The sequence below is a fragment of the Chelatococcus reniformis genome, from assembly GCF_014640075.1.
Classification (GTDB): Bacteria; Pseudomonadota; Alphaproteobacteria; order Rhizobiales; family Beijerinckiaceae; genus Camelimonas; species Camelimonas reniformis.
The window spans coordinates 341593-399263 of sequence record NZ_BMGG01000001.1 but is presented as its reverse complement, the minus strand read 5'-3'; the positions used below and the strand labels follow the sequence as shown (position 1 = coordinate 399263).

Annotated in this window: 49 protein-coding genes and 1 pseudogene (2 of these 50 only partly in view); 15 read left to right on the top strand and 35 right to left on the bottom strand. The window is 67.5% G+C overall.

Annotation, left to right across the window (positions count from 1 at the left end):
- Both curA and IEW34_RS01775 read right to left on the bottom strand, forming a co-directional pair.
- Positions 1-774 carry the 5' portion of an NADPH-dependent curcumin/dihydrocurcumin reductase gene (curA, locus tag IEW34_RS01780; RefSeq protein WP_188607402.1) on the bottom strand. It extends 240 nt beyond the left edge of the window, so the window shows 774 of its 1014 coding nt (coding positions 1-774); it begins with the start codon at positions 772-774; its stop codon lies off the left edge, out of view.
- Positions 775-1843: 1069 nt separating this feature from the next.
- A complete protein-coding gene (locus IEW34_RS01775) occupies positions 1844-3016 on the bottom strand; it encodes a histidine kinase dimerization/phosphoacceptor domain -containing protein (RefSeq protein WP_188607401.1) in 1173 nt (390 codons plus the stop codon).
- A 337-nt stretch (positions 3017-3353) separates the two neighbouring features.
- Here IEW34_RS01775 and IEW34_RS01770 point away from each other — a divergent pair, with 337 nt between their 5' ends.
- Together IEW34_RS01770 and pstS are read left to right on the top strand one after the other, a co-directional pair.
- A complete protein-coding gene (locus tag IEW34_RS01770) occupies positions 3354-5069 on the top strand; it encodes a Na/Pi cotransporter family protein (protein WP_188607400.1) in 1716 nt (571 codons plus the stop codon).
- Positions 5070-5074: 5 nt separating this feature from the next.
- On the top strand, positions 5075-6124 hold the full coding sequence (pstS, locus tag IEW34_RS01765) for a phosphate ABC transporter substrate-binding protein PstS (RefSeq protein WP_188607399.1): 1050 nt from the start codon (positions 5075-5077) through the stop codon (positions 6122-6124).
- Between the two features lie 4 nt (positions 6125-6128).
- Here pstS and IEW34_RS01760 read toward each other — a convergent pair whose 3' ends face one another.
- Positions 6129-6407 (bottom strand): hypothetical protein, encoded by a 279-nt coding sequence (locus IEW34_RS01760; protein ID WP_188607398.1) that lies wholly within the window; start codon positions 6405-6407, stop codon positions 6129-6131.
- Positions 6408-6590: 183 nt separating this feature from the next.
- On the opposite strand from IEW34_RS01760, the gene polA reads away from it, so the two are divergent.
- Positions 6591-9641, top strand: coding sequence for a DNA polymerase I (gene polA / locus IEW34_RS01755; RefSeq protein ID WP_188607397.1), 3051 nt, complete (start codon positions 6591-6593; stop codon positions 9639-9641).
- Positions 9638-10405: a phosphodiester glycosidase family protein gene (locus IEW34_RS01750; protein ID WP_373288175.1), complete on the top strand. Its 768-nt coding sequence runs from the start codon at positions 9638-9640 to the stop codon at positions 10403-10405. Before polA ends, IEW34_RS01750 begins: the two co-directional genes overlap by 4 nt.
- A gap of 204 nt (positions 10406-10609) precedes the next feature.
- Here IEW34_RS01750 and IEW34_RS01745 read toward each other — a convergent pair whose 3' ends face one another.
- Positions 10610-11866 (bottom strand): MFS transporter, encoded by a 1257-nt coding sequence (locus IEW34_RS01745; RefSeq protein ID WP_188607396.1) that lies wholly within the window; start codon positions 11864-11866, stop codon positions 10610-10612.
- Positions 11867-12059: 193 nt separating this feature from the next.
- Here IEW34_RS01745 and IEW34_RS01740 point away from each other — a divergent pair, with 193 nt between their 5' ends.
- Together IEW34_RS01740 and IEW34_RS01735 are read left to right on the top strand one after the other, a co-directional pair.
- Entirely contained in the window at positions 12060-12707 is a 648-nt protein-coding gene (locus tag IEW34_RS01740; protein ID WP_188607395.1) for a hypothetical protein, read from the top strand.
- 167 nt (positions 12708-12874) lie between these two features.
- Positions 12875-13108, top strand: a complete 234-nt coding sequence (locus tag IEW34_RS01735) for a hypothetical protein (protein WP_188607394.1) — start codon at positions 12875-12877, stop codon at positions 13106-13108.
- A gap of 33 nt (positions 13109-13141) precedes the next feature.
- Here IEW34_RS01735 and IEW34_RS01730 read toward each other — a convergent pair whose 3' ends face one another.
- The 7 genes from IEW34_RS01730 to urtA form a co-directional block, all read right to left on the bottom strand.
- Positions 13142-13468, bottom strand: coding sequence for an FmdB family zinc ribbon protein (locus IEW34_RS01730; RefSeq protein WP_188607393.1), 327 nt, complete (start codon positions 13466-13468; stop codon positions 13142-13144).
- A gap of 216 nt (positions 13469-13684) precedes the next feature.
- Positions 13685-14914, bottom strand: a complete 1230-nt coding sequence (gene fmdA, locus IEW34_RS01725; RefSeq protein ID WP_188607392.1) for a formamidase — start codon at positions 14912-14914, stop codon at positions 13685-13687.
- A 130-nt stretch (positions 14915-15044) separates the two neighbouring features.
- Positions 15045-15734: an urea ABC transporter ATP-binding subunit UrtE gene (gene urtE / locus IEW34_RS01720; protein WP_188607391.1), complete on the bottom strand. Its 690-nt coding sequence runs from the start codon at positions 15732-15734 to the stop codon at positions 15045-15047.
- Positions 15735-15892: 158 nt separating this feature from the next.
- Complete coding sequence (gene urtD, locus IEW34_RS01715) at positions 15893-16648, bottom strand: urea ABC transporter ATP-binding protein UrtD (RefSeq protein ID WP_188607390.1); 756 nt, start codon at positions 16646-16648, stop codon at positions 15893-15895.
- Between the two features lie 10 nt (positions 16649-16658).
- The gene (gene urtC, locus IEW34_RS01710) at positions 16659-17798 is read right to left on the bottom strand and encodes an urea ABC transporter permease subunit UrtC (RefSeq protein WP_373288174.1); all 1140 of its coding nucleotides are present in this window, start codon (positions 17796-17798) and stop codon (positions 16659-16661) included.
- A gap of 15 nt (positions 17799-17813) precedes the next feature.
- A complete protein-coding gene (gene urtB / locus IEW34_RS01705; RefSeq protein ID WP_188607389.1) occupies positions 17814-18740 on the bottom strand; it encodes an urea ABC transporter permease subunit UrtB in 927 nt (308 codons plus the stop codon).
- Positions 18741-18914: 174 nt separating this feature from the next.
- The gene (gene urtA / locus IEW34_RS01700) at positions 18915-20168 is read right to left on the bottom strand and encodes an urea ABC transporter substrate-binding protein (protein ID WP_188607388.1); all 1254 of its coding nucleotides are present in this window, start codon (positions 20166-20168) and stop codon (positions 18915-18917) included.
- 293 nt (positions 20169-20461) lie between these two features.
- On the opposite strand from urtA, the gene IEW34_RS01695 reads away from it, so the two are divergent.
- Together IEW34_RS01695 and IEW34_RS01690 are read left to right on the top strand one after the other, a co-directional pair.
- The gene (locus IEW34_RS01695; protein WP_188607387.1) at positions 20462-23812 is read left to right on the top strand and encodes a hybrid sensor histidine kinase/response regulator; all 3351 of its coding nucleotides are present in this window, start codon (positions 20462-20464) and stop codon (positions 23810-23812) included.
- On the top strand, positions 23805-24716 hold the full coding sequence (locus tag IEW34_RS01690) for a response regulator transcription factor (protein ID WP_188607386.1): 912 nt from the start codon (positions 23805-23807) through the stop codon (positions 24714-24716). The genes IEW34_RS01695 and IEW34_RS01690 overlap by 8 nt, the downstream gene beginning before the upstream one ends.
- Positions 24717-24952: 236 nt before the next feature.
- Here the strand turns inward: IEW34_RS01690 and IEW34_RS01685 are convergent, their stop codons facing one another.
- The 5 genes and pseudogenes from IEW34_RS01685 to IEW34_RS30410 form a co-directional block, all read right to left on the bottom strand.
- Complete coding sequence (locus IEW34_RS01685) at positions 24953-25870, bottom strand: MBL fold metallo-hydrolase (RefSeq protein ID WP_188607385.1); 918 nt, start codon at positions 25868-25870, stop codon at positions 24953-24955.
- A gap of 44 nt (positions 25871-25914) precedes the next feature.
- Complete coding sequence (locus IEW34_RS01680) at positions 25915-26190, bottom strand: hypothetical protein (protein WP_188607384.1); 276 nt, start codon at positions 26188-26190, stop codon at positions 25915-25917.
- A gap of 368 nt (positions 26191-26558) precedes the next feature.
- Positions 26559-27029, bottom strand: a complete 471-nt coding sequence (locus IEW34_RS01675; protein WP_188607383.1) for an anthrone oxygenase family protein — start codon at positions 27027-27029, stop codon at positions 26559-26561.
- Positions 27030-27278: 249 nt separating this feature from the next.
- Complete coding sequence (locus IEW34_RS01670) at positions 27279-28283, bottom strand: zinc-dependent alcohol dehydrogenase family protein (protein ID WP_188607382.1); 1005 nt, start codon at positions 28281-28283, stop codon at positions 27279-27281.
- Positions 28284-28459: 176 nt separating this feature from the next.
- Positions 28460-28725, bottom strand: a pseudogene (locus IEW34_RS30410) (zinc-binding alcohol dehydrogenase family protein); the annotation flags it as partial.
- A gap of 169 nt (positions 28726-28894) precedes the next feature.
- On the opposite strand from IEW34_RS30410, the gene IEW34_RS01660 reads away from it, so the two are divergent.
- The 6 genes from IEW34_RS01660 (at position 28895) to IEW34_RS01635 (ending at position 35942) form a co-directional block, all read left to right on the top strand.
- Positions 28895-29767, top strand: a complete 873-nt coding sequence (locus IEW34_RS01660) for a branched-chain amino acid ABC transporter permease (protein WP_188607380.1) — start codon at positions 28895-28897, stop codon at positions 29765-29767.
- Between the two features lie 4 nt (positions 29768-29771).
- Positions 29772-30908: a branched-chain amino acid ABC transporter permease gene (locus IEW34_RS01655; RefSeq protein ID WP_188607379.1), complete on the top strand. Its 1137-nt coding sequence runs from the start codon at positions 29772-29774 to the stop codon at positions 30906-30908.
- Complete coding sequence (locus tag IEW34_RS01650) at positions 30905-31663, top strand: ABC transporter ATP-binding protein (RefSeq protein WP_188607378.1); 759 nt, start codon at positions 30905-30907, stop codon at positions 31661-31663. The genes IEW34_RS01655 and IEW34_RS01650 overlap by 4 nt, the downstream gene beginning before the upstream one ends.
- A gap of 11 nt (positions 31664-31674) precedes the next feature.
- Positions 31675-32496, top strand: coding sequence for an ABC transporter ATP-binding protein (locus IEW34_RS01645; protein ID WP_188607377.1), 822 nt, complete (start codon positions 31675-31677; stop codon positions 32494-32496).
- A gap of 136 nt (positions 32497-32632) precedes the next feature.
- Positions 32633-34450: an AMP-dependent synthetase/ligase gene (locus IEW34_RS01640; protein ID WP_188607376.1), complete on the top strand. Its 1818-nt coding sequence runs from the start codon at positions 32633-32635 to the stop codon at positions 34448-34450.
- A gap of 298 nt (positions 34451-34748) precedes the next feature.
- Positions 34749-35942, top strand: a complete 1194-nt coding sequence (locus tag IEW34_RS01635; RefSeq protein ID WP_188607375.1) for an ABC transporter substrate-binding protein — start codon at positions 34749-34751, stop codon at positions 35940-35942.
- Between the two features lie 328 nt (positions 35943-36270).
- On the opposite strand, the gene IEW34_RS01630 is transcribed toward IEW34_RS01635, so the two are convergent.
- Positions 36271-37251 carry a hypothetical protein gene (locus IEW34_RS01630; RefSeq protein WP_188607374.1) on the bottom strand — a complete coding sequence of 327 codons (981 nt, stop codon included), beginning with the start codon at positions 37249-37251 and terminating at the stop codon, positions 36271-36273.
- 216 nt (positions 37252-37467) lie between these two features.
- On the opposite strand from IEW34_RS01630, the gene IEW34_RS01625 reads away from it, so the two are divergent.
- Entirely contained in the window at positions 37468-37929 is a 462-nt protein-coding gene (locus IEW34_RS01625; RefSeq protein ID WP_188607373.1) for a YbaK/EbsC family protein, read from the top strand.
- Between the two features lie 77 nt (positions 37930-38006).
- Here the strand turns inward: IEW34_RS01625 and IEW34_RS01620 are convergent, their stop codons facing one another.
- The 18 genes from IEW34_RS01620 to IEW34_RS01535 all read right to left on the bottom strand — a co-directional run.
- The gene (locus tag IEW34_RS01620) at positions 38007-38633 is read right to left on the bottom strand and encodes an FMN-dependent NADH-azoreductase (RefSeq protein WP_188607372.1); all 627 of its coding nucleotides are present in this window, start codon (positions 38631-38633) and stop codon (positions 38007-38009) included.
- 35 nt (positions 38634-38668) lie between these two features.
- Entirely contained in the window at positions 38669-40240 is a 1572-nt protein-coding gene (locus tag IEW34_RS01615) for an isochorismatase family protein (protein ID WP_188607371.1), read from the bottom strand.
- Positions 40241-40480: 240 nt separating this feature from the next.
- Positions 40481-41329 (bottom strand): MBL fold metallo-hydrolase, encoded by an 849-nt coding sequence (locus IEW34_RS01610; RefSeq protein ID WP_188607370.1) that lies wholly within the window; start codon positions 41327-41329, stop codon positions 40481-40483.
- A 46-nt stretch (positions 41330-41375) separates the two neighbouring features.
- On the bottom strand, positions 41376-42257 hold the full coding sequence (locus tag IEW34_RS01605) for an amidohydrolase family protein (protein WP_188607369.1): 882 nt from the start codon (positions 42255-42257) through the stop codon (positions 41376-41378).
- Positions 42254-43372 (bottom strand): VWA domain-containing protein, encoded by a 1119-nt coding sequence (locus tag IEW34_RS01600; protein WP_188607368.1) that lies wholly within the window; start codon positions 43370-43372, stop codon positions 42254-42256. Before IEW34_RS01600 ends, IEW34_RS01605 begins: the two co-directional genes overlap by 4 nt.
- A complete protein-coding gene (locus tag IEW34_RS01595) occupies positions 43369-44250 on the bottom strand; it encodes an AAA family ATPase (protein ID WP_188607367.1) in 882 nt (293 codons plus the stop codon). The genes IEW34_RS01600 and IEW34_RS01595 overlap by 4 nt, the downstream gene beginning before the upstream one ends.
- Positions 44250-45272 (bottom strand): xanthine dehydrogenase family protein molybdopterin-binding subunit, encoded by a 1023-nt coding sequence (locus IEW34_RS01590; protein ID WP_188607366.1) that lies wholly within the window; start codon positions 45270-45272, stop codon positions 44250-44252. Before IEW34_RS01590 ends, IEW34_RS01595 begins: the two co-directional genes overlap by 1 nt.
- A 2-nt stretch (positions 45273-45274) precedes the next feature.
- Positions 45275-46864 (bottom strand): xanthine dehydrogenase family protein molybdopterin-binding subunit, encoded by a 1590-nt coding sequence (locus IEW34_RS01585; RefSeq protein WP_188607365.1) that lies wholly within the window; start codon positions 46862-46864, stop codon positions 45275-45277.
- 62 nt (positions 46865-46926) lie between these two features.
- A complete protein-coding gene (locus tag IEW34_RS01580) occupies positions 46927-47454 on the bottom strand; it encodes a (2Fe-2S)-binding protein (protein WP_188607364.1) in 528 nt (175 codons plus the stop codon).
- A 19-nt stretch (positions 47455-47473) separates the two neighbouring features.
- Entirely contained in the window at positions 47474-48292 is an 819-nt protein-coding gene (locus IEW34_RS01575; protein WP_188607363.1) for an FAD binding domain-containing protein, read from the bottom strand.
- A 16-nt stretch (positions 48293-48308) separates the two neighbouring features.
- Positions 48309-48752: an SRPBCC family protein gene (locus tag IEW34_RS01570; RefSeq protein ID WP_188607933.1), complete on the bottom strand. Its 444-nt coding sequence runs from the start codon at positions 48750-48752 to the stop codon at positions 48309-48311.
- A 226-nt stretch (positions 48753-48978) separates the two neighbouring features.
- The gene (locus IEW34_RS01565) at positions 48979-49416 is read right to left on the bottom strand and encodes an SRPBCC family protein (protein WP_188607362.1); all 438 of its coding nucleotides are present in this window, start codon (positions 49414-49416) and stop codon (positions 48979-48981) included.
- Positions 49417-49425: 9 nt separating this feature from the next.
- A complete protein-coding gene (locus IEW34_RS01560) occupies positions 49426-52317 on the bottom strand; it encodes a flotillin family protein (protein WP_188607361.1) in 2892 nt (963 codons plus the stop codon).
- Between the two features lie 25 nt (positions 52318-52342).
- On the bottom strand, positions 52343-53176 hold the full coding sequence (locus IEW34_RS01555) for a phosphoenolpyruvate hydrolase family protein (RefSeq protein WP_188607360.1): 834 nt from the start codon (positions 53174-53176) through the stop codon (positions 52343-52345).
- A gap of 3 nt (positions 53177-53179) precedes the next feature.
- Complete coding sequence (locus tag IEW34_RS01550; RefSeq protein ID WP_188607359.1) at positions 53180-55396, bottom strand: ABC transporter permease; 2217 nt, start codon at positions 55394-55396, stop codon at positions 53180-53182.
- On the bottom strand, positions 55389-56171 hold the full coding sequence (locus tag IEW34_RS01545) for an ABC transporter ATP-binding protein (RefSeq protein WP_188607358.1): 783 nt from the start codon (positions 56169-56171) through the stop codon (positions 55389-55391). Before IEW34_RS01545 ends, IEW34_RS01550 begins: the two co-directional genes overlap by 8 nt.
- Positions 56164-57243 carry a branched-chain amino acid ABC transporter permease gene (locus IEW34_RS01540; RefSeq protein WP_188607357.1) on the bottom strand — a complete coding sequence of 360 codons (1080 nt, stop codon included), beginning with the start codon at positions 57241-57243 and terminating at the stop codon, positions 56164-56166. The genes IEW34_RS01545 and IEW34_RS01540 overlap by 8 nt, the downstream gene beginning before the upstream one ends.
- Before the next feature lie 2 nt (positions 57244-57245).
- Positions 57246-57671, bottom strand: partial view of a branched-chain amino acid ABC transporter permease gene (locus IEW34_RS01535; protein WP_188607356.1) — the 3' portion only. The gene runs 585 nt beyond the window's last position; the window shows 426 of its 1011 coding nt (coding positions 586-1011); the start codon falls outside the window, past its right edge — the gene reads right to left on this strand; its stop codon occupies positions 57246-57248.

Here is a 57671-nt window from a genome sequence, read left to right as displayed (position 1 = left end):
TGGGCCCTTTGGCGTCTCGGTGTCGTTGTAATGGGCGATCAGCCCGCACAGCGGGATGCGGGCGAAGTTGTTGAGCCGCGGGAAGACCGCGTCCCACACGGCGCCGCCGACGTTCTCGAAATAGACGTCGATGCCGTCGGGGCATGCCTCGGCGAGCTTGCGGCGCAGGTCGGGATCGCGGTGATCCACCGCGGCATCGAAGCCGAGCTCGTCGACGATGTAGCGGCATTTGTCGGCGCCGCCGGCGATGCCGACGGCACGGGCGCCCTTGATCCTGGCGATCTGCCCGACGATGGAGCCCACCGCGCCCGAAGCGGCCGCGACCACCACCGTCTCGCCCGCCTTGGGCTGGCCGATGTTGAGTAGGCCGGTGTAGGCGGTCATGCCCGGCATGCCGAGCACGCCGAGCGCGGTCTGGATCGGAGCCCGGGCAGGGTCGAGCTTGCGCAGGCCGGTGCCGTCGGACAGCGAGTAGCTTTGCCAGCCCTCGTAGCCCAGCACCACGTCACCCGCGGCAAACTTGGGATTATTGGAGGCGACCACCTCGTTGACGGTGCCGCCGACGATGACGTCGCCAGGCTCGAGCGACTTGGCGTAGGATTTGGCGTCGCTCATGCGGCCGCGCATATAGGGATCGAGCGACAGCCACAGGGTTTTGAGCAGCACCTGCCCCGGCCCGGGGGTGGGCGCTTCGGTCTCGACGAGTCGGAAATCGCTGGGTTTGGGCTCGCCCACCGGACGGGCGGCGAGCTGGATCTGGTGGTTGGTCGGCACGGGCGTCCTCCATACATGCAGTCTAAAAGACTGAAAGGAATGATTTTTCTATCGGAATCGGCGCTACCCCAACATTGCCCTAACGCATGTCTGGGCGTGGCCCCAGCTGGCGCTTGGCGGCGCGCAGCCTATGCTCGTGAGAGAATAAGAGTCGAGACGTCCCACCGCACCTCCGCGCTGATTGTCGCCGGCGGCGTGCCGCTTGTCCGCCGACCCGCGCCGAGCACGGTCCCATTGTGGGCCAGGCCAGGCCAGCGCCATCGACGGCGACACGATGGAACTCCACGGCACGCGTATCCGGCTCACCGGCCGATGCGCCCCAGAGCGGTCTGGTGTGCGTCGTGGCCAGGCGGGCTCCGCCGTGCGGGTCCAAACGGCCTTCTTCCCGTCGGATCTGATAGGCAGGAATACGGCCTATTGCAGCAGAGGATTGGCCGCGACTGCTACTGGCGCACCCTGGCGCATTTCGAGCTCAACGGACGCGATATCGGTCCCGACGTGGTGCGCGCTGGCCAGGCGCTGCCGTTCGTGCGCTACAGCCGCGAGTATGTGCCGCACGCGGCCGGGGCTCGGTCGGCCAAGGCTGACGTTGGACGAGCGATTTCTTGCCGCCATAGCTTCGTGAGTTTGCGCGTCCGCGCGACCTTCTCCCCTGCTGAGAGCGGCGAGCCCTCTAAGGGCAATGGCGGTGAGGCTGTTCGTATTTGGCGCACGCTTTCCCTTCTGGAATTCAATGGTGTGCCGAGAGACGGACGCCGCGAGGCTGGTCCATGTCCATCAGGGCGCGGGGGGTCTCTGCATTGCTGAGGTGTTATGCTCATGATGCCCGCATCCGGCCTGAGCTGCGCTTCCGTCGCTGCTTCCACGCAGACGCGGTAGACCAGCGGGTCGTCCTCCACAATCACAACGGTTTTGCGCCCCCCATCCCGCTCAACGAGGCCGTCTCGACAGAATTTCTGACCAGAGCGGCTTCGCTCAATCGAAGGTCTCGATCGAGTGACTAGCGGAGGCGCAGCCACCCCCAAAAGGCGACCAGCGAACCCGCGCTCGCCAGAATTTCGACCATTGCTCATATCACAAGGGGAAAGCAGATGCGCCAGCGGGTACCGCTGCTATTGGTTTCATACTCCGGCCGAGCCCCTAATTGCTGCGCGAAGGCGTTAACAAGTTTGATCCCGACACCGCCGCTGCTTGAGTGCTCCATGCCCTTACCATTGTCCTCGACGACGATGCATCCCTCACCGCGCTCCTGATTTGTCCGAAACTCGATGCGAACGCTGCCGGACTCCGCTTCATCAAAAGCGTACTTAAACGCGTTCGTTACCAATTCATTTATGATCAAACCCGCCGGAACGGCTCTATCAAGCGGAATGAGAGCCTCATCGGCGTCGACCTGGACCGACACTGTCTCCCGGTGCGGGTCGATATTGGCGCAAAGGGAGTGCAGGTAATCGGCAAATTCTACCTGAGAGGCGCCCTCGCGATGGGAGAGTTGGTCATGTGCCAGCGCGATAGCTTGCACGCGATCCATCAGGCTTGCGAGCCCGATGCGCGTCTCGGGGGAACTGGTTTGCCGCCGCTGCTGAGAAAGGAAAGACACGACAGTCTGAAGATTGTTCTTAACCCGATGCTGAAGCTCGCGAACGCGAGCCTTCCAAAGGACATCCGCCTCGACCTGCGCTTGCGCGGCGGCAAGGGCCTTTTGATCGGCATCGTACCGCGCAAGTGCCGCACCGGTCATATTGGCAAAGGCCGTTAGAAACCCGATGTCCGATTCTCCGAAATGTCGCTTTGCCTCCGAGTCGACCTCAAGCACGCCCCAGTTCTTGCCGTCAATCATGACCGGCACATTGAGTAGCGAGACAATCCCGTGCGCGGCTAAGACCGGAGAGATGGTGAATTCGGGGTCGTTGGGTAAATCCTCCGACACCACGGGGGCTGCCGTTTGAATCGAGCGGCCCGGCGGCGAGGAGCGGTCGATGGGGAACGTTGCCGTGCCAACGACTCCAGGCTTCCATCCTACCCCGGCGACGACAAGAAGGTCCCCGGCATCGGGCCGGTACTTCAAAACCTTGACATGCCTTATGCGGGTGACGCTCGAAATCTGAGCGCAGGCGTGTTGCGCGAGGCGTTCCGGACTGATTGCCTCGGACGCAACCCGGCTGAAGGATGCGAGCGCCCGCTGGTATTGAAGCAGGCCCTCATTCGTGACAGCAGAACCTGACGACTTGCTCTCGTTCATTGCGGCCCCGCAATCCGTGCCGACGGCTTCGACCCCAACGTCTCAGGTGTCGGCATTGTTCGCCACTCCGCAGCTTCTGAGAAGCAGCACATCGCCCCTCGGGGCCATGGGGCATTCAGATCGTCCTCCGGCGGGCCCGTGCGGACCCGTCGCACCGACGCGGGGGCCGGCGGGGCCCGATCGGAGCCGTTGCCGCCCGTGACGACGTCACGGCGCCGTCGCACGATGCCCCTACGGTCTTCCCAAAGTAGAGGCTCGGCCGCTCGGCCGTGGCGCGGCTCGATCCGCGCTCCGGCCGACGGGCGTGTGGGCGCCAGCTTCCGGGGACCAGGGGCAGATGCAGGTCGATATCTTCACGCAGGTCATCGTTCCGGTGATCGGAGGGCTGGGCATCTTCATGCTCGGCCTCGAGTTCATGTCGAACGGCATCCAGTCGCTCGCCGTCAACAAGATGCGTGCCTTCCTCGGCCAGGTCGCCGGCACGCCGGTCAAGGGCGTGATGGCGGGCACCTTCATCACCGGCATCATCCAGTCGTCCACGGCTATGACGGTGATGGTGGTCGGCCTCGTCAATGCCGGCGTCGTCGGCCTGCGGCCGGCCATTTCCGTGATCATGGGCGCCAACATCGGCACCACGCTCGGCAACGGCCTCATCGCCCTGCCGCTCGGGCCGCTCGGCCTGCTGCTCGCCGGCATCTTCGCGCTCGTCTACATCTTCGCCAAGACCGACAAGGTGAAGAGCATCGCGCTCGCCTGCATGGGCTTCGCGCTGATCTTCTACGGCCTCAACCTCATGACCGGCGGCCTTCGCCCACTGCGCAGCATGCCCGAGGTCATGAGCGTGATCTCCTCGCTCAGGGCCGACAATTACCTCGGCTTGATCTATTGCGTGCTGATCGCGGCCGGCATCACGGCGATGATCCACTCCTCGTCTGCCACCATCGGCATCGTCATGGGCCTGGGCGCCGCCGGCGTCCTCGACTGGAAGACCGCCGTCGCCTTCTCGCTGGGCGCCGACCTCGGCACCACGGTCACCTCGTGGCTGGCGTCGCTCAACCTGTCGAAGAACGCCAAGCGCGCCGCTTACGCCCACATATCGTTCAACATCATCGGGGTGATGATTACCATCCCGCTGTTCTTCGTCTCCATGAACGTCCTGACCTGGGTGATGCAGTGGTTCGGCGGCGACCCGGGCGTCCCGGTGATGGTCAACGGCAAGGAGACCTTCCCGCTGGTGCCGGTGGCCGTCGGCCTCTACTCGACCTTCTTCAACATCTTCAACACGGTGCTGCTGTTCCCCTTCGTCGGCGTGTTCGAGCGTGTGCTGATGAAGGTCGGCGCGTCAGCCATCGACGACGTCGAGGACTATTCCCAGCCCAAATTCCTCACGCCGGCGGCGGCCAAGGAGCCGGCCACCGCGGTTCCCGCCGTGCTGCGGGAGACCGGCCGTTATCTCGAGGCGTCGTTGAAGTTCCTCGACATCGCCCGCGGCAAGCCCGACGCCCCTGACAAGGTCGAGGAGCACTACGCGGCCATGGACGTGCTCAATCGCGAGATCCGCGGCTACACTGCCGGTTTGTTCAAGGCGGACCTGCCGTATGCCCGCGCCGACCTGGTCGCCAGCCTGATCGAGGAAGAGGACTTCACCGCGAGCCTGGGCGAGGCGCTGTATCAGATCGCCCGGCGGGTCGAGCGCCAGCCGTTCGGGCCGGCCGGCCGCGCCCTGGTCGATACCATGCTCGATCAGGTGGCCGACGCCATGCGCGCCGTCGTGCCGATCGACCAGGTGAGCCCGCCGGTGATGGCGGCGGCTGCGCCCCGCTTGCCGGAACTGGCAGAGCTGCGCGCCCAGGCGCTGCGGCTCGGCGCCGATCTGCCCTGGGTCGAGCGCGGAGCCATCCTCGCCCTGCTCGGCAGCGCCGAGCGCGCCTACTTCCTGATCGAGCGCATCGACGCGGAGCGCCGGTCGGTGTCGCGGGCCGTGCCGGCCCCCGCCGAGGCCGGTGCGCCGCAGCCGGGCGCGCTGGTGCCGGCGGTTCAGACGGCGGGTTGATGGGCATGACGCGCTTACTCGTGCTGGCGGCCATCGTCGCATGGTCCGCCCTGGTTCCCGCGACACCGGCGACGGCCCAGGTCGTCACCGGTGCGGGCTCCACTCTGGCCCAGCCCCTGCTCGCTCGCTGGTCTCAAGCCTATCTGCGCTCCCAGCGCGACGCCGAGTATCAGCCGGTCGCGGCCGGCCTCGACTACGAGCCCATCGGTTCGCAGGCGGGCATGATGCGCGTGCGCGAGCGCGGCGTGGATTTCGGCGCGACGGAGCAGCCGCTGTCCGGCGAGGAGATCGCGCGCTACGGGGTCATCCAGTTCCCGATCGCCGTCGGCGGCATCGTCGCGGCGGTGAACCTCGAGGGCGTCGAGGCGAGCCAGCTGCGGCTGACGGGAGAGCTGCTGGCCGACATCTACGGCGGCAAAGTAAGCGCCTGGAACGACCCGGCGATCGCCGCGCTCAATCCACAGCTGCGGCTTCCGGCGGCGCCGATTACCACCGTGCACCGCTCCGATGGGTCCGGCACCACGGCGATCGTCACCGCCTACCTCTCCCAGCACAGCAGCACCTGGAGGAAGGCGGTCGGTGAGGGCCTCACCGTCGCCTGGCCGACGGGCATGGCAGCCAAGGGCAACGAGGGCGTGGCCGAGGCCGTGCGCCGGACGCCCAATGCCATCGGTTACATGGACTACGCGTCGGCCCGCCGGGCCGGCCTCGCCGCGGCCGGCCTGCGCAATCGCGACGGCCAGTTCGTCGCGCCCGGGCCTGCGAGCTTCCAGGCCGCCGCCGCGGCCGCCGACTGGAGCAGCGCCCGCGATTTCGTCGTGAGGCTCGTGGATGTCCCGGGGGAGGCCGCTTATCCGCTGGTGGCGACGACCTATGCGATCATGCCGCGCGAGGGCGGCGCTGCCGCGGGGCGCCGGGCGGCGCTCGCCTTCTTCAGCTGGGCCCTGGATCATGGGGGCGGCGTCGCCGCCGAGCTCGGCTACGTGCCGCTGCCGGCCTCCGTGGCGGCGCAGGTGCGGGCCTACTGGCCGACCGTATTGTCGGACGCGCGCTGAGGCCTCAGCGCCCCCGCTGCTGCCAGCCGGGGCTGCACAGGCCGGACCCCGGTCCGGCCGGGCCGCCGGAGCCGCCGCCCGAAGGAACCGTGGCGTCGCACCACGCCGAGCTGACCCAGCGTCCGCCGATGTTCACCATGCCCGGCGGCGCCTGCTGCACGCTCGGCTGCGGCGGCGCACGATACGGCCGGCGGTATTGGGCCGCCGCCGGCTCGGCCAGGGCGATCAGCGAGGCTGCGGCAGCGGCCAGCGCAATGATCTTCGTGGGCGCACGATGAGACATGATTCGGCTCCGAAATATCGCCCCTATGTTGGGGCCGCCTGCCGCCGCGCCTAGGCCCGAAGGGGATGTGGCGTGCGCTGGCGCACGCTGCACCGGCGCGCCGCGGCGGGCAGCCCCGGCCACGCCTCTTCGTGCCCCGTCGCCCGAGTAGCTGTCGCCGTCCGCACTTGCTATCTACGGGGCATGACCGCTCCCGCTCTCAAGGCTGCGCCCGCCCCGTTGAAGGCCGGTGACCAGGTGCTCCTGGTCGACGGCTCCTCCTTCGTGTTTCGCGCCTATTTCCAATCCATGAACCAGGATCGCCGCTACAACACGCGGCCGTCCGACGGGCTTCCGACGGGCGCCGTCCGCCTGTTTTGCGCCAAGCTGTTCCAGTTCGTTCGCGAGGGCGCCGTCGGCATCAAGCCGACGCACCTCGCCATCATGTTCGACAAGTCGGAGGATTCGTTCCGCCGCGAGATCTTTCCCGACTACAAGGCGCATCGGCCCGATCCGCCGCCGGAACTGATCCCGCAGTTCCCGCTTATGCGCGAGGCGGTGCGCGCCTTCGGCCTGATCCCGGTGGAGCAGGAGCGCTACGAGGCCGACGACATCATCGCCACCTATGCATGCGAGGCGGCGGCGGCCGGCGCCGACGTGCTCATCGTCTCGGCCGACAAGGACCTGATGCAGCTCGTGCGCGACGGGGTCACCTTCTACGACTTCGAATCCGGCATCAAAGGCAAGCCGGGCTACCGGCCCGAGCGACGCCTCGATCGCGATGGCGTGATCGAGAAGTTCGGCGTGGCGCCCGAGCGCGTGCCCGACGTGCAGGCGCTGGTCGGCGATCCCACCGACAACGTGCCGGGCATCCCGGGCATCGGCATCAAGACGGCCGCCCAGCTCATCAACGACTATGGTGACCTGGAGACGCTGCTCGCCCGTTCCTCCGAGATCAAGCAGCCCAAGCGGCGCGAGATGCTGATCGAGCACGCCGAGCGTGCCCGGCTGTCGTTCAAGCTGGTGACGCTCGACTGCGAGACGCCGGTGCCGGTGCCGCTCGCCGACCACCGGGTCGAGGCCATCGACGCCCGGCGGTTGATCGCCTTCCTCAAGGCGCTCGAGCTCAGCCAGTTGGTCAAGCGCGTGGCGGACGGCTACGGGGTCGATGCGGCCCAGGTGGAGGCCGATCCAGCCTTGGCCGCGCCGGGGGCCGGCCTCGACTGGCAGGTTCCGGCGAGCCCGCTGCTCGCCGGCCAGCCCGCGGTCCGGGCGGCGGACGAGCCGCCGGCCGAGGCGGCACCCGGCGCGCCGAACGGCGCGACCCCGGCCCCGTCGGCCGCCGCGATGACGCCGGTGCAACTGGCCGACAAGCGCCTGGCCGAGGCAAAGGCAGCACCCTGCGACCGCTCCCGCTACGAGACCGTAACGACGATCGAGGACCTCGATCGCTGGATCGCCGCTGCCTATGATGTCGGCGTCGTGGCGCTCGACACCGAGACCACCTCGGTCGACGCCATGGCCTGCGACCTGGTCGGCGTATCGCTCGCCGTCGAGCCGGGCCTCGCCTGCTACATCCCGCTCGCCCATCGCGGCGGCGCCGACCTCTTCGGCGGCGGCCTGCTGCCGGGGCAGATCGCCTTCGCCGAGGCGATAAGCCGGCTAAAGCCGCTGTTGGAAAACCCGACGGTGCTCAAGGTCGGGCAGAACTTCAAGTTCGACTGGCTGGTGCTGTCGCGCTACGGCATCGAGGTCGCCGCCTACGACGACACCATGCTGCTCTCCTATGTGCTCGATGCGGGCCGCATGGGGCTCGCCGGCCATGGCATGGACGCGCTGGCGCTCGCCTTCCTCAACCACCGCTGCATCCCCTACAAGGAGGTCGCCGGCAGCGGCAAGAGCGCCGTCACCTTCGATCTGGTGCCGCTCGACAAGGCGGCGGAATACGCCTCCGAGGACGCCGACGTGACTCTCCGGCTCTGGCGCGCGCTGAAGCCGCGGCTTGCCGCCGAGGGCAAGGCCAACGTCTATGAGACGCTGGAGCGCCCCCTGGTCGAGGCGCTGGCGCGCATGGAGCGGCGCGGCATCGCCATTGACCGGCAGATCCTGTCGCGTCTTTCGGGCGACTTCTCGCAGACCCTGGCGCGGCTCGAGGACGAGGTCTTCGCGCTGGCCGGGGAGCGTTTCACCATCGGCTCGCCCAAGCAGCTGGGGGACATCCTGTTCGGCAAGCTGGGCCTCGCCGGCGCCAAGAAGACCGCGACCGGCCAGTGGGCGACCGGCGCCCGCTTCCTGGAGGAGCTCGCGGCAGAAGGCCATGAGCTGCCGCGCCGCATCCTGGATTGGCGCCAGCTCGCCAAGCTGAAGTCCACCTACACCGACCTGCTGCCGGGCTATGTCAACGCACACACCCAGCGTGTTCACACCTGCCTCGCCCTCGCGGCGACGACGACCGGCCGGCTGTCGTCATCCGAGCCCAACCTGCAGAACATACCGGTGCGCACCGACGAGGGCCGCAAGATCCGCTCTGCCTTCGTCGCCACGCCCGGTCACAAGCTGATCTCGGCCGACTATTCGCAGATCGAGCTGCGCCTGCTCGCCCATATCGCAGACGTGCCGCAGCTGAAGAAGGCGTTCGCCGAGGGGGTAGACATTCACGCGCTGACCGCCTCCGAGATGTTCGGCGTCGACGTGGAGGGGATGGACCCGATGATCCGCCGCCGGGCCAAGGCGATCAACTTCGGCATCGTCTACGGCATCTCGGCCTTCGGCCTCGCCGAGCAGCTGGCCATCCCGCGCGAGGAGGCGGGTGCCTACATCAAGCGCTATTTCGAGCGCTTTCCCGGTATCCGCACCTACATGGACGAGACCAAGCGGCGCTGCCGCGAGCAGGGCTACGTCACCACCCTGTTCGGCCGCGTCTGCCACTATCCGGACATCACCACCTCGAACTATTCGCAGCGCGCCGCGGTGGAGCGCCAGGCGATCAATGCCCCGATCCAGGGCAGTGCGGCCGATATCATCCGGCGGGCCATGGCCCGCATGGACGCGGCGCTCGGCGCCGAGAGGCTCGCCGCGCGCATGCTGCTGCAGGTGCACGACGAACTCGTCTTCGAGGTGCCGGACGACGAGATCGACGCCACCATCGCGGTGGTGAAGCACGTGATGATCGAGGCGCCGCATCCGGCCGTGACGCTGTCGGTGCCGCTGCAGGTGGATGCTCGCGCCGCTCATAACTGGGACGAAGCCCATTGAGGCCCGCGGCCTGTCGCGGGCGCGCTATCAATCTGGTCAAGGGGCTGGCCGGCCTGGGCCTCGGCCTCCTCGTCGGCGCGGCCCCCGCCGCTGCCGTTGGCCCCTGCCGGCCGCTCGCCTACGGCGGCGCCGACTACACGGTGTGCACCGTCGACCTGAGGACCCATGCCCTCAAGCTGTTCTGGCGCGGCGAGGACGGCGCCGCCTTCGGCTCGTTCGATCGGCTGATGCGCAGCCCGGCCGGGCGCGATCTGGTGTTCGCCATGAATGCCGGCATGTACAAGGACGACCGCTCGCCGGCGGGGCTTTACGTGGAGGACGGCCAGCAGCTTCGCGCGGCCAACACCAAGGCGGGTTACGGCAACTTCCACCTCAAGCCGAATGGCGTTTTCTACGTGGCCGGAAAGACCGCCGGCGTGCTGGAAACCGGGCGCTACCTGGCGCAGAAGCCGCGGGCCGCTTTCGCCACCCAGTCGGGGCCCATGCTCGTCATCGACGGACGCATCCACCCCAAGTTCTCCGACAACGGCCCGTCGCTCAAGATCCGCAACGGCGTCGGCGTCGCCAACGCCCAGACCGTGGTCTTCGCCATCTCGGAACGGCCGGTCAGCTTCGGTGAGTTCGCGCGGCTGTTCCGCGACGAGCTGCGCTGTCGCAATGCCCTGTTCCTCGACGGCTCGGTGTCGAGCCTCTACGCGCCCGGCCTGCACCGCATGGACTGGCTGATGCCGCTCGGGCCGATCGTCGGTGCCGTTCCGCGCTAGGGCATTTCCCGATCAGATGGGCTCATCTGATCGGTTAGAAATGCTCCAAGCCTTTGAATCTGGAGCGCTTCTCTCTGATCGGCTGAGTCCACCCGATCAAGAAGCGCTCTAGGGAATTTCTATCCGATCGGATGGCGCGATGCGCTCGATCGCGTCTCCCGGGTGGATCCGGAATGGAACGCGAACGGCGGCGCCCCCGTCTGCTCAGGGCGGCAGCGGCGCGATCCGCGTCAAACGGAGCGCGATCAGCAACGCCACGAACGTCAGCGTGCTGGTGAAGGCCACGACGCCCGTCCAGCCGGCATGGGCGTAGAACAGGCCGCCGCTGGTGCCGACGATGCTGGAGCCCAAGTAGTAGAGGAAGAGGTAGAGCGCGGCCGCCTGGGCCTTGGCGCTGCGGGCGCGGTAGCCCACCCAGCCGCTGGCGACGGAGTGGGCGGCGAAGAAGCCGCAGGTGGTGGCGATGACGCCGAACACGAACAGGGCCAGATCGTCGGCGAGCGTCAGCAGCAGGCCCGCGAGCATGATGGCGATGCCGATCCACAGGAGGTGACGGCGGCCGAGCCGCCCCGCCAATGCCCCGGCCCAGGTCGAGCTGACGATCCCGGTGAGGTAGATCACCGAGATCGTGCTGGCCAACGCCTGGGAAAGCTCGAAGGGCGGGGCCAGCAGGCGGAAAGCGGCGTAGTTGTAGATGGTGACGAAGGAGCCCATGAGCAGGAAGGCTTCGGCGAACAGCAGCACCAGCCCGAGGTCGCGCCGATGCATCAGCAGCGAACGCACCAGGCCCGTGAGCTCGAGCGGCTGACGGACGAAATGGCGCGAGGCCGGCAGGCTGCGCCAGAACAGGAGCGTGGCGACCACGGCAATCCCTGCGATTGCGGCCATGGCAGCCTGCCAGGGCGCGAAATCGGCGATGGTGCCGGCGACGAGCCGCCCGGTCATGCCCCCGAGCGCGTTGCCGCCGACGATGAGGCCCATGGAGAGGGGCATGCCGCGCGCGTGCATCTCCTCGCCGGCGTAGGCCATGGCCACGGCCGGCACGCCGCCCAGCGCCAGCCCCGTCAGGACGCGCAGAATGAGGAGGCTCGTCCAGTCCGGCGCCGCGGCCGAGAGCAGCGTCAGGGCCGCCGATGCGGCCAGTGAGGCGACCATCAGCGGCTTGCGGCCGAGTGCTTCCGAAAGCGAGCTGGCGACCAGCAGCGACACGGCGAGCGCCGCCGTGCTCACGGAAAGGGCAAGCGAACTTTCGGCCGCACTGACCCCGAAGTCGGCGGCGAACACCGGCAGCAGCGGCTGCACGCAGTACAGGATTGCAAAAGAGGCGAAGCCGGCCGCAAACAGGGCCGCGTTGGCGTGCCTGAAGGCTGCCGTGCCGACTGCGATCCGGGTGGGTGCTGGCGGCGTCAACTGCGGTGTCGTCAATCCATCGGCCGGTGGCGCGCAAGACGTACGCGCCATGGCTAGGCTGCCTGCACTTGGGGCGCGAGATCAACCGGGATGCGCGCATGGCGCGGCCGAGCGCCGCACATGCGGGCCGCTTCCGTGGGGCGCGGCCGCGGCCTGCCGCAACCGGAGAGGGTGTGAAGACCTCGACCATTCTACGCACAATTATGGTGGTTCGGCAGTTGAATGTTGGGCGATGAACTATAGAGTGCGCCCCGGGCTCAATAGCGCGTACGACGCCGCCGTGATTCGAGCCCGCTGTCGGAGAATGCTGGTGAAGAGAACGTTGCGCCCATTCGTGGTCGAAACGAAGCAAGGCAAGAAGCCGCGGTCCTGGATCGCCGAGTTGGATAGCCAGGTCATGTCGCCGTCGCGGCAAAAGGCGGAGCTGACGGCCGCCGAGGTCTTCTCCGACATCCGATCGAAACCAGCCGAGAAGGCCGCGCCGAGCAACGCGCCGCGGGTGCTGCCCGATCTCAGCCGGGACGTCGCTCCGCCCGAGCCCGAGGCGGCTGAGACTTCCGCGGTCGAAGCGGCCGAAGAGCCTCTCGTGGAGCCGCCCGCCGCCCCGCGCCCGCGACGGCCGCGCCAGCCGCGCGCCCGATCTCCGGAGCCTGCGGCGGCGGAGCCGCATATCCGCGCGGTGCCGGCGGCCGCCGAGGCGCCCGAGGCAGAGCTTGAACCCGACCTGGAGCCGGAAGCGGCCGAGGCCATGGACGACGCGTCCGCCACCGGCATGGCGGCGCCCGCGCGCACCGACCTCCGTTCGCGCCGCGTCGGACGCCGGCAACTCGCCAGAGCCGAGTTGCCGCTCGGGCAGCGCTGGAAGCGACGGCTGCACCCGGCGGCCTGGTAAGCCGGCGGCACCTCACAGCCTCGGTCCCGGCTGCCGCGGCTCGGCCGGACGTGGTCCGGGCAGCAGCGGGCGGAGCTAAGCTGGCGGGCCGAGACGGCAATCCCGACATGAGGGGGGAACCTGGGGCGCTCGTCCGGGGTTTGATCCGCCAGTAGGGAGGTGTTGCCGTGCTCCGTGGCCTTCTGTTTCCTCTGTTCGGTGCGTTCCTGGCCTCGCGTTCGGCGAGTGGCCGCCATTCGCGGCTGACCTCGGCGATTCTCGCCCTGTTGGCCGCGCGGCTCGGCCGGGCTGGGCCTGGCGGTCTGGCTGGGCTGCTGCTCGGATTTCTGGTGCAGGGATGGCGCGGCGGCGACTGGCATGACGTGGCTACGACCCGGCGGGAGAGCCAGCGCCGGATGTGAGCGCAACCGCTCCAGGCCGGACGTCCATCCGTATCAGTGGCTGATCATCCATGGCCGCGCGCTGGGAAAGCTCTTGGCGCCCGTGGCGCTCTGGCGTGTGCGCGACAGCGGCCTGCCGCTACAGCAGCCGCAGCCCGGCGCATGGGCGCCCGAGCGACGTGGCTCGTTACGGCTCCGTTCGTTCGTGGTGAAGGCGCTGCGTCGGCCGGCTTCCATCTGTGCCAGGGCCGGCGCGCTCAGCAGGATGCGCGGCGCCGCACTCGCGCAGCTTGGGCAATCCGCCGCCGCCTGGTAGTCCGCCATGGACCGCAGCGCCGAGAACGGGCCGCAGTCGGGGCATTCGTAGTCGTAGACGGGCATCGGCAGGCTCCTGCGAGGATCGAGCCGGGCGAAGGCCCGGCAAAAATGTTGAAGGGCGGAAGCCTCCCGCCGCGACGGGAGGCGAGAGTGTTTCGCCATTGGATGGGCTCATCCAATGACGCGGATATGCTCATACGTGTTGAAGCCCGGCACTGCTCTGGCGATTGGGTGAGTTCATCCAGTCGCGAAACGCTCCGGGTCGGGCTCGGTCCCGGGCTAAGCCAGATCCGGCGCCAGCGGCATGTCGACGTCGCCGGTGATGAACCTGGTCGGGCCGGCGGCGCTCGGGTTGATGTCAAACTCGAAGATCTGCGTCGGCAGCCAGAGCGTGGCACAGGCATTGGGCACGTCGACCACGCCGGAGACGTGGCCCTGTACCGGCGCCGTGCCGAGGATGGAATAGGCCTGGGCGCCGGAATAACCGAACTTCTTCAGGTATTCGATGGCGTTGAGGCAGGCCTGGCGATAGGCCACGGTGACGTCCAGGTAGTGCTGCGCCCCCTGCTCGTCGACTGAAATGCCTTCGAAGATCAGATAGTCGTTGTAGTTGGGCGTGATCGGGCTCGGCTTGAAGATCGGGTTCCTGATGCCGTATTTGGCCATCCCGTCCTTGATCAGATCCACCTTGATGTGCAGCCATCCCGCCATCTCGATGGCGCCGCAGAACGTGATCTCGCCGTCGCCCTGGCTGAAGTGCAGGTCGCCCATGGAAAGGCCGGCGCCCGGCACGTAGACCGGGAAGTAGATCTTGGAGCCCCGCGACAGATCCTTGATGTCGCAGTTGCCCCCGTGCTCGCGCGGGGGCACCGTCCGCGCCGCCTCGGCTGCCGCGCCCTCCTTGCCCGCCGTCATCTTGCCCATGTGGGCGGTCGGTCCGAACGGCGGATTGGCAAGGCCAGGCACACGCGTCGGGTTGGTGGCGATCAGCCCGGTCTCACGCGTGTTCCAGGTGTCGAGGAGCGTCTTGTCGGGCAGGCAGCCGATCAGGCCGGGATGGACCAGGCCGGCGAAGCGCACACCCGGTATGTGGCGTGATTTGGTGAACAGGCCTTCGAAGTCCCAGATCGACTTCTGCGCCTGGGGAAAGTGATCGGTGAGGAAGCCGCCGCCGTTCTGCTTGGAGAAGAAGCCGTTGAAGCCCCACTGGCTCTCGGGCTTGGCGCCGACGTCGAGCAGGTCGACCACCAGGAGGTCACCCGGCTCGGCGCCCTTCACCCCGATCGGACCGCTGAGGAAGTGCACGATCGACAGGTCGATGTCGCGTACGTCCGAGGCATCGTCGTTGTTCTTGATGAAGCCCCCGGTCCAGTCGTAGGTCTCGATGATGAAATCGTCGCCGGGGCTCACCGTCGCCACCATCGGAATGTCCGGATGCCAGCGGTTGTGGACCATCTCGTTGTCGTAGGCCGACTGGGTGAGATCGACCTTGATCAGCGTCTCGGGCATGACTGGGCTCCTTGGAATGGCGTTGCTTAAAGCTGATCCTAAGACACGACCGCCGGTTCTTCGGCGGAAGTCGTGTTCGAAACAACAACTTGCAACGGGCCGACAATTGTTCGAACCGTTGTCCCGCTCTCTAGACGGACAGGAATCTGGCGATGGCCGCCTCGTCGGCCGTCGCGCGGGCATCTTCATGGACGATCTCGCCGTTCTCGATGACGAGCACGCGATCGGCGATATCCAGGGCAAAGCTCAGCACCTGCTCCGACACGAGGATCGACAGGCCGCGCTCGTCGCGGATGCGCTTCAGCGTGCGCGCTATATCGCGGATGATCGACGGCTGGATGCCCTCCGTCGGCTCGTCCAGCAGCAGCACTTTGGGCTTGGTCACCAGCGCGCGGGCGATGGCGAGCTGCTGCTGCTGGCCGCCGGAGAGGTTGCCGCCGCGGCGCCCCTTCATCTCCAGCAGCACGGGGAACAACTCGTAGATGTCGGCCGGGACGTGGCGCTCGCCCGCGGCCGCGAGCCCGGTCTCGATATTCTCCTTCACCGTCATGGTCGAGAAGATCATCCGGCCTTGCGGCACGTAGGCGAGGCCCTTGGCCACGCGCTCGAAGCTCTTCAGCCGGGCGAGCTCGGCGCCGCCCATGGTCACCGAGCCGCTCTTGGTGGGCACGATGCCCATCATCGACTTCATCAGCGTGGTCTTGCCCATGCCGTTGCGGCCCATGATCGCGACGATCTCGTTGGGCGCGACAGACAGGTTGAGGCCGTGCAGCACCTCGCTCTGGCCGTAGGCGACGTGCAGATCGGAGATAGCCAACATCGCGTGGTCCCCTGATAAAACTCTCTGGGTTCGGCGATTTTTGCCCAATCGCTGCCCTAGAGCATTTCCGCGTTTCTTCGAATCGCCGAAATGCTCTATCTGATTGTTTTGTCGCGTTTTCTTCACGCGAACCGACGGTCACTTCGCTCGAAAACGCTCTAGTGGCCCAGATAGACTTCGATGACCTTGGGGTCGTTCTTGACCTTGTCCATCGTGCCCTCGGACAGGATCTGCCCCTGGTGCAGCACCGTCACCTTGTGCGCGATGTCCTCGACGAACTTCATGTCGTGCTCGATCACCAGCACCGACCGGCCCTCGATGATGCGATGGAGCAGCTCGGCGGTCTTGACGCGCTCGCTGACGCTCATGCCGGCCACCGGCTCGTCCAGCATCAGCAACTCCGGGTCCTGGATCAGCAGCATGCCGATCTCCAGCCACTGCTTCTGGCCGTGGCTGAGCAGGTCGGCGCGCATGGCGAGGCGATCCTTCAGGAAGATCATCTCCGCCACCTCGTGCACGCGCTCGCGCACCTCGGCGTCGCGCTTGAAGGTCAGCGCGCCGAGCACCGAGCGGCCGCGCGGGAAGGAGATCTCCAGGTTCTCGAACACGGTGAGGTCGTCGTAGATGGACGGCGTCTGGAACTTGCGGCCGACGCCCGCCTGGACGATCTCGTTCTCGCGCATCTTGGTGAGATCCCTGTCGCGGAAGTGGATCGAGCCGGACGTGGCCCTGGTCTTGCCGCAGATCAGATCGAGCACCGTCGTCTTGCCGGCGCCGTTCGGCCCGATGATGACGCGGATCTCGTTCTCGTCGACATAGAACGACAGATCGTTGACCGCCTTGAAGCCGTCGAACGACACGGTGAGACCTTCCACGGAGAGCAGGAAATCCTTGGGTTGCTGGCCTATCAACATGCTCGCCTCCTCACTCCGCCGGAGCGCCTTCCGCAACGGCGTTGGGCGCCGACCAGCCCGCCTTGCGCGGGGTCACCAATCGCACGAGGCGCGGCTGCACGTAGTCGCTCCACAACCCCGCCACGCCGTTGGGGAACGCCAGGACGACGGCGATGAACAGGCCGCCGAGGCCGAACAGCCACAGCTCGGGGAACGATTCCGAGAAGCTGGTCTTGGCGAAATTGACGAGCAGCGTGCCGTAGACAGCGCCGAGGATGGACAGACGGCCGCCCACCGCCGCGTAGATCACCATCTCGATCGACGGCACGATGCCGACGAAGGACGGCGACATGAAGCCGACCTGCAAGGCGAACATGGCGCCGCCGATCGCCGCGAAGACCGCCGCGACGCAGAAGGCGAAGATCTTGAAGTTGGCGACGCTGTAGCCGGAGAACCGCACCCGGTCCTCCTTGTCGCGCATGGCGACGAGGATGCGGCCGAGCTTGGAGTGGCGGATGAGCTGGGCGACGAAGATGCAGCCGAACAGGCAGGCGACACAGACGAAGTAGAGCACCACCTTGGCGTGGTCGGGCCGGATGTCCCAGCCCTTCAGCGTGCGAAGGTCGGTCATGCCGTTGATGCCGCCGGTGTAGCCCTGCTGGCCCACGATCAGGATGGTGAGGATGGCGGCGATCGCCTGGGTGATGATGGCGAAGTAGGTGCCGCCGACCCGGCGCTTGAACATCGCCGCGCCGATGATGAAGGCGAACACCCCGGGCACCAGGATGATCGCGGCGATGGTGAACGTCAGGCTGTGGAACGGCTGCCAGAACAGGGGCAGCTCGGTGATCTGATTCCAGTCCATGAAGTCGGGGATGCCGGGGGTCGACTGGATCTTGGTATTCTCCGGGCTCGACGCCTCGAGCTTGAGGAACATCGCCATGCAATAGCCGCCGAGGCCGAAGAAGACACCCTGGCCGAGGCTCAGGATGCCGCCGTAGCCCCAGCACAGCACCAGGCCCAGCGCGACGAAGGCATAGGTCAGATACTTGCCGACGAGGTTGAGGCGGAAGACGTCGAGGGTGAGGGGCAGCACGACGACGAGCAGCAGGGCGAGCGCCGCGATGCCGACGAGCTCGGAGCGGCTCGCGAAGCGTGTATTTTCGATCATGGACGTTCCGCCTTCCTACTTGCGGACCTTGAGGGCGAACAGGCCCTGCGGCCGCAGCATCAGGATCGCGACGATGGTGAGCAGCGTGATGACCTTGGCCATCGAGCCCGACATGAAGAATTCGAGCGTCGACTGGGTCTGCGAGATGCTGAAGGCCGAGGCGATGGTGCCGAGCAGGCTCGCGGCGCCGCCGAAGACGACCACCAGAAAGGTGTCGACGATGTAGAGCTGGCCGGAGGTCGGCCCGGTGGACCCGACCATGGTGAAGGCGCTGCCGGCGACGCCGGCGATGCCGCAGCCGAGCCCGAAGGTCAGGCGGTCGACCCGTTCGGTGTTGATGCCGACGGCACCGGCCATGACCCGGTTCTGCACCACGGCGCGAACCTGGCGGCCCCAGCGCGAGCGGAAGATGATGTAGGCCACCGCCACGGTGATCAGCACGGTCAGCCCCATGACGAAGATGCCGTTGATCGGCACCTCGATGGTGTCGGTGATCGGCAGCGAGCCGAGCATCCACTGCGGTAGCTCGACCCCTACCTCGCGCGCACCGAAGATCGAGCGGAAGGCCTGCTGGAGAATCAGCGACAGGCCCCAGGTGGCGAGCAGCGTATCGAGGGGGCGCCGGTAGAGATGGCGGATCAGCGCCCACTCCGTCAGCATGCCCAGCGCGCCCGAGGCGACGAACGCCAGCGCCATGGCGACGAAGAAGTAGACCGAGAACAGCGCCGGCAGGTGCGACTGGACGAACGAGGCGGTGAGGTAGGTGACGTAGGCGCCGAGGATCATGAACTCCCCGTGCGCCATGTTGATCACGCCCATCTGGCCGAAGATGATGGCGAGCCCGAGCGCCATCAGCACGTAGACGGAGAACAGGATAAGCCCGGCAAAGCCCTGCATCACGAAGATCGAGCCGAGCTGGGAGAGCGTATAGTCGCCGAACATGTCAGTCTCCAGTGAAGACCCCAAGGCTTCCGGCGTCATGGCCCGGTGGAGCCGGCCATCCTTCGCCTCGAGAAACGTCAGTCCGTCAGGGCTGGCCGAATGGCGCGTTGTTCGTGGAGGGATGGCCGGGCCGGGCCCGGCCCGGCCCTGACGGTGGGGGCAGGCCGCCCCGGCCTACTGGTAGCCCTTGGGGAACGGATCGGGCTCGACGAGGTCCGCGGTCTCGAAGAGCACGTCGAACTGGCCGTCGGTGCGAGCCCGGCCGACCCGGGTCTTGGACCACAGATGGTGGTTGGGATGGATGCGCACGTAGCCTTCGGGCGCGCCGGGGAACTCGACGCCGGCCGAGGCGGCAGCGATCTTGTCGACGTCGAAGCTGCCGGCCTTCTCCACCGTGAGCTTCCACAGCCAGGGGCCGAGATAGGCGGCCTGGGTCACATCGCCGATCACCGTCTTCTCACCCCACATCTTGTGGAAGGCGTCGACGAACTTGACGTTGTTCTCGTTCTTCAGCGACTGGAAGTACTTCATGCAGGCGTAGGCGCCGGCGATGTTCTCGCCGCCGATGCCGTCGATCTCGTCCTCGGTCACCGAGATGGTCAGCAGCGCCTGCTTCGACAGGTCGATGCCCGCCGCCTTGAGCTGCTTGTAGAAAGCGACGTTCGAGCCGCCGACCACGTCGGTGAAGATCACGTCGGGCTTGGTCAGCTTGATCTTGTTGATCACTGAGTTGAACTGGGTGTGGCCGAGCGGAAAGTATTCCTCGCCGACGACCTTCAGCTTGAGAAAATTCTCAATGTGCTTGCGCGCGATCTTGTTCGAGGTGCGCGGCCAGATGTAGTCGGACCCGATGAAGTAGAACGATTTGGCTCCCTTCTCCTTGGTGATCCAGTTGATGCCGGCGAGGATCTGCTGGGTCGCCTCCTGGCCGGTGTAGATGACGTTCTTGGACTGCTCGAGGCCCTCGTAGAAGGTGGGGTAGTAGAGCATGCCGTTGTATTGCTCGACCACCGGCAGCACCGCCTTGCGCGAGGCGGAGGTCCAGCAGCCCATGATCGACGCGACCTTGTCGTTGACCAGCAGCTTTTTGGCCTTTTCGGCGAAGGTCGGCCAGTCGCTGGCGCCGTCCTCCTGGATGAACTTGATCTTGCGGCCGAGCACGCCGCCGGCCGCATTGATCTGCTCGATGGCGAGCTTCTCGGCCTGGATCGAGCCGGTCTCGGAGATCGCCATGGTGCCGGTCGCCGAATGCAGGATGCCGACGGTCACCTCTGTATCCGTGACGGCGAGGCCGGTCGTGTTGACGGCCGAGGTCGGCGGCGCCGCGGCATAGGCGGTTCGGGGCAGCAGGCCCGCGAAGGGCAGGATTGCCATGCCCATCAGCAACCTGCGGCGCGTATCCGAAATCGGACCATCACTCAATGACATTCCACCCCTCCTGGCGCGCGGCGGCCGTCACGGCCTCAGCTCACGGCAAGGCTGGAAGACTTTTGCAGTGCAGCATATACGTCAATTGACGTATTCTCCCGGGCGGACCATCCCGACCACTATGAGCGCCTTCGCGGACGCGCGTGGGGGCGAGCCCGGTCTGCTTCGACCCGTTTAGGAGGCACGAATCTGTCTGGGGGGCCGTCGTTCCTGACCGTTCCGGTGCTGTGCCCTGAGCTGCGGCGCACGATCGATCACTCCGCCGCTGGCACAGCACTGCGCGGATCCCCGGCATGACCGCCCGGCAGCGGATCATCCCGGTGCGGCGCCAGTACAACCAGTGGGTCGCCGACGAGACGCTGGAGGATTTCGCGCTCCGCTTCACGGCCAAGAGCGCCCGGCGCTGGACGGTGGCGCGGGTCGCCAACACGGCGCTGGGCGCGGTGTCGTTTCTGGCATTGGAGGCGATCGGCGGTACCATCACGCTCGCCTACGGCTTCGACAACGCGCTCGCCGCCATCCTCTGCGTCAGCGCCCTGATCTTCCTGACCAGCCTGCCGATCAGCTATTACGCGGCGCGCTACGGGGTGGACATCGATCTGCTCGCGCGCGGTGCTGGCTTCGGCTACATCGGTTCGACCATCACGTCGCTGATCTATGCGTCGTTCACCTTCATCTTCTTCGCCATCGAGGCGGTGATCATGGCGCTGGCGCTGGAGCTGTGCTTCGGGCTGCCGCTGCCGCTCGGCTATTTCCTGTCGGCCTGCGCCGTCATCCCGATCGTCGTGCACGGCATTACGCTGATCGGCCGTTTCCACCTGTGGACGCAGCCCCTGTGGATCGTGCTGCAGCTTTTGCCCTTCGCCTTCGTCGCCATGGCCGGCGGGGCGACCTGGCACGGCTGGACCAGCTTTCAGGGCCTGCACGGCGACGGCACCTTCAACCTCCTGGCGTTTGGCGCAGCCTCGTCCGTGCTGTTTGCGCTGATCGCTCAGATCGGCGAGCAGGTGGACATCCTGCGCTTTCTGCCCCGGGCGACGCCGGCCACGCGCGTGCGCTGGTGGGCCTCGCTGCTGGCGGCGGGGCCGGGCTGGGTCCTGCCCGGCATCGTCAAGATGCTCGCCGGCGGCTTTCTCGCCTACCTGGCCCTGAGCCACGGGGTGCCGGCGGTGACGGCCAGCGAACCCACGCAGATGTATCTCATCGCCTTCGGCTACGTCTTCTCGCCGCAGATGGCGCTCATCGTCACCGGCGTCTTCGTCGTCGTCTCGCAGCTCAAGATCAACGTCACCAACTCTTATGCCGGCTCGATCGCCTGGTCGAACTTCTTCTCGCGGCTGACGCACAGCCACCCCGGCCGCGTGGTCTGGCTGGTGTTCAACGTCGCCATCGCGCTCCTCCTCATGGAGGTCGGCATCTACAAAACGCTTGAGCACACGCTCGGCCTGTACTCCATCGTGGCGGTAGCCTGGGTCGGCTCGCTGGTCTCCGACCTGGTGGTCAACAAGCCGCTCGGCCTCAGCCCGCCCCACATCGAGTTCAAGCGTGCCCACCTCTACGACATCAATCCGGTCGGGGTCGGCTCGATGTTCATCGCCACGGTGCTGGCGGGCATCGCCGTCGGCGGCGGCTTCGGCGCCACCGCCCAGGCGCTGGCGCCGTTCATCGCGCTGGGTACGGCCTTCGTCACGGCCCCGGCGATCGCCTGGGCCACCGGCGGCCGCTACTATCTGGCCCGCAAGCCCCGCAGCGACTGGCACGACACGCCGGCGATCCAGTGCTGCATCTGCGAGCGAGATTTCGAGCCGGAGGACATGGCGCATTGCCCGATCTACGCCGGGCCGATCTGCTCGCTCTGCTGCACCCTCGATGCCCGCTGCCACGACAGCTGCAAGAGCGACGCGCGCATCCAGGACCAGATCCGCGGCGTGCTCGCCGCGGTGCTGCCGGGCTGGGCGACGCAGATGCTCTACACCCGCACCGGCCACTACCTCGGCGTGCTCGCCCTGTTCGCCGGCGTGCTCGGGCTCGTGCTGAGCCTGATCTACATGCAGGCGATCTACCGCAGCCCCGAAAGTGGCGTCGTCCTGGGAACGCTGTGGGCGGTGTTCATCGTGCTCATGATCATCGCCGGTGTCGCCGCCTGGCTGTTCGTGTTGGCCCAGGAGAGCCGCAAGTTCGCCCAGGAGGAGACCGGCCGGCAGACCTCACTGCTGCTCCAGGAGATCGAGGCGCACAAGCGCACGGATGCCGCCTTGCAGCGCGCCAAGGAGGCGGCGGAGGCGGCCAACCTCGCCAAGAGCCGTTATGTCGTGGGCATCAGCCACGAGCTGCGCACGCCGCTCAATGCCGTCCTCGGCTACGCCCAGTTGCTCGACGGCGAGGATGCGGCTGTCCCCAATCGCCGCAACGGCATTCGCGTCATCCGCCGCAGCGCCGAGCACCTCGCCGGCCTGATCGACGGTCTGCTCGACATCTCCAAGATCGAGGCCGGTCGCCTGCAGCTGACGCGCGGCGAGATGCGGGTGCAGGAGTTCCTGGCCCAGCTCGTCGACATGTTCAGCTTGCAGACCCGCGCCAAGGGGCTGGAGTTCCGCTTTTCCGGCGCCGACAGCCTGCCCGAATCGGTCTTCACCGACGCCAAGCGGCTGCGGCAGATCCTCATCAACCTCTTGTCCAACGCGGTGAAGTTCACCGACCGCGGCTTCGTCTCGCTGGCCGTCAGCTACCGCAACCAGGTGGCGGAGTTCGAGGTCGCCGACAGCGGCATCGGCATCCGCAGCGAGGACATCGACCGCGTCTTCGAGCCGTTCGAGCGCGGCGAGCTCACCAAGGCGCAGACCATGCCCGGCACCGGGCTCGGCCTCACCATCACCAAGCTCCTGGTCGAGATCATGGGGGGCGAGATCACGGTGACGAGCCGCCTCGCTCGCGGCACCTCGTTCCGCGTCCGGCTGATGCTCTCGGCGGTGCCGAAGGCGCAGCAGGCGGCGCGGCCGACGCGGCGCGTCGTCGGCTACGACGGGCCGCGCCGCATGGTGCTCGTCGCCGACGACGACAGCGTCCACCTCCAGCTGATGCGCGAGGCGCTGGAGCCGCTCGGCCTCGTCGTCATGACCGCGCCGGACGGCATGGCCTGCCTCACCATTGCCGACCAGTGCAGCCCCGATGTGTTCCTGCTCGACGTCTCCATGCCGGGGATGGACGGCTGGGAGCTGGCGCGGCGGCTGCGCGAGAAGGGGCACGTGTCGCCGATCGTCATGATGTCGGCCAATATCGGCGACGGCAACGCGCCGCGCAGCCCGGACGACATGCACGACGAGGCGATCGCCAAGCCCTTCGACCTCGACCGCCTCCTCGATCGGCTGAAGCTTCTGCTGAAGCTCGAGTGGATCACCTCCGACGGAGAGCCCGGCACAGCTGTGCCGGCAACGGCCATGCTGCGCCCCAGCGAGCGCCATGTGGAGGACCTGAGGCGCTTGGGTGAGATCGGCTACATCCGCGGCATCGAGGCCAAGCTTTCCGAGCTCGATGGGGAATACGGTGGCAGCACTCCTTTCGTCGCGGCGCTGCGTGCGCGAATCCGCGAGTTCGATCTCCGCGGCTACATGGCCGCCCTCGACGACGGGCGGCCCCATGAGTGATGCAGCCGCCCGTCCCGTCGTGCTCGTCGTCGACGACTCGGCCGAGACCCTGAGCATGCTGACCAGCGCGCTGGAGGGAACCGGGGCCATGGTGCTGGTGGCACGGGAGGGCGCCGAGGCGCTGAAGATCGCCGAGCGCATCACCCCCGACATCATCCTGCTCGATGCCGTCATGCCCGGCCTCGACGGCTTCCAGACCTGCCGCGAGCTCAAGCGCATCGCGGCGCTCGCGCCCGTGCCCGTCATCTTCATGACCGGCCTCAGCGAGACCGAGCACATCCTGCGCGGGCTGGAGGCCGGCGGCGTCGACTACGTCACCAAGCCGCTGGTCATCGACGAACTCCTGGCGCGCATGCGCGTACATCTCGCCAATGCCCGCCTGTCGAAGAGCGCGCGTGCCGCCCTCGACACGGCCGGGCGCTACCTGCTGGCGGTCGACAGCGGCGGGCGCCTCTTGTGGTCGACACCGCAGGCGAGCCGGCTGATGGGCCCCTCCGGCCGCGGCGCGGGCGAGCCGGTGCTGCCGGCGGAGGCGCAGGCCTGGGTCGGGGCGCAGGCGGCGTCCGATTTCCTGGCGACGCCGTCGATCAAGCTCGGCGGCGACGCAGGTCGCACGCTACGCCTGTCCTTCGTCGGCCGGCTCAGCCGCGAGGAGATCCTGCTGCGCGTGTCCGAGGACGACGCGGCTGCCGACATCGCGGCGCTGCGCGGGCGCTATCCGCTCACGGCGCGCGAGGCGGAGGTGCTGGCGTGGGTGGCCCGCGGTAAGCCGAACCGGGATATCGCCGAGATCCTCGGCCTCAGCCCCCGCACCGTGAACAAGCACCTGGAGCAGATCTTCTCCAAGATCGGCGTCGAGAACCGGGCCGCCGCGGCGGCGCTGGCCACGCGCACGCTGGGGTAGCCGAACGCTGGGGGGCGCGCATCCGGTTCGCCATGGGCGCTCCACGTCTTTGAATTGGGAACGGCGACTTCCGATCGGGCACTTCCACCCAATCGGGAGCCGTTCCAGCTTCACTAGACAATATGCATCTCTGTGCCATCGGATGATCATCGTCCGATGGCGAGGTGCTTGAGGGCGTGAGCTTCGTTAAGCGCCTTGAGTATAGCGCCCTGGTGCCACCCTCAGCCCATGAGCGGTCAGTAGTCCCAAAGAGCCGGCACCCAACGAAAGGCGTCGCCGGCGACAGCCACCCGGCCGATGGATGGGAACGGCAGGTGAGTGGCCACCAATTGCTCCCCCGTCGCCGCCAGCTCCCGCAGAAGACGGATACGGACGCGGGCCGCCTCCTCGGGGTCGTGCTCGAAGCCGTTGTACCAGTCGGGTTGGTCAAACCCGACCGCGAACACGGCGTCGCCGGCGAACGTCAACCGCTCGCCCCCGGACGCCAGGCGGACCACGCAGTGCCCGGGGGTGTGGCCGCCGGTGCGACGGGCGACCACACCCGGCGCCACCTCGTGCTCCTCCTCGAACGTCCGCAAATGGCTGCGGTACTCCTTTACGAACTGCTTGGCGGTCGCCCGCAGCGCGTCCGGGAAGCCGGCCGGCATGGAGGTTCGGGAAAAATCGGGTGACTCCCAGAATTTGACCTCGGCGGCCGCCACGTGGATCCGCAGGTCCGGACGCAGCCGCTCCTTGACGCCGTCGACGAGCAGCCCGCCGACGTGGTCCATGTGCATGTGCGTCAGCACCACGTCGGTCACCGACGAGAGATCGATGCCGGCCGCTGCCAACCGCTGGACCAGTTGCCCGGCCCGTGGCAATGCCAGATCCGGATCGAGCCCCAGCCCAGCGTCGATGAGTATGGTTTGCCCGCCGCTCCGCACCACGACCGCGTTCAGCGCCCAGTCGAAAGCGTCCGGCGGCAGGAACATGTCGTTCAGCCACGCCGCCCGCGCGGCCGGGTCTGCATTGTGGGCCAGCATCGCGGTGGGAAGCGGTAGCACCCCATCGCTGATGACCAGCACCTCGATTTCGCCCACTTGTAGCGCGTAGCGCGACGGAACCAATTCGTCGAGCCCCGGCCTGCCCGGGTGTGTGGTGGTGTCTAGGCTCATCTTTGTCTCCTGCCGACCGTCGCCTTCACGAGGCTTCGACGACGCTATGTTGAGGCGTGTGTGCGGTCGATTGGGTCGAGGGAGAGGGCGAGCCATACCACGGTATAGGTCTTGTCATTCAGGTTGCGGGCCATCGAACAGCCGACGAGCTCGTCATGAGTCCCAGCTCGCCGATCGGCGCCATTTGTTTCCCACCATTGCAGGCGGCCATCGGACAGCGGACAGGCTGTCAAACGATGGAGTGCCCCGGGCGGCTGCAACCGAAACAAAAGAATGAGATCCGACGAGGTCTTACTCCGCTCGACCTGATCAAGAGCCAAGTCTAGTCTATCGTCGATGGTTCAGGTGGAATAAAGTCGTCCGGCGCCGTCGTGCCCGGGATCATCGGTGAGGATCGTAAGGAATATCTGCTTCCGTCCGGCAGCGGTCCACCAGCGATGCCTGCCGTTCACGCGGAAAGACAGCCATGCGGACCAGCCCGAATCGAAGTTTTGGCCTGTCTTCGAGCGCGTCGACAAACCATCTCCACGCGCCGAGAAGAACTCCAGCCGTGCGCCCTTTCGAATGTGCACTTCCGCCCGCGCCCCAGACACCAGCTCGAGGCCGGCGAGGCGGGCGAGTTCCGTCGGCGGTGACTCGAGGACGATCGGGCCCTCAATTTGCTAAACTGCCACCGATTTCAGCATACTCAATTCCGGTGATCGCTCGCGGGCCCGAGCAGCGAGAAGGCCTTGAGGCTAAGCAGCCAAGCTGCGATCGACAGGACATGACGCCCGTGGTTCAGCGTCACCCATGTCGCGAGAGTAGACGTAACGGTGCCGTCGACGCCTCCGGTCTGGGTCTGCAGCCAGTACATCGTCGGGATGAAATAGCCAAAGGTAGCGATCCGCTCGACGATTGATACGCTCAGCGCCGCCAGCCACCACGGACGCGAGGGGCCCGAACTGCGCCAGGCGAGAAACACGCCGGCTATAATGATGAGCGTGAGAGGGCCGCTGGTGATGAAGGCCCAAAACTGCGTGCCCGTGTTCACCCAGGTCTTCGGCGGCGTCTCTTGCCAGATCGGCACCACTATTCGCGCCTCGTAGAGACCCGCGCCAACGCTCAACCCCAGAAAGATCACGAATAGCCAAAGTGCATAGCGAGCCGGCCTGTTCATAGGTCTCGAATTCCTATCGCGAGTTGCATCTTAATGCCGCGGTCCGGATTATGTCGCATGTCGTCGGCAAGAACAGACGATCCGGGCGATGAGACGGATTTCAGTCCGCACGATCTGGGCGGGTGACTAGGTCTGGATGACGGGAATTGGGTGGTAATGCGACTGATCGCTTTTGGGAAGGCAGGTTGTCATAACTGCCTTCCCTGAGGCCGGGGTGATAGGGGAACGTACCCGAGCTTATCGATGAATTTATCGTGGCGTGGGGAGTTCGACAGTCTGGCCCACCACATCGATCACCACTTTACCGCGAAGTCCAAGTGAACTCCCGCCTTCGAGCAGTTCATGCGCATCGCCAACCCGAGCGAGGGGAAGCACTGCGCCGATCACAGGCTTGATCAGGCCGCGTTCGATAAGGGTTGTCAGCGCGTCAAGCTTGCCTCGGTTCTGCCGGGTGAACACGAAATGGTATGCGGCGTTCTTTCCCCATGCCTCGATCAGGTTCTGTGGTTGTGCGATGTCGACGATGCTCACCACCCGTCCGGCATCCGCAAGGACGAGCGCGCTTTTCGTCAGGGTGTCGCCGCCGATGGTATCGAATACAACGTTCACCCCTTGCCCCTGCGTCAGTTCCGCCACGGCTGAGACGTAGTCGCCGGAGCTGTGGTCGATTACCTCGTCCGCTCCGAGCGAACGCACGAATTCATGGTTGCTACGGCGCGCCGTCGTGATGACCCGCGCACCCATCGCCTTGGCAAGCTGGATCGCCACCGTACCCACACCGCCGGCACCACCATGGATCAAAATGGTCTCGTGAACGGCAAGTTGGGCGCGGGTCACCAAAGCTTCCCAAACCGTGCCCCCAACCAGCGTCAGGCTGGCAGCTTCTAGATGGTTGATGTTGTGCGGCTTGCGGGCGATCAGCTCGACATCGGCAACGTGCTGCTCCGCATATGAGCCGGTGCCGCCGAAGATTTTGGGCGTGTAATAAACCTCGTCGCCTATGTCGAGCTCGGTTACATCCGCCCCCTTCTCTTCCACGACGCCGGAAATGTCGTGACCGATGATGGCAGGGAGTGGCACGTAGTCGGCGTAGTCGCCACGTCGGATCTGATAGTCCAGAGGATTAATGGCGGTGGCGTGAACGCGTACCCGGACCTGCCGAGGTCCGACGACCGGTACGGTAACATCGCGCATCTCGAAAGCGTCGAAGCCACCGAACTTACCGAGTACGATCGCCTTCATGGTGCCAGTCATGATCTTACCTTATCTGAAATCCAAGTGGTGGTAAGAGCTATATAGGGTGTATGCGCTCTTTCTGTAGTACGCACAGAATTTACCCCAGGTGCATAGAAGGATACTACTATGGTCAAGCGGCGCCATGCCAGTTTGGATTGCAATCCCGGTTGCGCGATAGGGCGGCGATCAGGGCGCTGTTCGGCCATGCCGGACGTGCCGTAGATAGACCGCGTGAACATCAGCTTATGGTGGATCGAAACCGCCTTGCGCTTGAACACCATGATGTCGAAGCCCTCCGGATCGCCGATCAGGCACAAGCGCCCCTGCGGCGCGATCAGTTCGGCGATGTCGGCGACGCGGTCGGCCGTGTGGGTCGTCGAGACACGAAAGCCGGCACACCGATGCCGAGCGCCGCGATCTGGGTGGCCAGCGGCTTCGAATGATCGAGGACGTGTCCGGCGGACCCAATTGCGCTGCGGTGGGCGGGCCCGGCGGCTTGTCGAAGACCCCCGGCGAGAGGCTGCGAACTGCGCGGGGTCTCGACCTTGACAATCTCGATCAAACGATAGTTAGGTGCGGAAAATGCCGCGTTCCACCTGGAGACGCCGGCGCGGGGGACGCGGGGGCGGATGCTCGATTTCATCCAGCAGACCATCGGAGGGATTGCGCTCGGCTGCGTCTACGGCCTGATCGCGCTCGGCTTCGTGCTGATCTACAAGGCGACCGAGGTGGTGAACTTCGCGCAGGGCGAGCTGATGATGCTCGGCGCCTTCCTGTCGTTCACCTTCATCGCCACCCTCGGCCTCAACTACTGGCTCGGCTTCGCCCTCGCGGTGGTCTGCATGGCCGTGCTTGGCAGCACCATGGAGCGGCTGGTGATCCGGCCGATCCTCGGCTATCCGCAGTTCTCCATCGTCATGGCAACGATCGGGCTGGGCCTCGTGGTGCGCTCGCTGGCGGGCATGCTGTGGGGCACCGACGACTTGCGCATCGAGACGCCGTTCACCGGCGGCGTGTTCAAGCTCGGCGGCCTCGTCATCGCCGCCGACAGCCTGTCGATCATCGTGGCGACGCTGCTGCTCTGCGCCGTGCTCTACTGGTTCTTCCGCTATACCAAGATCGGCATCGCCATGCAGGCGACGTCGCAGAACATGCTGGCCGCCTATTACATGGGGATCCCGGTCAAGCGCATCTTCTCGCTGATCTGGGCGATCAGCGCGATGGTGGCCTGCATCGCCGGCGTGCTCCTGGCGCCGATCACGCTCATCCACGCCAATATCGGCTTCCTCGGCCTCAAGGCCTTCCCCGCGGCTGTGCTGGGCGGTTTTTCCAGCATCCCAGGCGCCCTGGTGGGTGGGATCATCATCGGCGTGGTGGAAACGCTGTCGGGCTTCTATCTGCCCGAGGGCTTCAAGGACGTCGCCGCCTACGTCGTGCTGCTGGTGGCGCTGATGGTGATGCCGCAGGGCCTGTTCGGCTCCCGCGCGCTGAAGAAGGTCTGAGCCGATGCACCAGCCGGTCAAGACCGATTACAGCCAGGACCTGCGCCTGTTCCGCACGGCCGGGCAAGTGTGGAGCTACGCCGCGCTCGCCGTCTTTCTGCTCGCGGCGCCCATCCTCTTCGGCAACTACCTGCTGAGCCAGGTGGTGTTCGTCATCATCTATGCGATCGTCGGCATCGCCCTCATCATCCTGTCCGGCTACACCGGCCAGGTCTCCATCGGCCACGCGGCGTTCCTCGCCATCGGCGCCTACACGGCGGCCTATTGCCAGAAGCAGGGCATCCCGTTCGTCGTCTATTTCGTGCTGGCCGGGGCGCTGACCGGGGTCGTCGGTTATCTCGTCGGCCTGCCGGCGCTGCGCCTGCACGGCGTCTACCTGGCAATCGCCACCTTCGCCTTCGCCTTTATTGTCGAGGAGATCCTCGCCCGCTGGGAAAGCGTCACCAACGGCAACGAAGGCATCATGCTGGCGCTGCCGGACCTGTTTGGCCTCAAGCTCGGCGACACCGGCTTCTACTATCTGTGCCTGGCCGTGGTGACCACCATCATGCTCGGCGCCATCAACCTGCTGCGCTCGCCCACCGGCCGGGCCTTCGTCGCCCTGCGCGACAGCGAGACGGCGGCCAAGAGCATGGGCGTCAACCCGGCGCGCTACAAGACGCGCTCCTTCGCCATCTCGGCGGCGATCACGGGCTTGGCCGGGGTGCTCTACGCCCACAAGCTGTCGTTCATCAGCCCCGAGATGTTCACGCTGTCGCTGTCGATCGAGTTCATCATGATCGTCATCATCGGCGGCATCGCCAGCCTGCGCGGCGCGGTGTTCGGCGCCATCTTCATGATTATGGTCGATCCGGTGCTGGCGACGTTGAAGGACGATCTGCCGGGCCTCGTCGCCAACGTCGTCTCGGTCCTCGGCCTGAACGGCGGCGGCGCCCAGGAGGCGGTCGCCCGTGTCGTCAACGCGCCCGGCCTCAAGTCGCTGATCTTCGGCCTGATCATCATCTTCTTCATCATCTTCGAGCCGTTCGGGCTCGCCGGCCGGTGGGAGAAGATCAAGCTCTACGTGCGCCTGTTCCCGCTCTACAAGGCGACGACGTTCAAGCGCCAGAAGATGTACCTCAAATCCGAGCGCGGCCGATGAGCTATCTCGCCGTCCAAGGCCTTTCCATCCAGTTCGGCGGCCTCAAGGCCGTGGACGACGTCAGCTTCGAGGTGGCGCAGGGGGAGGTCTTCACCATCATCGGCCCGAACGGGGCCGGCAAGACGACGGTCTTCAACATGATCAGCCGTCTCTATACGCCGACGGCCGGGCGCATCGTCTTCAAGGACGAGGACATCACGCGCCTCCCCGTGCAACTCGTCGCCGCGCGCGGCATCGCCCGCACGTTCCAGAACATCGAGCTGTTCGAGAATGCCTCGACCCTCGACAACCTGCTCGTCGGCCGCCACCGCCACAGCAGCACGTCGCTCGTCGAGGACATCCTGTTCTCCGGGCGCGTGCGCCGGCAGGAGCTGGAGCATCGCGAAGCGGTGGAGCGCGTCATCGAGCTGCTGCGCCTCCAGCACTGCCGCGACATGCTGATCAGCGGCTTGCCCTACGGGGTGCGCAAGGTGATCGAGCTCGGCCGGGCCCTGGCCATCGGCCCCGAGCTCTTGCTCCTCGACGAGCCGTCGTCCGGCCTCAACGTGGAGGAGACCGACGACATGGCCCACTGGATTCTCGACATCCGGCGCAGGCTCGGCATCACGGTGCTGATGGTCGAGCACGACATGTCCCTGGTCAGCCGGGTGTCCGACCGGGTGCTCGCGCTGAACTACGGGAAGATCATGGCCGTCGGCACGGCGCAGGAGGTGCAGACGCATCCCGACGTCGTCGCCGCCTATCTCGGAACGTGAGGCGCTCCGCCATGTCCGTTGAGGCCACCCTCGATCCCTCCGCTGCCGCCCCGCAAGGGCCCGGCGGCCCGCTGCTCAAGCTCAGCAACGTCGAGAGCTATTACGGCCCGATCCTCGCCATCCGCGGCATCAGCCTGGAGCTGGCGCGCGGCCAGATCGTCACGGTGCTCGGGGCCAACGGCGCGGGCAAGACGACGATCCTGAAGACCATCTCCGGGGTGCTGGACCCGGAGAAGGGCGCCGTCGAGCTGGAGGGACGGCCGATCCAGCGCATGGCCCCCGACCGGGTGGTGCGGCTGGGCATCAGCCACGTCCCCGAGGGGCGCGAGGTGTTTCCGTTCCTGTCCGTGCTCGACAACCTGCGCATGGGCGCCTTCCCGCGGACCGATCGGGACGCGGTGCAACGCGACCTGGAGAAGGTGTTCGGCTATTTTCCTGTCCTGAAGGAGCGCGCGCATCAGCCGGCCGGGCAGCTGTCCGGCGGCCAGCAGCAAATGCTGGCCATCGGCCGGGCGCTCCTGGCGCGCCCCAAGGTGCTGCTGCTGGACGAGCCGTCCCTCGGCCTGTCGCCGCTGCTGGTCAAGGAGATCTTCAAGATCATCCGCCGGCTCAACGACGAGGAGGGCGTGTCCATGCTGCTGGTGGAGCAGAACGCCCACATCGCACTGGAGACGGCGCACTATGGCTATGTGCTGGAGGTGGGCCGCATCGTCATGGACGGCACCTGCCGCGACCTGATGAAGTCCGATGACATCCAGGAATTCTACCTCGGCATGAAGCAGGACGATGATCGCGGCACCCGCCGCTGGAAGAAGAAGAAGACGTGGCGATAGCGCATGACGCAATTGATGAGCCAATTGCGTCATGCCCCAATTTTTGAATCTGAAGCGCTTCTCTTGGGATTGGTTGATTCCGCCCAGCTGCAAAGCGCTTCAGTGCTGCGGCACTGATCGAGGAGTGGGTGGCCTGATGGCAGCCGAGATTGCCCTTCCCTTGCTGGCGGAGACCCTGCCGCACATGCTCCAGCGCAGCGCGCGCGAGCGGACGGCGGCCGTCGCCCTGCGCGAGAAGCGCCTCGGCATATGGCGCAGCATCACCTTCGGTGAGCTGTGGGCCGGCGCCGGCCGCGGCGCGCGGGGGCTGATCGGCCGCGGCTTCGCGCGCGGCGACACGGCCCTGATCGTCAGCGGCAACGGCGCCGCCTGGGTGGTGGCGGATGCGGCCGTGCTGCTGGCCGGCGGCGTGTCGGCCGCCGCCTATCCGTCCCTGTCGGGCGAGCGGCTCGCCGTGCTGGTGCGCCACATCGGCGCCAGCGTCCTCTTCGTCGAGGACGAGGAGCAGCTCGACAAGGCTCTCTCCATCAAGGCGGCCAATCCTGCGGTGACGACGATCGTGGTGATGACGCCGGAGGCGCCGATCGTCGGGGACGGCACCGTCGTGCCGCTCGAGGAGCTCGGCGCGGGGCACGACGCGGCGCCGGAGGCGGAACTCGCCACGCGCATCGCCGCCGCCGCGCCGGACGACATCGCGGTCCTGGCTTTCACCTCCGGCAGCACCGGCCAGCCGCGGGCGGTGCCCCTGAGCAACCGCAACGTCTGCTCGGCGCTGGCGCTGCGGCTCGAGGCGCTGCCGGCGCGGGCCGACGAGGAGCAGCTGTCGCTGCTGCCGCTCGCCCTGGCCGCCGAGCGCATCCAGGGCCTCTATGCCGCGCTCGCGACCGGCACCCTCCTGCACTTTCCGGAAGGCGCGGACACCGCCTTCGACAATCTGCGCGAGCTTGCCCCGACCTCGGTCTTCGCCATTCCGCGGGTGTGGGAGCGGTTCTACTCCAACGTCACGCTGGCACTGGCCGCGGCGACGCCGCTCCAGCGGCTGGCCTACCGGGCGGCGATCGGCATCGGCTTCCGCGCGGCCGACCGGCGGGCCGCGGGGCAGGCGGTCTCGCCCGCGCTGGCGCTGGCCGAGCAGGCCGCGCGCCGGCTGGTGCTCAACGGCGTCCGCGAGGCGATCGGGCTCGGCCGGGCGCGCTGGCTGATGACCGGCGGCGCACCGTTGGCCGACGAACTCACGCGCTGGTACGGCGCGCTCGGCCTGCCGGTCCTTCAGCTCTACGGCCAGGCCGAGACGGCGGCGACCGTGGCGCTGACGCCGCTCGGCGCGCCCCGGCCCGGCACCGTCGGGCGCGTGCTTCCGGGCCTCGAGGTGCGCACGAACGCGGCGGGCGAGGTGCTGGTGCGGGGCGCCGGCGTCTTCGGCGGCTATCTCGGCGACCCCAAGGAGAGCGCGCGCGCGCTCGCCGACGGCTGGTTCCACACCGGCGACATCGGCGAGCTCGGCGCCGACGGCTACCTCAGGATCGTCGACCGGGTGACCAACATCGTCGTCACCGCGGCGGGCGCGCGCGTCATGCCATCGGAGATCGAGAACCGGCTCAATCTCTCTCCCTACATCGCCGATGCGGTGGTGGTGGGTGAAGGCCGCCGCAATCTCGCCTGCCTGATCCTGATCGACTACGACCACGTGGTGCGCTTTGCCCAGGATAACGGCGTACCCTTCACCAATTTCCAGAGCCTGAGCCGGGCGCCCGCGGTCAGCGAGCTGATCGGGCGGGAAATCGACCGGCTCGCCGCCGCGGGACCCGGCACCCGCATCGAGCGCTTCAGGCTGATCGACGTCGAGCTGGTGCCCGGCGACGAGGAGCTGACGCCGGCCATCAAGCTCAGGCGCGGTCTGGTGCAGGAACGGTTCAAGACCCTGGTCGAAGCCATGTATCGGGAGGCGGCCTAGTGCATGAGCCCCCAATTCGGCCCCGGCTTTCGGACAGATCATGCTCAAATCGAAGACTTGGCGCGAGACGATGATTCAAGGGAAAGTTATCCCGCTCTAGAAGCATTTCCCCATTGGATGCGATCATCCAATGGGGCAGCAATTCTTATATTGTTTTGATCTGGAGCGCTCGCCGATCGAACGGACCCCTGATCGGAGATGCGCCATCCAGGTCGACGAAGTTGGAGGACGCCGTTCCGGTCAGGCGACCGGTCCGATCGGCCAATGCTCCAGGGGCGACATGCGACGGGAGGAAACGATGCAGATGAAGTATCTGGCGATTGTGGTGGCCGGGGCGGCCTGCGCGGCGCAGCCGGCCGCGGCGCAGTTCAAGACCCAGGGCGTGACCGACACGGAGATCGTGCTCGGCACCCACCAGGACCTCAGCGGTCCGATCAAGGCCTGGGGCGTTCCGGCCGCCAACGGCCTCAAGCTCGCCGCCGACGAGATCAACGCGGCAGGCGGCATCAACGGCCGCAAGATCAAGCTGATCGTCGAGGATTCCGGCTACGATCCGAAGAAGGCCGTGCTGGCGACGCAGAAGCTGATCGAGCGCGACGGCATCTTCGCGATGATCTCGCCCATGGGCTCGGCGACGACGCTGGCGCCGCTTCCCATCGTGCAGCGCGCCGGCATCCTGCACCTGTTCCCGATCACGGCCGCCGAATTCACCTACAAGATGGATCCGGGAAAGCCCGAGGACCGGCTGAAGTTCAACATCTTCGTTCCATACTACGACACCATGCGCATCGGTCTTCACTGGGCGGTGAAGAACAAGGGCTTCAAGGCCCCCTGCATCATCTATCAGGATGACGAGATGGGGAAGAACTTCACCGATGCCTACAAGGATGAGGTGGAGGCTCTGAAGATCAAGGCCGGCACGATGGCCTCGTTCAAGCGGGGCGCCACGGACTTCGGCTCCCAGGTGGCCAAGGCCAAGGCCGACGGCTGCGACCTGGTGGCGCTCGGCTCGGTGGTGCGCGAGTCGGTCGGCATCGTAACGACGGCCAAGAAGCTCGGCTGGGAGCCCGGCTTCGTCGCTTCGACGCCGACCTACGTGCCGGACTTCCCCGAGCTGGGCAAGGAGAATGCCGCCGGCGTGTATGGCGTCGGCCAAGTCGAGATCATCGATTCCGCGGCAGCGACCGGCAAGGTCAAAGCCTTCATCGACGCCTACAAGGCGAAGTTTGGAGTCGAGCCCAACAACCAGGTCATTGCCGGCTACAACGGCCTCATGACCTTTGCCTTCTATGCCAACCTGGCGGGCAAGAACCTGACCACCGAGTCCCTGCTGGATGCGATGGAATCGGGCAAAGAGTTCGTCGATATCTTCGGCAGCCCGCCGATCAAGTTCTCCAAGACCGACCACCTGGGTGTGGCCGAAGCGCTCGTCGCCCAAGTCAAGGACGGCAAATGGCAGACGGTGGCCAAGAACCAGGGGTACAAGGACTAGCGCGTTTTCGAGCGAAGTGGACGCCGGTTCGCGTGAAGAAAACGCGACAAAACAAACAGATTGAGCATTTCGGCGGTTCGAAGAAATGCCGAAATGCTCTAGAACAATTCCAGCAGAAGGGTGCAGTGGTTCTGCGTCCGGAATTGCGTCGGAACAAAGCGATAGAGCATGTTCGGTGAACCGGGTTTCGCCGGACATGCTCCAACTTTTTGAGTCTGGAGCGCTTCCCTGATCGGGAGATTCCACCCGATCAAGAAGCGCTCCAGGGGCGGCGCTCCGCATACCGGGCGGCCGGTGCCGGCCGGCCACCCCTCGCCGTCCGTCGCGCCTACTTCTGCGTGACGGACGAAGCGAGCCGCTCGAAACGACCGGCGAATGTGCTGCGGTCGACCTCCGGCACGACGCCGACGACGCGCACATAGCGCGAGCCGTCGAAGCGGATGATCTGCTCCACGGCCATCGGCGCCTCGGAGTTCCTGTCGCGCCCCAGGCCCGACACCTGAACCCACTCGCTGCCGCTGGTCTTGGAGGTGTCGACCCGCGTGATCTGCAACGATTTCACCCCGGGAATCGTCAAGAAGAGCTTGCGCGCGTAGCTTTCGCGCATGGGCGGCGCCGGCGCGCGGCGCAGGCTGCTGCCGATGATGATGACGGGCTGCGAGCCGTCCCGCACCACGTCCTGCGGCCCCTCGGTGTAGTAGACGCTGGATCCGGCCACCACGCGGACCGGCCGCATCCCGGCGCTGTCGCCGACCTGGAAGGGCAGGGCCGCCATCTGCTCGCCGATGCTCAGGGGCGCCCGGAAGGTCAGCGTGCGCAGGGCAGCTTCGATGGCGTCATCCGGCAGGGCGACCGGCCCTCTCGGGTCGGGCAGGACGTTCTCCTCGTCGGCGCGGGCCTGGACCGTCACCAGGGCGCTCGCGTGGGCCCCCTGCGCCATCAGGATCCATTTGCGCACGCGGGCGCGCCCGGCCGTTTGCGTGCCGCGCATGAGCTTGCCCTCGGCGCCGCCGGGCAGCGACACGTCCTCGATCGGCCCGCTGAGCTCGATACCCTTGGACTTGAGCGCCGCCGGCGTCATCCCGTCGGCGAGCGATCGGTAGGCCGCCCTCGGCATCTCGACGATGATGATCGAGGCCTGGGCGGGCCGGTTTTCGAACCCGGCGAACAGAGGCGATTGCTGCATGGCCGCCGGGGGGACAAGGCCGACGCTGCCGTTCTTGGGGAAAACGACGGCGTCGGCGCGCACGCCGCCGGCGGTGAGCGCCAGGGCGGCGAGCGCGATGAGCAGGGTGTGGACCGGCCGCATGTCAGCTTCCTTCACGAGAGACTATGCCGCTTACATGTGATCGTCCGGCCGGATGGAAATGCCCCGCCCTGCAGAATGTGGCGCGGGCGGCGCCGATCGCCCATGGGCGACCGCGGGCTGAAGCTTTGCAAAACGGCGCGGCGCGTCTATCTGAGCGGTGATCGCAACCCGCATCGCCGCTGCCGCGTCCCTCTCCTCCAGCTCCCGCCGCCGATCATGAGCCTTGCATCCGTTCGCGCTTTTTTCGCCGATCATGCGCCCGACATCGATATCATCGAGATGACCAACAGCACGGCGACCGTCGCCCTGGCCGCCCAGGAACACGGGGTCGAGCCGGCGCGCATCGCCAAGACGCTGTCGCTGCGGATCGCCGACCAGATCGTGCTGGTGGTCGTGCGCGGCGACGCGCGGCTGGACAACAAGAAGGCCAAGGCGGCGTTCGGCGGCAAGGTACGCATGCTCGGCACCGACGAGGTCGAGGCGGCTACCGGCCATCCGGTCGGCGGCGTCTGCCCGTTCGGTCTCGTGCAGCCGCTGCCGGTGTATTGCGACGTGTCGCTCAGGAGCTTCGACGAGGTGGTGCCGGCGGCCGGATCCATCCACGCCGCCGTCCGCATCGCGCCGCAGCGCATGGCCGAGCTCACGGGCGCCGCCTGGGTCGACGTCTGCGCGGTCTGATCGCGACCACGGGCTCCGGACCGGGGCCTCATGCACTCACCGCTGAACGGGACATGCCCTGAGGGGCAAGGCGCCGATCAGAAGCCTGCCGCCATCGCGATCAGGTGGCGGTGCGCGGCCTCGCGGGCGAACCGCGCCGGCTCGCCTGCGCCGGCCGTCGGCCCGATCGGGACAAAGCGCACGTCGCTGATCCCGATGAAGCGCAGGGCCTCGCGCAGGTAGGGAGTGGCCATGTCGATGCGCCCCCGATTCATGCCGGTGACGAAGTCGCTGCCGCTCGCGACGATCACCATCGTCGGCCTGTCCTTCAGGAGAGGGATATAGCCCTGGTCAGGATCGAAGCGGAAGGTGAGCCCGGGCTGGATGATCAGGTCGAACCAGTGCTTCAGCTTGTAGGGGATGCCGAAGTTCCACATCGGCGTGGAAATCAGCACGCGCTCGGCGCGCGCGAAGCGCAGCACCATGCGCTCCAGCACGGCGAAGGCCTCGCGTTCGGCGCTGCTCGACGGGCGCCCGCCCTGGCGCGCATACTTGGCTTCCAGGGCATCGCCCTCGAACTCGGGCAGCGCCTCGCGCCAGATGTCCATCACGTCGATGTCCCAGCCGGGCCGCGTCTCGCCGAACCGGGCGAGGAATGCCGCGGCCCCGGCGGAGGACTGCGAGGCCGCCCGCGGCGAGCAGCGCAGGTGGAACAGCTTCGGCACGTGTCCCGGCCTTTCCTCGCTGCCGTCGCGCGCGTCTATGCGAGCGCCTTGATCACCGCGTCCGCATGGGTGACGACGGCGACGTTCTGCATGGCGAAATTGATCGAGGCGCTGTGCCACTCGGCGTTCATGGTCGAGCAGCAATCCTCGGGCACCACGATGAAGTAGCCCTTGTCGGCCCCGGTCCGCGCGGTGTGCTCGATGGACATGTTCGTCCAGGCACCGGTGTCGATCAGCAAATCGCGGCCGGTGGCCTTCAGGATCGTCTCCAGGCGGGAGCCTTCCCAGGCGCTCATGCGCATCTTCTCGACGATGAAGTCGCCCGGTTGCGGCTCGAGGCCGGCGACCGGCGCTGCGCCCCAGGTGCCGCGCACCAGCGCCCGGGAATCGGCGAGCCCCTCGAACAATGGTGCGTTCAGCGTCAGGCCCGGCGCGCCGGGCTCGACGATGAACCACACGTGGATCACCACCACGCCGCGCGCGCGCGCCGCGTCGGCCAGGCGACGCACATTGTCGACGACGCGCTGGGCGCGCGCATGGCTCGGCGCGCCCGACTCCGCGAAGGCGCCCCCCTCCATGATCACGTCGTTCTGCAGGTCCTGGATGATCAGGGCGCAGCGCCGCGGATCGAGCGCAAGGCCCTCGGCCCTCAGGAGCGGTGGAGCCGCGGCCGGGGCCGCGGTGGCCGCGCCGGCCCTCGCGGCCATATAGGGCTCGTTCCGCGGGCCGACCTTGGTCGTCACCGTGTAGACCGAATGCGTCGCCGTCATGAACAGGGTCCGGAAGTCGGCTCCACCCCAGGCGAGGTTGGCGACGAGCTCGGGCACGCGGACCTTGCCGAGCAGATCGCCATTGGGCGCGTAGACCCACACGCCGCCGGGAGCGGTGACCCAGACGTTGCCGAACTGGTCGCACTTCATGCCGTCCGGCACGCCGGGTTCGAGCTCGGAGCGGATGCCGCTGGCGAAGACGCGGGCGCCCGACAGCGAGCCGTCGGCTTCGACGTCGAACACCCGGATCAGCGCCTGCACGGTGTCGTTGACATAGAGCCGCTTCTCGTCCGGCGAGAAGCAGAGGCCGTTCGGCTGGTCGAAGAGGTCGCGCGCCACCACGAGCTGCGGCGCCCCGCCGCCGGGCGGCAGGCGATAGACGCCCTGGAAGCCGAGCTGGCGCGGCCGCTCGACGCCGTAGACGGGCATGCGGCCGTACCAGGGGTCGGAGAAGTAGATGGCGCCGCTCGCATGCACGCAGACGTCGTTGGGGCTGTTGAGCTCCTGATTCTCGAAGTGCGAGGCGAGCACGTCGCGGCGGCCGTCCGGACGCTCGCGGATCAACGACGACGTCGCGTGCTCGCAGACGATCAGGTTGAGCTCGCCGTCATAGGTCATGCCGTTGCATTTGTTCGACGGGCGCCTGGCCTCGACGACGCCGCGCGCGGCGTCCCAGCGGCGCCGCACATCGGCGGGCATGTCGGAAAACAGGAGATATTGGCCGACCGGATGCCAGATCGGCCCCTCGGTGAAGGTAAAGCCCGTGCCGAGCTGGCCGACCGGCGCGTAGGGGTCGATCAACTGCTCGAATTCAGGGCGCAGCGTAGCGTGGGTCATGGGATTGATCCGGCTCGAATGCGCGGGGGGGGCGATACGGCATCCTGCGGGCGTCGAGGCAACACCCCCACCGGTCCCTTCCGCTTCGCACGGGATAGCCTCCTTGCAAGGGCAAGGCCGTTCCGCCTATTCGGCCCCGCTCGAAAAGCGAGGCTCCTCCCTCCCACTTGGGGCGAGGGGTAGGGGGTGGGGGTGTTGCCTCTGCCCTGTGACACCATGAGCGTTTTCCCGCGTCCAGCCTCAAGCCGGGAACCAGTTGCGCGGCGGCAGCGACTGGACGATCGGGCCCGGCACCTGGTCCTGCAGCCGGCCGACGACATGGCCGCCCTCGATCTTGCAGGGACGGTCGTGCACCGGCAGCAGGAAGCGCGCGTTGCTGACGAGCTTCTTGATCGCCGCCTTCTCCGCGCGCTTGGTCGTTCCATGGTTGCCGGTGGTGCGAGGCTCCGCGTCGTGGATCTCGTGGAAGGGCTCCACGAGCTGATCGTTGATGTCGTAGAGCACGTCGCCGCAGATCGTTGCGATGCCTTCGGCGGTGTGGACATGCACGTTCATCGAGCCTTCGGTGTGCGCGCCGGCCGCCTCGCAATACACGCCCGGCATCAGCTCGACCGGGCCGGTGATCTCCAGGTCCAGGAAGCGGAGCGCGCTCTTGGTGTGCAGGCGGTCGATCAGATGCTTGATGTCGGGCGCCGGATACTGGGGGTGCATCAGCCCCGAGACCGAGTATTCGAGCTCCTTGCGGTTGACGACGACCGTGGTGTTCATGGGAAACAGATCGTCCTTGCCCGCATGGTCGATGTGCAGGTGGGTGTGGCAGACGAAGCGGACGTCGCCCATGCGCACGCCGTGCCGGGCGAGTTGATTCTCGATCATGTTCTCGTGGAAGGAGAGGCCGCGCATGCCGAGCGTCTCCATGATCTGGTTGGATCGATAGCCCGTGTCGACGACGACCGGGTAGGGGCCTCCGACGATGAGAAAGCCGAGCGTCAGGACGCGCCGCGTGCGCCCGCAATCGCGGCCGAGCACCAGAAAGCTCGATTCCAGCTCGATGTCTCCGTAGTCGAGGATCTTGATTTCGAGCGCCATGTTGTTTCCATTCCCTGATGGGTTTTATTCTTAGGGAGTCCTATCGTCAGAGACGATAGACTCGAGCCGCAGTTTCGCGGAAGATCGCGTCGCGGTGATGCGGGCTGGCACGTGTGGCCTCGAGATGCGCCTGCACGAGATCGCGATATCCGGTCCACAGCTTCTCGATCGGAAAATTCGAGCCGAACAGGCAGCGCTCGGGCCCGAAGATAGCCACGGTATCGGCGACGATGGCCGCGACATGCGCTGGGTCGTTGCGGTGAATGAAGGTGCCGAGCCCCGAGAGCTTGCTGACCACGTTCGGACAGGCGGCCAGCCGGACCATGCCGGCGCGCCATTCCGAGCGGCCGGCAATTGACAGGTCCTCGAGCATGCCGGCGTGCTGAAGCACGAAGGTGACGTCCCGGCAGGCTTCGGCGAGGGCGGCGGCGCCCGGCATCTGCGGCGCGAACACCTGCAGGTCGAAGCTGAGGCCGTAGCCGGCCAGCCGCGCCACATTGCGGCGGATCGCCGGATCTGCACATAGATCTGCGCGCGCCGCGAAGCGGTAGAGCGGGTTGTCGTGCCAGTGCAACTGCATGCGCACGCCGCGCACCAGCGGATAGCGCATGAGCCGGTCGAGCTGCGGGCGGGCGTCATCGACGGCGAGATCCGCGAAGGCCACGATCGCGTGCGGCCAGCCGGTCGCCTCGGCGGTGCGCTGCACCCAGGCGGTCTCCTCCTCGAATTGCTCCTTCGCCCAGTTGGTCTGCACATAGACCGACTTGACGACCCCGCTGCCGGTCAGGTCGTCGAGATATTCCCGGATCGGATAGTCCCGGCGGATCGCCTCATAGGGGCCGAAGATGCGCGGCTGCATCGGCCCGACCAGCCAGGGAAGATCGGCCTGGCGCCAGATGTGATGATGGGCGTCGACGATGTCGGTCAAGCGGCCCTCCAGTTCCGGAGCGAAAGCACATGCGCGACCACCGCCGCGCTCGATCCGCCATCGTCCATGTCGTCGACGAGGCGGCGAATGGCGATCAACGCCTCGGTCTGCGGCACGAAGCCGGGGCCCGTCGCGAGCGGCGTCAGCCAGCTCAGCCGCCAGGCGCGCCGCGACAGTCTGGCCACCGCGTCGCGCAGGGCGGACACGTCGCCGCGCTCGAGCCCGTCCGACAGGATCACCACGGCGGCGCCGCGGGCGTAGCCGCCGAAGCGCGGTACGGCGAGAAAGGCCTGCAGCGCGTCGCCGATCCGCGTGCCGCCGTCCCAGTCGCTCACCAGGTGCGCGGCGTCCGCGAGCGCCTGTTCCGTCCGTTTGAGCCGCAGCGCGCGGGTCACCCGCGTCAGACGGGTGCCGAAGGTGAAGACCTCCACGTGCGGCGTCGCCTGAAGCAGCGCATGCGCCAGGCGCAGGTTGTCTTCGGAGCGCGCCTTCATCGAGCCCGACACGTCGATCAGCAGCAGCATCTTGCGGGGCCGCGCGCGGCGCTTCAGGCGCGCGAGGCGCATCACCTCGCCGTCGTTGCGCACGGCCTCGCGCAAGGTTCGCCGCAGGTCGGCCCACGGGCCATGCCGCGCGCGCATGCGACGATTGCCGCGCCGGCGCGGCAATCGTCGCGGAGCCTCGCGCGTCAGACGCCGCAGGGCGTCGCATGGCCCGCTCGTGCCGAAGCGGCGCTCTGACAAAGCTTCGGTGCGGACGGCCCTATCGCCGGATTCGTTGGCTTCGTCTGCGCGCAGCGGCTCCTCGTCGCCGCGACCCTCCTCTTGCAGTCGGACGGTCGCCTCGTCGTCGCCCTGCTCCCGCGGGATCTCGTCACCGCCCAGGAAGTGGATGCGGAACAGCAGGTCGTAGGTGGCACGCCGCTCGGGTGGGGGCGACAGGGTGGCGAGCCCGGCACGGTGGATGTCGCCCGGCCCGCGCGGACCGAGCAGGGTGATCGCTTCAAGGAACGCGGTGGTCTGCTCGGGCGCGACGGAAAAGCCGTTGACGCGCAGCAACGCGACGAACGCAACGAAGGCGCCGGCCGCGCGTGGCAGGTGCGGCGTGGCGCTCACGCGGCCGCCTCCGCGATCAACATGTCGAGCCGGGGCGAGATGAAGGCAAGATCCTCCTCGTCCTTCAGGGCGACGCCGATCGAGCGCTTGAAAGCGTCCGGCCAGCGCGTGCCGCCGTTGTGGAGCAAGGTCGCTGCCTCCGCCCAGTCGACCGCTTCGGCGATGCCGGGCACCTTGCTCAGCGGCTCGCGTCGCAGCCGGTTGACGGCAGCGACGACGGCGCGCGCGGTCGCCTCGGCGACGCTGGAGGCGCGCATCATGATGATCCGGGCCTCGCGCTCGGCGCTCGGGTAGTCGATCCAGTGGTAGACGCAGCGCCGCCGCAGCGCTTCGTGCAGGTCGCGGGTGCGGTTGGAGGTGAGCACCACCACCGGCCGCTCAGCGGCGCGGATAGTGCCACGCTCGGGGATCGAGATCTGGAAATCGGAGAGGAATTCCAGCAGAAAGGCTTCGAACTCCTGGTCGGAGCGGTCGATCTCGTCGATCAGCAGCACCGTTGCATCCGGCGCACGCAGCACCGCCAGCATCGGGCGTTCGATCAGGAAGGTTTCGCCATAGATATCGATGGTCTCGTCACCGGCCTGGCGGATCGCCAGCATCTGCCGGGGGTAGTTCCATTCGTAGAGCGCCGCCGAGGAATCGATGCCCTCATAGCATTGCAGGCGGACGAGCCGGCGGCCGAGGATGGCGGCGATCGCTTTCGCCGCCTCGGTCTTGCCGACGCCGGGCGCGCCTTCGAGCAGCAGCGGCTTGCCCAGCGCAAGCGACAGATAGGCGGCCGTCGCGAGGCCGTCGTCGGCGAGGTAATAGGCGGCGCGCAAGGCTTGCGCCAGCGCCTCCGGGCTGTCGATCCCGGCGATGGTGCCGCGAACCGCCATCAGCGCCGCGCCTGCGGCCGGGCGCCGCCCTGGGCCCTGATCGCGCGCAGCACCTTCTCGGGCGTGATCGGCAGTTCGTCGATGCGGACGCCGACGGCGTTGAAGATGGCGTTGGCGACCGCCGGCAGCACGGGGTTGGCGCACATCTCGCCCGGGCCCTTGGCCCCGAACGGCCCGTCCGCCGCCGGGCGCTCCAGCACCGCGATGTCGTGCGGGCAGATGTCGCCGGGGCCCGGCATCAGATAGTCGACGAAGTCGCGCGGCCCGTGGCCCGGGTCGGGATAATAGGGCTCCGTCGTCTCGAACAGCGCGTGACTGATGCCCATCCAGGCGCCGCCGACGAGCTGCTGCTCGACCAGGCGCGGGTTGAGCGCCCGCCCAAGCTCGTAGGCGCTGTCCATGCGCACCATCGCCACCTCGCCGGTCTCGTCGTCGACCTCGACCTCCGCGACCAGGCAGGCGTGCGCATAGCAGGTCGCCGGCGACATCTCGCCGGTCTCGGGATCGACCGCGGACAGCGGCACCAGGAAGATGCCCCGTCCGGAGATGGTCTTGCCCTGCTTGAATTGCGCAGCGACGGCGACGTCCTTGGTCGAGATCGAACGGTGCGGCGCGCCCTTGACGTGGATGTTGCCACGGCCGTCGGTATCGAGGTCGGCGGCATTGACCTCCAGCTCCTCGGCCGCCGCCTCCATCATCACGCCGCGCGCTTCCCGCGCCGCCGCCATCACCGCGTTGCCGACACGGTGGGTGCCGCGCGAGGCAAAGCTCCCCATGCAATGGGGCCCGGTGTCGGAATCGGCGGTGTCGACATAGACGTCCTCGACCGGGACGCCGAGGGTCTCGGCGCAGATCTGCCGCGTCACCGATTTCATGCCCTGGCCGAGGTCGATCGACGACAGCGACACGGTGAACTTGCCGCTGGGATTTGAATGCACCAGCGCCTGACTCGGATCGCCGCCGAGGTTCATGCCGATGGGATAGTTGATCGACGCCATGCCGCGTCCGCGATGTCGGGCCATGATCAGCGCCTCCTCGAGCCGAACACGGAGGAAAACCTCATGGCGCCGTGGGCGGCGGGCTGCGGCGCCGGCGGCGGTGTCACCGGGGGCGGTGCCGGGCGTGGCGGCTCAGGGCCGGCGGCCGGCTGCGGTGCGCGATCGTAGGGTGTGCGCTGCTGCGTGGCGAGGCGTGAGGAGACCGATCCGTCCCGGGCGGTCGGCGGGACCGCGGCGCGGTCGCCGCCGCCATCGCGGCGCGACGACATGCGCTTGTAGTCCTCGCGCAGCGGCCACTTCGCCTTTTCGGCGGCGACCTGCACGCATTCGATCAAGGCGGTGTTCTTGGCCTCGCGCCGATGGGCCTTCATGTCGCCGTCGCGGTAGGCGTTGAGGATGCGGAACTCCATCGGGTCCATGCCGACGAGATGGGCGAGCTTGTCCATCTGGCACTCGATGGCGAAGTCCATGGCTGTAACGCCGAAGCCCCGCATGGCGGTTGCCGGCGTGCGGTTGGTGAAGACGCAATAGACATCGCCATGGACGTTGGGGACCGTGTAGGGGCCGGGCAGATGCGCCACGCACTTGACCACGGCGTAGCTCGACAATCGCGTATAGGCACCGCTGTCGAAATATGCGCGGACCTGGCGCGCCACGATGCGGCCGTCGCGCATGACGCCGTCCTTGAGGTAGATGCGTTCGGCCCCGCGAGGCGGGCCGAACTGCATCTCCTCCTCGCGGCCGAAGATGTAGCGCACCGGGCGGCCGGTCAGCATCGCGCCGAGGATGGCCAGAGGCTCGGTGAGGGTATCGACCTTGCCGCCGAACCCGCCGCCCACGGTCCCTCCGATGAAATGAAACGTATTGGAGGGCACGTCGAGGATCTTGGCGCAGGTGTCGAGCGAGAAGAACAGTGCCTGGGTCGAGGTGTAGACGACGTAGCGTCCGTTGGTATCGGGCGCCGCGATGGCGCCATTGGTCTCGGTCGGCGCGTGCTCGATCGGCGACATCTGATAGCGCTGCTCGAGCACGTGGTCGGCGCCGGCGAACGCGCGTTCGACGTCGCCGAAGCGCAGCTTCTGGTGGTCGTAGATGTCGTGATAGGTGAAGGTGTTCTTCGGGTAGGTTTCGTTGACCACCGGAGCACCGGGCTTCAATGCTTCTTCGACGTCGAAGACGGCGGAGAGCGGCTCGTAGTCCACGCGCACCTTCGCGAGTGCCTCGGACGCCTCGCGCGGGCTGTCGGCGACCACCGCCACGATCGGCTCGCCCTTGTAGCGCACCTTGTCGACTGCCAGCGTCGGCTCGTCGTCCTTGCCGAAATTGATGAGGCTGAGCAGTGTGTTGAGATTGCGCGGCACATCGGCACCGCGAATGATCCGGCGCACGCCGGGCGCGCGCTCGGCCTCGCCGGTGTCGACGCGGCGGATGCGCGCGTGGGCGTGCGGGCTGCGCAGCACCTTCAAGTGCAGCAGGCCCTGCAAGAGGTGGTCGTTGAAATAGGTGGAGGTGCCGGTGACGTGACCGAGCATGTCCTGACGCTGGGTGCCCTTGCCGATCTCCTTGAGATCGTCGTCGCGCTCGTCGGCGAACAGGTCCTTGCGCAGTTCCAGCATGGCGCTCTCCTTCAAGCGGCGCCCGAACCCGCACTTGCGGCGGGTTCGAGATCCTGCTGCGGTTAGAATGTTCTCGGCGACATGTGCGGGCTCGGAACATGTTCAGGCCCGTGCAGGCCGCGCATGCCGCCCGAGGCGGCGGCGAGGACGGCATCGATGATGGGCTCATAGCCGGTGCACCGGCAGATGTTGCCCGCGATCGCGTTCACGACCTCGTCGCGGGTCGGCGAGGGGTTGCGGTCGAGCAGGGCCTTCGCGGCCATCAGCATGCCTGGCGTACAGTAGCCGCACTGGGCGGCGAAATGCTCCATGAAGGCGCGCTGCAAGGGGTGCAGGTTGGGCCCGTCCTTGAGCCCGTCGAGCGTCTCGACCGCGCGACCAGCCACAGTCTCGGCCAGCGTCAGGCAGGCGAGATGCGCGTCGCCATCGATCAACACCGTGCAGGCGCCGCAGCCGCCCTGGCCGCACCCGAACTTGGGCGTCATGTCGCCGACGAGCTCGCGCAAGGTGGTCAGGAGATTGGCGCCGCCGTCGACGAAGACGGCGACGTCGCGGCTGTTGTGGCGGAACTGGAGGGCGGTCTTGGCCATCGGCCCTATCCTCGCTTTTCTAAGCTTGGCCGGTCAGCAGGCGGCGCAGATGGACCCCGACGACCTCGCGCCGGTACCACGCGCTCGCCAGCGCATCGTCGACCGGCGCCGTGCCGTCGGCCGCGGCAGCGACCGCGGCGGCGATGCTGGCCGCATCGAGCGTATGTCCCTCCAGGGTGCGCTCGGCCGCCTTGGCGCGAACCGGGGTTGACGCCATCGCGCCCAGCGCGATGCGCACGCCGACGGCGCGGCCGCCGCTCGAGGGGACATGCACGGCGAGCGTCACCACGGCGGCACCCTTCGGCCGCACGCGCGCGATCTTGCGATAGCGAAACGCGTCGTCGCTGAGCGGACGCTGGAAGGAGGCCGAGAGCACGAGCCCGTCCGCCTGCCGGCTCCGCCCGCTCAAGAACTCCTCGATGGGCATGTCGCGCGCGCCATAGGCGCCCTGGACGGCAACGCTGGCGTCGAGCGCGAGCAGGGCAACGGCGAAATCGCCGAAGGGGGCCGGCGCGAAGAGATTGCCGCCGATCGTGCCCATGTTGCGCACCGCCGGCCCGCCGATCGACCCGGCGACGGGATGCAGAAAGCCGAGCGAGCGCTCGGCGAGGACGCGGGCAAAGGTGACGCCGGCACCGATGGTGATCCGCGAGCCTGTGGCGTCGAGCTGCGCGAGGGCCCGGTCGGTGGCGCGAACGATGGTGGAAACCGAGACGTCGCCTTCGTTGAGCGCGCGCATGACCAGCGTGCCGCCGCCGAGATAGCGCGCGTCGCGCTCCGACGACAGCGCCGCCGCCGCCTCTCCCGATGTCCCGAAGGTTTTCACCGTGACCGGCATGGTCTTGCCGCCGCGCTCACGCGGCCTCCCTGAGATGCCGGCGGATCGCGTCGAAGCCGGCTTGATAGATCTGCTCACCGACCATTGCGATGAGTTCCGCGGCATCCGGTGGCCGCGCGGTGAAGCGCGACTCCCAATGCCAGAAGGTCCGGTCGCCGTCCGTCACCGGCAGCAGCCGGACATGGGCGACATAGTTGAACATCGGGATCGGCGTATCGAGCAGGCAATAGCTGAAGGTCTGCTCGAGGTCCGAGAGCGCCAGCAGTTGCTCGCGCAGTTCCGACCCGTCCTGCAGCTTGAAACGCCGCACGCAGCCGATGCGGTCCGCCGCCTGGGTCCGCTCGATCGTGCTGGCCGCGACGGCGGGATGCCAGCGATCGTGACCGTTGAAATCGCGCAGCACGTTCCAGACCACGCCGGTCGGCGCGTCGAGGATCGTGCTCTTGACGACGTGCGGCACGGCTAATGTCTCCGCACCGGCGACGGAACAGTTTGGCGGCGACGGAGCCACCGCGCCCCCTCTCCCCGCTTGCGGGGAGAGGGCAGGGGTGAGAAGGCTTGCCGCGTGGCGTGACCGCCGTCGAGTCTTCTCCTCAAGCCCCCCTCACCCTGCCCTCTCCCCGCGGGCGGGGGGAGGAGTGCGGGCTGCGCCGCGTGCATCCCCATGGCATCACCGTCCGACACCGCTAGCCTCCGAACACGCGCTTGAGGGCGTCGAAGCCGCCCTGGAAGACGCTGCCCCCGATCGAATTGACCAGCTCGCCTTCACGCTCGGGCGCGCAGTCGAATTCGGCCGACCATTCCAGGAAGGTCTTGTCGCCGTCGGTCACCGGGGTCAGACGCAAGGTCGCGACGTAATTGTCGACACCCATGGGCGACTCCAGAATGGAGTAGGTGCAGAACATGTCGTAATCGGAGAGGCCGAGGAGCTTTTCACGAATGCGGTCGCCGTTGCGCAAGGTGAAGTCGCGCACGCAGCCGATCTTGTCGGCGGGTTCGCCGCCCTCGATGCGGCTCTCGGCGATCGCCGGGTGCCACGCAGGCAGGCCGTTGAAGTCGCGCACCCGCGCCCAGACCCGGTCGTTGCGTGCGTTGACGACGGTTGAGACATAGACCCGGGCCATGGCGCAGCCTCACCCCTTCTTGTCCGGGCGCGGGGGCGGGGCCTCGCCGGAGGATGAGGCGGCCGGCTTGCTCTCGCTCTGCTTCGGTGTGGCCGCCTGGCGGATGCCCTGCATGTCGCGCGCCTCGCGGATGAGGCCGGGCATCTTGGCGAGGCTGCCGCCCTCCACGCCGATGTCGGCGAGGATGGAGTCGATCAGCGGGGCCTGAACGCGGTAGCGCAGCGCCGAATCGATCACCTCGTCGGTCGCGCTCCGTCCGCCGCCGTTGCCGTTTCCCCCGTTGCCGCCGGCAAGGCCATCCACGTGCAGGATGCGGATGCCCTCGATCTTCTCCATCGGCTTGACGCTTTCGCGCACGATGCCCTCGATGCGATCGAGCAGCCTGCGGCGGAACAGCGAGTAGCGCGCCTCGTCGGTGAGCACGTTTTCCGCCTCGTTGAGCAGCCTCTGGGCCTCCGCTTCGACGCTTGCCCGAACGCGCTCGGCCTCGGCGGCGATGCGCGTCTCCTCGGCTTCCTTCTCGGCGATCAGGACTTCGACCGTCCTGCGGCGCCTGGCGATTTCGCTGTCGCGCACGGTGATGACGCGCTCGGCCGCCTCCGTCGCGCGCGCCCTGGCGTTCTCGGCTTCCGCCTGTGCCGCCGATTGCTCCAGCGACTTCTGATAAAGCGCGATCGCCTTCTCCATCACGGCGGTCTCCACGTCCTTTTCGCGCGCGACCTCGAGCTTGCGCAGATCGCGCTCGCGGCCGACGCGCGCCTCGTCGAGGCCGCGGTCGGACGCGATGCGTGCCCGCTGAACCTCCTCGCCGGAGGCGATCTCGGCTTCTTGCAAGGCCTGGACGCGCGCGATCTCGAGCTGTTCGATGATGCGGCGGCGCTCCAGCCGGGCCGCCTCGAGCACCTGTTCCTTCGATACCTCGGTGGTCTCGACGTCGCGCCGTGCGAGGATCTCGGCCTGCTTGACCTTGCGGTCGGCATCGATCCGCTCGGAGCGCTTGGCCGAGAGCGCGATGATGCGGTCCTCGTCGGCAATCTCGACCGTCCGCTTCTGCTCGACATGGAGCACTTCGCGCGTCTTGCTGGAGGCGATCCGCTCGGCCTCCAGTGCCAGCTCGACGCCGACACGCTGGCGCTCGATCGCGTCACGGCGCTTCAGTTCGGCCGCCTCGACCATCTCCGTCCGCTCGATGTCCCGCTTCCTGGTCTCCTGCTCACTGAGGATGCGGGCGAGGGCAATTTTCTTCTCCTGGAGGATGCGCGCCGCCTCGATCGCCTCGCGCGCGGCGATGTCGGCCTCCTCGACCGCCCGGTGGCGCGCGATCTCCAGCGCCCGCACGCGTTCTTCCTGGGCGATGCGGCTGGCCTCCGTCGCCTCCCGCGCCGCAATGCCCGCGACCTCGATCGTCTGGTTGCGGTCGATCTCCAGCTGGCGCGTGCTCTGCTCGGCGGCGATGCGGCTGGCCGCGAGGGTCTGCTCGCGCGCGATGCGGGCCGCCTCGACCGCCTGCTGCGCCACGATCTCCGCTTCCTGCACGGCGCGCACCTGGTGGATCTCGAGCGCGCGGGTCTGCTCGTCCGAGGCGATCCGCTCGGCGTTGACAACGGTGGTCTGGGCGATGCGCGCCTTCTCGGTTGCCTCCTTGGCCGCGATCTCGGCCGCCTCGACGGCTCGCGTGCGCTCGATCTCGCGCCGGCGGGTCTCCTCCTCGTTGGCGATGCGGGCGTCGGTGACGACGCGATCCTGCTGGATGCGGGCCGTCTCGATGAACTCGCGGGCCAGGATCTCGGCTTCCTCCACCGCGCGGGTGCGTTCGATCTCCTGTTGGCGCACCTCGCGCTCGGAGGCGATGCGGGCGGTGTCCACCGAGCGCTGGTTGGCGATGCGGGTCCGTTCGATATCTTCGCGGGCCAGGATCTCCCGGGCCTCGACCGCTTGCGTGCGCTCGATCTCTCTCTGTCGGGTCTCACGCTCGGAGGCGATGCGCGCCTCCGCGATGGCCTGGTCGTTGGCGATGCGCGCCCTCTCGATGGCTTCGCGCGCCGCGATCTGCGCCTGTTCCGCCTCGGTCTCGCGCAGCGCGCGCTCGCGCGCCACCTCGGTGCGCTGCAAGGCGCGGCGCATCTCGATGTCGCGCTCCTGCTCGAGGCGGGCGGTCTCGCTCTCGCGCTCGATCTCGAGCGCCTGGCGTTCGGCTTCGAGATTGCGCGTGCGGATCCGGATCATCGAATCCTGTTCGATGTCGTTACGCAGCTTACGCTTGGCCTCGATGTCCTCCATCAGCTGGGTCAGGCCATGGGCATCGAAGCGGTTCGACGGGTTGAAGAACTCGAGGTCGGTTTGATCGAGGTCGGTGATCGCGACGGATTCCAGCTCCAGCCCGTTCTGCGCCAGCGCCTCGGCGGCGGCGGCCTTGACGCGCGCGACGTAGTCGCCGCGCTTCTCGTGCATCTCCTCCATGGTCATTTCCGAGGCGACCGAGCGCATGGCGGAGATGAACTTGCCGGCGAGCAAGGTGTGCAGCCGCTCGGGTTCCAGCGTGCGGCGGCCGAGCGTCGCCGCCGCGATGGCGACCGCCTCGCGCGTCGGCTGCACGCGGACATAGAAGTCGGCTTCGATGTCGATGCGCATGCGATCGCGGGAGATCACCGCATCCTGCCTGGAGCGGACGATCGGCATCGGCAGCACGTTCATGTTGACCGGCGTGAAGTCGTGAATGAACGGCAGCACGAAGGCGCCGCCGTTGATCACCACCCGCTCGCCGAGGAAGCCGGTGCGGACGAACGACACCTCCTTGGAGGAGCGATGGTAGAGCCAGTTCACGACGTAGACCGTCACGACGAGCACGATCAGCGCGACGATCAGCCAAAGGATCAACTGACCAACAAGAACCCCCGACATGGCAGCCACCTCCCCGTGATCGCGCTCAACGCCCGGCGATCGCCTTGAATTGTCGAACCTGTTCCGTCAGCGCCCGCTCCACCGGCAGCCGCTCCATCGACGACGCCCCGTAGAAGCCGTGGCAGGTGCGGGTGTGCTTCATGATGAAGGCGGCATCCGCCGGCTCGGCCACCGGGCCGCCATGGGCGAGCACCAGAACGGCGGGATTGACCGCGAGCGCCGCCGCCGCCCAGGCGTCGATGCGGGCCGGGCAATCCTCGAGCGTCAATGCCGTGTGCGCGCCGATTGCGCCGCCGGTGGTCAGGCCGAGATGGCACACGATCAGGTCGGCGCCCGCCGCCGCCATCGCCTCGGCTTCGGCGGCATTGAACACGTAGGGTGTCGTCAGCATGTCCCGGGCATGCGCCTTGGCGATCATCTCGACCTCCTGCGCGTAGGACATGCCGGTTTCCTCGAGGTTGGCGCGAAAGACGCCATCGATCAGCCCGACGGTCGGAAAGTTCTGGACGCCGGAAAAGCCGAGCGTCTTCAACTGGTCGAGGAATTGATCCATGTCGCGGAAGGGATCGGTGCCGTTGACCCCCGCCAGCACCGGCGTGTTCTTGACCACGGGCAGCACCTCGCCCGCCATGTCGACGACGATGGCGTTGGCGTCGCCGTAGGGCATCAGGCCGGCCAGCGAGCCGCGCCCGGCCATCCGGTAGCGCCCGGAATTGTAGATGACGATGAGGTCGGCGCCCCCGGCCTCTTCGCATTTGGCCGACAGTCCCGTTCCGGCGCCGCCCCCGACGATCGGCTCGCCGCGCGCCGCCATGGCGCGGAACTTGTCGACCAACTCATCGCGCTCGAACCGGGGCATCTCTCACCTCCCCACCCGCCGGCGTGCGCCCGGCCGCCCGACCAGGGAGCGGAACGCCGCGACGATCGCTGCGCAGAACGCGGGTTCGTTGATGTGGTGCCGAAGCCGGATCAACTGGCGGTTGCTGGTCTGGCGGACGGTCTGGTCGAGCGCACGGAACAGGGCGGCGTCGGCCGCGGGGTCCCAGAACGGTTGCCCCGGCGCGTCGAGCGCGGAGACGCCGCCCTCCGGCAGAAAGAACCGCACCGGACCATCCATCCGGTTCAGGCGCTCGCCGATCCAGCGGCCCACGCGCTCGTTCTCATCGGCGCTGGTGCGCATCAGCGTGACCTGCGGATTGTGAGCGTGGAGCTGGCGGCCGCGGTAGCGCTCGGGAACGGTGTCCGGGGCTCCGAAATTGACCATGTCGAGCGCGCCGACCGAGCCCACATAGGGGAGGCGCGTGCGGATGGCGGCGCCGAAGCGGTCTTCGGTGGCCGGAAACACGCCGCCCACCAGGAGGTCGCACACCTCCGTCGTGGTCAGGTCGATGACCCCGGCGAGCAGCGCGGACTCGACCAGCTTCTCCATCGAGCGGCCGCCGACGCCGGTGGCGTGGAACACCAGGCATTCGTAGTCGGCGCGCAGCCCCGCCGCGATCTGCTGCACGGCGGGCGTCGTCACGCCGAACATCGTCAGGCCGACCGCCGGCAGGCCGCCGCGCAGCGTCTGGGCGTCCGCCGGCCCTTGCGCGAGCCGCGCCTTCACCATGCCGACCAGCGCATGGGCGCCATTGGCGAGCACCTGGCGCGAGATCGCGTTCAGGCCCTGCACGTCGGTGACCGAATACATCATGGTGATGTCGGCGGGCCCCACATAGGGCGCGACATCGCCCGAGGCGACAGAGGAGACGATCAGCTTGGGCAGCCCGATGGGCAGCGCCCGCATGGCGGGAGCCACCAGCGACGCGCCGCCCGAGCCGCCGGCGGAGATCACGCCGACGACGTCGCCCTGGCGGCGCAGCCAATTGGCGAAAGCCTCCGCCATCGCCGTCACCGAGGTCCCGCGATCGGGGCCGAAGACGGCGCCGCCGCCGCGCGGGTGGTTGAGCGCGATCTCCTGGGCGGAGACGTCGCAGGAGGAGAGTTTGCCGCTGGTCGAGACGTCGACGAGCCGAGTCCGCAGCCCGCTGCCGGAGACGATGTCGCGGATGAAGCGGAGCTCGTCGCCCTTGGTATCCAACGTGCCGACAACGAGCACTGCCGGCGGTCCCGAGCTTCGCGCCGGCGCTGCGGCGCGCCGCGCGCGTGCCGCATCCTCGAAATTCGCGACGCCGGTCGACAGCACCCGTGCGTTGGCTTCGATGCGCGCGATGGGCACCGGCTGCGACCAGCGGGTCGGGACCATCGGGTTGGAGACATAGACTCGCCGCGGCGCCTGGCCCGCGGGCCGTGGCGCGGTCGGGGGCGTCATCGCATCGCCGGCTGCTGCGGCCGCGTTGTCCGGCTCGGCGGCGTGGCGGCCGACGCCGAGCAGGCGCTGCCGCAGCTCGCGATCGGATGCCAGGCGCGAAGCTTCGATGAGCCGATTGACCCGGCCATTGACCATGATCGCGACGGTCTTCGAGACTGCCGTCGCCACCCCGATATTCTGCTCGATCACCAGCACGGCGATGTCGCCTTCGTCGCCGATGCGCACCAGCATGTCCTCGACCTGCGCGACGATGACGGGCGCCAGCCCCTCGGTCGGCTCATCCATGATCAGGAGGCGCGGATTGGTCACCAGGGCGCGTGCGATCGCCAGCATCTGCTGCTCGCCGCCGGAGAGTTGCGCGCCGCCATTGCTACGGCGCTCGGCCAGGCGCGGGAAGGTGTCGTAGAGGCGCTCCACGGTCCAGGCGCCGCGTCGCATCCCTGCGACCATGTGCAGGTGCTCGTCGACGCTCAGCGAGCGCCACAGCCGCCGCCCCTGCGGCACATAGCCGACGCCGAGCCGGGCGATGTGTGCCGGCCCGAGCGACAGGAGGTTCTCGCCGGCGAGGCGCACGGAGCCACCCCGCGCACGCACCAGCCCCATGATGGTCTTGCACAGCGTCGTCTTGCCCATGCCGTTGCGGCCGACCACGGACAGCACGCCGGATTCCAGCGTCAGATCGACGCCCTGCAGCGCATGGGAGCTGCCGTAGTAGACGTCGAGGCCCCTGACCTCGAGCATCGGCGTGGCGCGGCGCGCGTCAGCCATGGCCGCCTCCCAGGTAAAGCTCCTGCACCTCGGGGTCGGACTCGATGTCTGCCGGCGGGCCTTCCTTGAAGATGCGCCCGTTGTGCATCATCGTCACGCTCTCGACGACGCGCAGGGCGACGTCCATGTCGTGCTCGATGATGATGTAGCCGATGTGGCTCGGCAGAGTGGTGAGAATGTCCACCAGCTCACGGCGCTCGGTCGGCGACAGGCCGGCGGCCGGCTCGTCGAACAGGATGAAGCGCGGCGCACCAGCGAGCGCCAGCGCGATTTCCAGCTGGCGCTGCTGGCCATGGGCGAGCTCGGCGACGCGTCGCCCCCGCACGGCCGCCAGGTGCACCGCCTCGACCAGATCCTCGGCGGCTTGCACCAGCGCGTCGTTGCTGCGCGGGCGGAACGGCGAGAAGCGGCGGGGCGAAACCCCGCAGCAGGCGAGATAGACGTTGTCGAGAACGGTCAATCCCGGAAACAGGGCCGAGATCTGATAGGTGCGGCGAAGCCCGCGACGGATCCGCTCGAAGGGCGGAAAATGGGTGACGTCCTCGCCGAAGAACCGGATGGTGCCCGAAGTCGGCGGAAAATCGCCGGTGATGCAGTTGAAGAGCGTGGTCTTGCCGGCGCCGTTGGAGCCCAGCACCGCGCGCCGCTCGCCGGGACGGACCGTCAGCGTCACGTCGGTCAGCGCCGCGAGCGCACCGAACAATCGCGTCACGCCGCGCAGTTCGAGCGCCGCGCCCGCGCCGCCGACCGAGAGGCGATGGGCGACGCTATCCATGGCGCTCTCCGCCCGCTTGCGCCTTGCCTTGCCCGCTCCACCCCCGCAAGCGCTCCCAGAGCCCGACGATGCCGTCCGGAGAGAACAGCACGATGGCCAGAAAGCCGAGGCCGATCAGCAGGCGGAAGCGATTGCCGTCGAGCCCGATCGCGACCAGGAAATCCAGGGTGAATGTGCGCAGGAGGACAAAGATCAGGGCGCCGACGAAGGCGCCGATCGGCCGGCTCGTGCCGCCGACGACGGCGATGATGAGAATATCGATGGCTCGCTCGACCCCGACCGAGCCCGGCGAGATCTGGCGATAGTTCCAGACCTGCAAGACGCCGCCGAGCGCGGCGATGCAGGAGGCGAATGCGTAAGCCGCGATGCGGTGCGCATTGACGTTGAACCCGAGCGTGGCCATTCGGCGCGGGTTGTCGCGCACGCCCTGCAGCGCCAGCCCGAAGGGTGCGCGCGCAAGGTAGCTGACCGCACCGAAGCACAGCGCCGCCACCGCGAGGATCACATAGTAGAAAGCGATATCGGCACGCCAGTCGATGCCGAGGAAATGCGGTGTGACGACGCTGTTGATGCCGGTGTGGCCATTGAAGATGGCCCAGTTCTGGTTGGTGAAATAGTAGAACGCCGACGCGATCGCCAGCGTGATCATGATCGTGTAGATGCCCTCCGTGCGAACCGCGAGCGTTCCGCCGATCGTGCCGAACAATGTCGCCAGCGCGATCGCCATCGGCGTCGCCAGCCACCACGGCCATCCCAGGCTGATGTTGGCATTGCCGCTGGCGCCCAGCACGGCCGTCATGTAGCCGGCAAGGCCCGCGATGGTCAGCTGCATCAAGCTGACCATGCCGCCGTAGCCGGCCAGGAACATCAGACTCAGCGCCACGATGCCGAGAATGAGGCTGGTGCCGAAGATCTCGATGAGGAAAAAGCCGTTCGCGATGAGCGGCATGATGACGAGCAGGACGGCGACGGCCCAGACGGCGGGATGACCGAAATCGCGGGTCGGCGCGGCGGTCGCCGGCCTCTCGGCCGACTTCCCGGGTTGAAGGCGCGCGTCCTGGGCGATCGACATGGCTAGCGCCCTGCCAGGAGGCCCTGCGGCCGGACGGCCAGCACGAGCACCATGATCAGGAACGTGACGACGATGGCGTAGGTCGGGATGTAGACCGAGCCAAGTTGCTCGGCGAGGCCGACGATCAGCGCGCCGAGCGCCGCGCCCGGGATCGATCCCATGCCGCCGATGATGACGACCACGAGCGAGGCGAGGAGAAAGCGCAGATCCTCGCCCGGCGACAGCGACTGAAACGTGGCGCCGACGACGCCGGCCATGCCCGCAAGCCCGGCGCCGAGCGCGAACACCAGCACGAACACCAGCTGGATTCGCACCCCCATGGCCGCCAGTATGTCGCGGTCATCGACGCCGGCCCGCACGATCATGCCGATGCGCGTGCGGTTGAGGGCCACCCACATGGCGATGCCGATGACGACGGCGGCCAGCAG

What these genes read in the sequence shown, in the direction of transcription:
- IEW34_RS01775 (WP_188607401.1), bottom strand. Translation starts at nt 3,016, where the DNA reads ATGAACGAGAGCAAGTCGTCAGGTTCTGCTGTCACGAATGAGGGCCTG.
- IEW34_RS01770 (WP_188607400.1), top strand. Translation starts at nt 3,354, where the DNA reads ATGCAGGTCGATATCTTCACGCAGGTCATCGTTCCGGTGATCGGAGGG.
- pstS (WP_188607399.1), top strand. Translation starts at nt 5,075, where the DNA reads ATGACGCGCTTACTCGTGCTGGCGGCCATCGTCGCATGGTCCGCCCTG.
- IEW34_RS01760 (WP_188607398.1), bottom strand. Translation starts at nt 6,407, where the DNA reads ATGTCTCATCGTGCGCCCACGAAGATCATTGCGCTGGCCGCTGCCGCA.
- polA (WP_188607397.1), top strand. Translation starts at nt 6,591, where the DNA reads ATGACCGCTCCCGCTCTCAAGGCTGCGCCCGCCCCGTTGAAGGCCGGT.
- IEW34_RS01745 (WP_188607396.1), bottom strand. Translation starts at nt 11,866, where the DNA reads ATGGCGCGTACGTCTTGCGCGCCACCGGCCGATGGATTGACGACACCG.
- IEW34_RS01730 (WP_188607393.1), bottom strand. Translation starts at nt 13,468, where the DNA reads ATGCCCGTCTACGACTACGAATGCCCCGACTGCGGCCCGTTCTCGGCG.
- fmdA (WP_188607392.1), bottom strand. Translation starts at nt 14,914, where the DNA reads ATGCCCGAGACGCTGATCAAGGTCGATCTCACCCAGTCGGCCTACGAC.
- urtE (WP_188607391.1), bottom strand. Translation starts at nt 15,734, where the DNA reads ATGTTGGCTATCTCCGATCTGCACGTCGCCTACGGCCAGAGCGAGGTG.
- urtD (WP_188607390.1), bottom strand. Translation starts at nt 16,648, where the DNA reads ATGTTGATAGGCCAGCAACCCAAGGATTTCCTGCTCTCCGTGGAAGGT.
- urtC (WP_373288174.1), bottom strand. Translation starts at nt 17,798, where the DNA reads ATGATCGAAAATACACGCTTCGCGAGCCGCTCCGAGCTCGTCGGCATC.
- urtB (WP_188607389.1), bottom strand. Translation starts at nt 18,740, where the DNA reads ATGTTCGGCGACTATACGCTCTCCCAGCTCGGCTCGATCTTCGTGATG.
- urtA (WP_188607388.1), bottom strand. Translation starts at nt 20,168, where the DNA reads ATGTCATTGAGTGATGGTCCGATTTCGGATACGCGCCGCAGGTTGCTG.
- IEW34_RS01695 (WP_188607387.1), top strand. Translation starts at nt 20,462, where the DNA reads ATGACCGCCCGGCAGCGGATCATCCCGGTGCGGCGCCAGTACAACCAG.
- IEW34_RS01690 (WP_188607386.1), top strand. Translation starts at nt 23,805, where the DNA reads ATGAGTGATGCAGCCGCCCGTCCCGTCGTGCTCGTCGTCGACGACTCG.
- IEW34_RS01685 (WP_188607385.1), bottom strand. Translation starts at nt 25,870, where the DNA reads ATGAGCCTAGACACCACCACACACCCGGGCAGGCCGGGGCTCGACGAA.
- IEW34_RS01675 (WP_188607383.1), bottom strand. Translation starts at nt 27,029, where the DNA reads ATGAACAGGCCGGCTCGCTATGCACTTTGGCTATTCGTGATCTTTCTG.
- IEW34_RS01670 (WP_188607382.1), bottom strand. Translation starts at nt 28,283, where the DNA reads ATGACTGGCACCATGAAGGCGATCGTACTCGGTAAGTTCGGTGGCTTC.
- IEW34_RS01660 (WP_188607380.1), top strand. Translation starts at nt 28,895, where the DNA reads ATGCTCGATTTCATCCAGCAGACCATCGGAGGGATTGCGCTCGGCTGC.
- IEW34_RS01655 (WP_188607379.1), top strand. Translation starts at nt 29,772, where the DNA reads ATGCACCAGCCGGTCAAGACCGATTACAGCCAGGACCTGCGCCTGTTC.
- IEW34_RS01650 (WP_188607378.1), top strand. Translation starts at nt 30,905, where the DNA reads ATGAGCTATCTCGCCGTCCAAGGCCTTTCCATCCAGTTCGGCGGCCTC.
- IEW34_RS01645 (WP_188607377.1), top strand. Translation starts at nt 31,675, where the DNA reads ATGTCCGTTGAGGCCACCCTCGATCCCTCCGCTGCCGCCCCGCAAGGG.
- IEW34_RS01640 (WP_188607376.1), top strand. Translation starts at nt 32,633, where the DNA reads ATGGCAGCCGAGATTGCCCTTCCCTTGCTGGCGGAGACCCTGCCGCAC.
- IEW34_RS01635 (WP_188607375.1), top strand. Translation starts at nt 34,749, where the DNA reads ATGCAGATGAAGTATCTGGCGATTGTGGTGGCCGGGGCGGCCTGCGCG.
- IEW34_RS01630 (WP_188607374.1), bottom strand. Translation starts at nt 37,251, where the DNA reads ATGCGGCCGGTCCACACCCTGCTCATCGCGCTCGCCGCCCTGGCGCTC.
- IEW34_RS01625 (WP_188607373.1), top strand. Translation starts at nt 37,468, where the DNA reads ATGAGCCTTGCATCCGTTCGCGCTTTTTTCGCCGATCATGCGCCCGAC.
- IEW34_RS01615 (WP_188607371.1), bottom strand. Translation starts at nt 40,240, where the DNA reads ATGACCCACGCTACGCTGCGCCCTGAATTCGAGCAGTTGATCGACCCC.
- IEW34_RS01610 (WP_188607370.1), bottom strand. Translation starts at nt 41,329, where the DNA reads ATGGCGCTCGAAATCAAGATCCTCGACTACGGAGACATCGAGCTGGAA.
- IEW34_RS01595 (WP_188607367.1), bottom strand. Translation starts at nt 44,250, where the DNA reads ATGGCGGTTCGCGGCACCATCGCCGGGATCGACAGCCCGGAGGCGCTG.
- IEW34_RS01590 (WP_188607366.1), bottom strand. Translation starts at nt 45,272, where the DNA reads ATGGCCCGACATCGCGGACGCGGCATGGCGTCGATCAACTATCCCATC.
- IEW34_RS01585 (WP_188607365.1), bottom strand. Translation starts at nt 46,864, where the DNA reads ATGCTGGAACTGCGCAAGGACCTGTTCGCCGACGAGCGCGACGACGAT.
- IEW34_RS01580 (WP_188607364.1), bottom strand. Translation starts at nt 47,454, where the DNA reads ATGGCCAAGACCGCCCTCCAGTTCCGCCACAACAGCCGCGACGTCGCC.
- IEW34_RS01575 (WP_188607363.1), bottom strand. Translation starts at nt 48,292, where the DNA reads ATGCCGGTCACGGTGAAAACCTTCGGGACATCGGGAGAGGCGGCGGCG.
- IEW34_RS01565 (WP_188607362.1), bottom strand. Translation starts at nt 49,416, where the DNA reads ATGGCCCGGGTCTATGTCTCAACCGTCGTCAACGCACGCAACGACCGG.
- IEW34_RS01560 (WP_188607361.1), bottom strand. Translation starts at nt 52,317, where the DNA reads ATGTCGGGGGTTCTTGTTGGTCAGTTGATCCTTTGGCTGATCGTCGCG.
- IEW34_RS01555 (WP_188607360.1), bottom strand. Translation starts at nt 53,176, where the DNA reads ATGCCCCGGTTCGAGCGCGATGAGTTGGTCGACAAGTTCCGCGCCATG.
- IEW34_RS01550 (WP_188607359.1), bottom strand. Translation starts at nt 55,396, where the DNA reads ATGGCTGACGCGCGCCGCGCCACGCCGATGCTCGAGGTCAGGGGCCTC.
- IEW34_RS01545 (WP_188607358.1), bottom strand. Translation starts at nt 56,171, where the DNA reads ATGGATAGCGTCGCCCATCGCCTCTCGGTCGGCGGCGCGGGCGCGGCG.
- IEW34_RS01540 (WP_188607357.1), bottom strand. Translation starts at nt 57,243, where the DNA reads ATGTCGATCGCCCAGGACGCGCGCCTTCAACCCGGGAAGTCGGCCGAG.